Here is a 54,962-nt window from a genome sequence, read left to right on the forward strand (position 1 = left end):
GCATCGCGCGCCGCACCAACATCCTGGCGCTGAACGCCGGCGTCGAAGCCGCGCGTGCGGGCGACCAGGGGCGCGGCTTCGCGGTCGTCGCGCAGGAGGTGCGCACGCTCTCGCTGCGCGTTGGCGAATCGGCGCAGCAGATCAAGGCGCTGGTCGACCAGGCGGCGCATCAGGTGCAGCAGGGCACCCACCAGTCGCAGCAAGCCGGGCAGACGATGGACCAGGTGGTGCACACCGCGCGGGCGGTGTCCGGCGCGATGCGCGGCGTGGCCGAGTCGGTCTCCGGCCAGAGCCGCGAGATGGCGCGTGTCAACGACGCGGTGATGCAGCTGGACAAGCTGACGCAGCAGAACTCGGCGCTGGTCGAGCAGACGGCGGCCGCGGCCGGCGGGCTGCGCGACCAGGCGCAGCGGCTGGAGGCGTTGGTCGGCGCGTTCAAGCTGCCGGCGGATGCGTAGACGGACATAGCGATTGATGGGAGCGGCCATGCATGAAGGAGCCTGTGCGATGGCAAACCCCGAGATGCGCGGCGACGTTGCGACGGATGCTGCGCTGGAACAGGCGGTCGCCTGCCGCACCGCCGAGCTGCAGCGCGCCAATCACGAGCTCGAGGCCTTCGCGCGTCAGCTGGCCCACGAGCTGCGCACGCCGATCGGCCAGCTGGCCGGCATCGCGCAGCTGCTGCTGCAGCGGCTCGACGACGGGCCGCTGGTCGACAGCCGGCGCTGGCTCGAGCTGCAGCTGCAGACGGCGCAGCAGATGGGCGAGACGGTGCAGACGCTGCTCGAGCTGGCGCGCGGCAGCCAGGGCACGCGGGCGCTGGTCGAGATCGACCTGAGTGCGCTGTGCCGCACGCTGGTGCAGGAGCTGCCGGCGCTGCCGCGGCGTGCGCCGGTGCGCTGGTTCATCGCGCCGGGCATGCGCGTGCGCGGCGCACCCTCGCTGGTGGTGCTGCTGATGCGCAACCTGCTGTCCAACGCGGCGAAATACACCGCCGAGGTCGACGCGCCCTGCGTCAGCGTCAGTGCGCGGCCGGGCGGGCAGGGCGCCGGGCTGCAGGTGTGCATCACCGACAACGGCGCCGGCTTCGACGAAGCGGCGGCCGGTGCGATGTTCCAGCCCTTCGTGCGCCTGCATGCGGCCGAGCGCTTCGCCGGCACCGGCCTCGGGCTGTCGATCGCGCGCCGCATCGTCGAGTGGCACCAGGGCTGGATCCGCGCGCACGGCCGCGTCGACCGCGGCGCGTGCTTCGAGTTCCAGTTCGGTGCCGGCGCGTCGAGTCAGCCGACAGGCTCGACGTAGCGCCGGTCCTTGCCCAGCAAAACCTCGTGGTGCCCGGCGCCGGCCGGAATCATCGGGAAGCAGTTTTCAGCCTGTGCGACCTGCACGTCGAGCAGGAATGGGCCCGGCGCGGCCAGGCACTCGGCGAGGCCCGCGTCGAGCTCGCTGCGCTGTTCGATGCGCCGCGCCTGCCAGCCGAAGGCGCGCGCGAGGGCAGGGAAGTCCGGCAGCGCTTCCATGTAACTGTGGCTGTAGCGGCCGCCATGGATCAGCTCCTGCCACTGCCGCACCATGCCCATCGCGCCGTTGTTCGACAGCACCAGCTTGACCGGCAGCCGGTGCTGCACGGCGGTGCTCAGCTCCTGGATGTTCATCAGCACCGAGGCGTCGCCGCTGACGCAGACGACGGTCTTCGCCGGATGCGCGACCTGCGCGCCGATCGCCGCCGGCAGGCCGTAACCCATCGTGCCGGCACCGCCCGAGGTGAGCCAGCGCCGCGGTGCGTCGAAGTGCAGGTGCTGCGCGGCCCACATCTGGTGCTGGCCGACGTCGGTGGCGACGATGGCATCGCGGCCGGCGAGCGCCTGGCGCAGCTGCACCATCAGCGCCTGCGGGGCGATGGCCGCGTCGCTGTCGTGATAGGACAGCGATCGTTCGGCGCGCCAGCGCTGGATGCGCTGCCACCAGTGACCGCGCGCTGCCGGCCGGCGCTCGCCGCGCGCAGCGAGCAATCGTCGCAGGCTCGAGCCGGCGTCGCCCAGCAGGGCCAGGTCGGCCCGCACCACCTTGCCGATCGAGCTCGGATCGATGTCGAGGTGGATGAAACGCGCGCCGGGGCAGAAGGCGGCGAGCCGTCCGGTGACCCGGTCGTCGAAGCGTGCACCGACGCAGACCACCAGGTCGGCCTCGTGCATCGCGAGGTTCGCTTCGAGCGTGCCATGCATGCCCAGCATGCCGACGAAGCGCGGGTCCGAAGCCGGGAAGGCGCCGAGGCCGAGCAGCGTCAGCGTGCACGGCGCATCGGCCCAGCGTACGAGCTCGGTGAAGGCCGCGCAAGCCGCGGGCCCGGCGCCGATCAGGCCGCCGCCGCCGTAGAACACCGGGCGTTCGGCGTGGGTGATCCAGTCGAGCGCGCGTTCGACGTCGGCTGCGGCCAGCACGGGCGCCGGCTCGGGCACCGCCCGCCGCACGGTCGAGGCGGCGAGCGAGGTCGCGGGCGCGACCGGTGCCAACTGCAGGTCCTTCGGAAAGTCGATCAGCACCGGCCCCGGCCGCCCGCCGGCGGCGATCGCAAAGGCCTGGCGCAGGCGCGGCGCGATCTCGGCCGTCGAGCGCAGCCGATGGTTCCAGCGCGTCACCGGGCGCGACAGGCCGAGCGCATCGCATTCCTGGAACGCGTCGGTGCCGATCGCCGCCGTCGCGACCTGGCCGCTGATCACGACCACCGGCACCGAATCGCACAGCGCATCGAGCAGCCCGGTGACGGTGTTGCTCATGCCCGGCCCGGAGGTCACCAGCACGACGCCGACCCGTCCGGTCGAGCGCGCGTAACCCTCGGCGGCATGCACGGCGGCCTGCTCGTGCCGCACCAGCACGTGGCGCAGGCGCGGTTCGTCGACCAGCGCGTCGTACAGCGGCAGCACGGCGCCGCCCGGATAGCCGAACAGCGTATCGACGCCGAGCTCGACCAGCGTGCGCAGCAGGCGCCGGGCGCCGTTCTCGAGCAGGACTTCGGGGGCGGTGGGCGCATTCATGGCGCCACTGTGCCGGCGCGGCTTCGGAAAGTGCTTTCGAATGTGCTGCCGCTTATCATCGGCGCAGAAAATCCTTCTGCAGAATCAAGGAAGGCGCGATGAAAGGCGAAATCAAGCTGGACAAGCTGGACCGCGACATCCTGGCCGTGCTGCAGACCGATGCGCGCATCAGCCTGCAGGAGCTCAGCAAGCGCGTGGGCCTGAGCAGCTCGCCGTGCTGGACCCGCATCCGGCGCATGGAAGAGTCCGGTGTGATCGAGGGCTACACGGTGCGGGTGAATCCGCAGGCGGTGAACCTGGCTGAAACGGTGATCGTGCAGGTCACGCTGGACAGCCACAGCGACGAGGCGCTGTTCGCCTTCGGCCGCGCACTGGCTGACATTCCGGAGGTGCTGGAGGCGCTGCTGGTCTCCGGCGACTACGACTACATCCTGCGCATCGCCGTCAGCGACACGCGCGACTACGAGCGGCTGTTGCGTGAGCGGCTGTACAAGATCCCCGGGCTGCGCCACAGCAAGTCGAGCTTCGTGCTGCGCAGCCTGAAGCAGAGCCCGCTGCCGCTGCACCGATAGGCGCAACAGCCAGCGGGCTCGGTGGCGGCGGGCGTCAGCCCCGCGTCGCGGAAAGGTACAGCTTCGTCGAGCGCGCGCCCGAGCGGCAGAAGGCCAGCACCGGGCCCGGCAGCTGTTCCAGCAGCTCGGCCATCTGCGCGATCTCTTCGGGCGACTGGTAGGCGCCGTTGACTGGCAGGTAGCGGTACTCGAGGCCGGCGGCCTCGGCGGCGGCCTGCACGCTGGCGTTGGTCGGCTGGTGCGGGCCTTCCTCGAAGTCCGGCCGGTTGTTGATCACGCTCTTGAAGCCGAGCTTCGCCAGATCGGCCATCGCCTCGGGGGTCAGCTGCGGCGCGACGCAGAAATCGGGCGCCACCTGGCGAATCAGTTGGGAGGTTTGCATGGCGCGAAAGCTTACTTGCTGAGTGCGGCCTTGACCGCGGCGGAGACGACACCCATGTCTGCATTGCCGGCGAAACGCGCCTTCGCGGCGCCCATCACCTTGCCCATGTCGCCGGGGCCGGCGGCACCGAGCTCGGTCACCAGTGCGGCGACGGCGGCCTGCACCTCTTCGGTCGACAGGCGCGCCGGCAGGTAGGCCTGCAGCACGGCGAGCTCGGCGCTCTCCTTGGCGACCAGGTCCTCGCGGCCGCCGGCCTGGAACGCGGTGATCGAGTCCTTGCGCTGCTTGATCAGCTTGTCGACGATGCCGACGATTGCGACATCGTCGAGCACGATGCGCTCGTCGACCTCGCGCTGCTTGATCGCGGCGAGCAGCATGCGGATCGTCGACAGACGATCGGCGTCTTTCGCGCGCATCGCCGTCTTCATGTCTTCGGTGATCTGGTCTTTCAGGCTCATGGGGTGGGCTCCAGAAATGCAAACGCCCGCTGCGGCGTCCCGCGCGGGCGTGTGGTCAGCAGCGGAAGAGGCTCAGTAGAGCTTCTTCGGAAGCTGCATGCTGCGAACGCGCTTGTAGTGGCGCTTCACGGCAGCCGCCTTCTTGCGCTTGCGCTCGGCGGTGGGCTTTTCGTAAAACTCGCGTGCGCGGAGTTCGGTCAGCAGGCCCAGCTTCTCGATCGTGCGCTTGAAGCGGCGCAGTGCGACATCGAACGGTTCGTTTTCCTTGACGCGAATCGTGGTCATTTAGTGCATGGATCCTAAGAAAGTGCGCTCGGTGTTCCCGCTGCGGCCGAGTCCTTCTCTTCGAAGGGTTCCATCACGCGGCCGCGTGATGGTCGGCATTCCAGGGGAATCGACGCGCGGTTTGCTAGCAAAGACAGCGATTCTACTGCGAAATTTTCGCGGGAGCCAAACCGAGCGCGCAAGCGGCGGCAGATGCCCAGGCCCACTGGAAGTTGTAGCCGCCGAGCCAGCCGGTCACGTCGACCACCTCGCCGATGAAGAACAAGCCCGGCTGGCGCTTGCTGGCCATCGTGCGCGAATCGAGCTCGCGGGTGTCGACGCCGCCCGCGGTGACCTCGGCCTTGCGGAAGCCTTCGGTGCCGTCGGGGGTGATGGTCCAGCGCGACAGGCCCTGCGCGAGGCGCTCCAGATCCCGATCGCGCAGCTCGGGCATCGCCCGCTCGGCCGGCAGCCCGTGGCTGTCCAGCCAGGCACTGGCCAGGCGCTGCGGCAACCAGGTCGCGAGCTCGTTGCCGAGCTGGCGCCGCGAGCTCAGCTTGGCCTCGCGCAGCCGCGCGGCCAGGTCGGCGCCGGCGCCGAGGTCGATGCGCAGCGCGTCGCCGGGGCGCCAGAAGCTCGAAATCTGCAGCACCGCCGGGCCGCTCAGGCCGCGGTGCGTGAACAGCAAGTCCTCGACGAAACGTGCACCGGTGTCGCGGCCGCGGGCCGCGACGGGCCCGCGTTGCCTGCCTTGTCCGGTCTCGATCGCCACTTCCAGCGACACCCCCGCCAGCGGCACGAACGGCGCCCAGGCCGCCGCATCGAAAGTCAGCGGCACCAGCGCCGGCCGCGGCTCGATCAGCTTGTGGCCGAACTGCTTGGCGATACGGTAGCCGAAGTCGGTGGCGCCGATTTTCGGGATCGACAGCCCGCCGGTGGCGATCACCACCTGGCGGGTCTTCAGCGGGCCGGCATCGCTGTCGAGCTCGAAGCCGCCGTCGATCGCGCGCACGGCGCGCACCGCGCAGGGCTGGCGGCGCTCGACGCCGCCGGAGTCACATTCGCTGACCAGCATGTGAATGATCTGCTCGCTCGAGCCGTCGCAGAACAGCTGCCCGCGGTGCTTCTCGTGGAACGAGATGCCGTGGCGCCGGACCAGCGCGATGAAGTCGGCCGCCGTGTAGCGTGCCAGCGCAGAACGGCAGAAGTCAGGATTCGAGGAGAGAAAGTTCGCCGGACCGGCGTCGCGGTTGGTGAAGTTGCAGCGGCCGCCGCCCGAGATGCGGATTTTTTCGGCGAGCTTCTCGGCATGGTCGAGCAGCAGCACCTTCAGTCCGCGCTGCCCGGCCAGCGCCGCGCAGAACAAGCCGGCCGCGCCGGCACCGATGACGATGGTGTCCCAGCGGGCGGAGGTTGGGGGCAAGGGCTCGGCGGGTGTCGGCATGGCTCGGCAAAGGGCGCCGATTATCCGCAGCGGCCGGATCGTGATGCCGGCGCGGGCGACTGCGAATCTTCGCAGTCGACATGCGATCCCGCCGGATGCGGGTCTAGCCCCTGGCCTCGCGCGCGAGGAAGAAACGCACGATCTGCGCTGACGCGTCGGGTCCCGTCGGATCGGTGTACGAGCCCTGGCCGGACCCGCCGAACCACGCGTGCGAGCCGCCGTGCACCACCCATTCCTCGACCATCGCTTGACCCGCAGGATCGCGGAACTCGGTGGTCGTGCAGCGTCTGCCGCCCGCTGCGGCTTCCGACCGAACGACGCGCTTCAACGCGCGGCCGTCTTGCTCGAACGCCGCCACGGACTGTCGGACGATGCTCGCGCCGTTGGCCTGCGTGACGGTCGCATCCGAATCGCCGTGAAAGACGATCGTCCGCACGCAGGGGGCCTCGTTTCGGGCCGGGCGAGCCGCGGCAGCGCGTCCTTGCATGGCTGCGAAGGCCGACGGCAGGTCATGCGCCGCGCCCACCGGCAGGCCCGAGTGCGCGGCCACGGCGGTGAAGATCTCCGGGTAGGCGCGGCCGAGGATCACGGCCATCGCAGCGCCGGCCGACAGCCCGGCGACGTAGACCTGCCCCTGCTTCACCGCGTGGCTGCCGGCGATCTCGCCGACCATGCCGGCGATCAGCGAAGGTTCCACGCCGGCGCGTGTCTGTTGTGCGCTCTCGAACCAGTTCCAGCAGTTCGATCCGTTGGCGCGCTGCTCCTGCGCGGGGTAGGCGACGAGAAAGCCGTGGTGCTCCGCCAGCCGATTCATGCGCGTGCCGGCGGCAAAGTCATCGGGGCTCTGCTTGCAGCCATGCAGCATGACGATCAGCGGCATCGGCGACCCGTCGTAGCCCGACGGCAGGTAGAGCTTGTAGCGGAGGTTGCCGTGCCGGCTCGAATGGCAGAGCGAGATGAACTGGCCGACGTCGGTGTACTCGGCCGGGCGCGCGCGGGAGGGCGCGGGAGCCGGTGGACGCTCGGTCGGGGAGCTGACCTTGGCCGTCAGGCCCGCGGCGGCCAGGGCCCTGTCGATCGTCGCTCTGACGCCGCTGGTAGCCGGCGTATCACGCTTCAGCCCGGCCGACTCCAGCGCGCGGTCAATCGTGTCAACGATGTTGTCGAAACCCATGGGAGGGGCTCCAAAATGCTGCAGTGCAGCAATCATGCGCCGATTCCGATGGGCAGGGGCAACTTTCGCTGTAGGAGAAACGCCTATTCGACGCGTGTGGGTCGCACGGAGTCACCCGCCTGCCCGTCCGGCGGGCGGGATCGAATAGGTGCCGACGACATGAGCGACCGGCTCGTCGAGACCCTCGGAATACAGGGCCACCTCGCCGACTGCGAGCGAGCGGCCGACCTTCATCAAGCTGCAGATGCCGACGATCGCACGATCGGCCGGCGGCTTGCGCATGAAGTTGATGCTCAAGCTCGTCGTCACCGCCAGCGGAACGATGCCGATCTCGCCGAGGATGGCGACGTAGAGCGCAACGTCCGCCACCGCCATCAGCACCGGGCCCGAGACGGTGCCGCCCGGTCGCAACTCTTGCGGCCCGACCGGATGCCGCACCGTCGCCGCGCGGCCACCGATCGATTCGACGGTGACCTTCGTCTGCGGAAACTCCGCGGCCAGGAAGGCCGCGACGGCCTCGCGGCTCGGGGTGTTGCTTTCGGCAGTCGAGGAACTCATGGCTCAAGCAAGATACCAGAGCGCCTACCCCTTCCAGACGAACGGAAACTTCAGCTGCTGCCAGAACCCGTTCGGCACGTAGTCGCCGACCACGCCGTACTGCTCGGGCCATTCGCGGTCCGACTTCACCGCCGTTCCGAACAGGTAGTCGAGGAACGCGTAGTGCGCCGCGTAGTTGCGATCGATCGCCTCGTCGTCCTGCGAGTGGTGCCAGTGGTGGAAATTCGGCGTGACGATCAGGTAGCGCAGGGGCCCGAGGCGCACGCTGACGTTGGCGTGATTGAAGACGGCCTGGAAGCCGACGATGACGATGTAGGCGTCGATGACCTCCTTGCTGAAGCCGAGCACGTAGATGGGGGCAAGCACCAGCGTGCGGGTGATCAGCAGCTCGCCGATGTGCTGGCGTGAGCCGGCTATCCAGTCCATGCTCTTGACGCTGTGGTGCACCGCGTGCAGCCGCCACAGCACGGGGATCTCGTGGTACGCGCGGTGCGTCCAGTACTGCATCAGGTCGGCGACCAGCACGATCAGCAGCAGCCCGGCCCAGAACGGCAGCCCCTGCACCCAGCCGCGCAGGCCGTCGTTCGCGGCCCAGCCGAAGAGCTTGTGCACGGCGAGGTTGGTTGCCAGCAGCACGAAGCCGACGACCATGTGGTTGACGATGAAGTGGTTGAAGTCGGTCTGCCACTCGGCGCGGAAGACCGGCTGGTCGCGGCGCAATGCGAACAGTTTCTCGATGAAGATGAAGATCAGCGACGAGCCGAGCAGGTCGAGGATGAACCAGTCGAGGCCGATGTAGGGCGTGTTGTCCGGGAAGTCGTTGACCGGCACCTGGTGACCGCCGAGCAGCGCGGTGACCAGGATCAGCACGAAGGCCGCCGACGACAGCCAGCGCGCGCGGCCGAAGACGATGTTGACCAGCGACAGCCCGCCGGTGATGACCATCGCCGCCATCATCAGCCGCCGCATCCATTCGACGTCGTAGCTCTTGCGCAGCTCGGGCGTCGTCAGGTACTGCGGAAAGTGGAATGCGAGCACGCCGAGGAAGCACAGCACGGCGAGCATCAGCGCGATGACGCCGGTGACCATGCCGCGGCCGGCGCGGATCTCGCCGTGCGACTCGCTCAGGCGGTTCAGCTTCTCCAGCGATTCCATGGCGACAGTCGGCAGTTGCGGTTGGCGCGGATTATCCGGACGCCGCCGCGCGCTGCGATGTCAGCCGTGTCGCGTGTGTTTCAGGCCGCCTGCGCGTGTTGCAGCGGCGTTTCAGCGGCCAGCGCCAGCGCGCCGCGCAGCACGTCGCCGAGGATGATGATTGCCGGGCTGCCGAGTCCTTCGCGGGTTATCGTCTCGGCAAGCTCACCGAGCACGGTGAGCACCTGGCGCTGCTGCGGCAGGCTGGCGTGCTGCACCACCGCGGCCGGCGTTTCGGGCGGCAGCCCCTGCAGCAGGCCGGCCTGCAGCTGCGGCCACTCGGCGACGCCCATGTAGATCACCAGCGTCAGGCCCTGCGCGGCGGCCGCGGCCAGCGTCGGCCAGTGCAGCGGCGCGCCGCCGGGCTTGGCGTGGCCGGTGACCAGCATCACGCCGTGCGCATGCGTGCGGTGCGTCAGCGGCACGCCGAGCGTCGCGCTGGCGGCCACCGCGGCGGTGATGCCGCTGGCGATCTCGACCTCGATGCCGTGGGCGCGCAGCGCCTCGGCTTCTTCGCCGCCGCGGCCGAAGACGAAGGGGTCGCCGCCCTTGAGCCGCACGACGCGCTCGCCCGCCAGCGCCTCATTGATCATCAGCCGGATGATGAATTCCTGCGGCGTCGAACGGCAGCCGCCGCGCTTGCCGACATGGACGATGCGCGGCTTGCGCTTGCGGCCGGCCAGCGCCCGCTCGACCACCGCATCGGAGACCAGGTCGTCGACCAGCAGCACGGTGGCGCGGCGGATCAGGCGGATCGCGCGCAGCGTCAGCAGCTCGGGATCGCCGGGACCGGCGCCGACGAGGGCGCACCAGGGACTGGAGGCAGCAGAGGACTTCAAGCGCGGCGCTCCTTGGCGGGCACGGATTGCATGCGTTCCAGGCTCTGCAGCAGCAGGTTCACCTGGCGTTCGAGCGGCGCCGGCGCGGGCTTCTCGCCGGACAGCACGGCCTGGACATAGACGGCCACCGTCGCCGCATCGATCGCGCGCGGCAGCAGCGGCAACTCGGCGAGGCTGCCTTCCTGCGCCGGGCAGCCGAGCTCGGGCTGCGGTGCACCGCTGAGCCAGGTCTCGATCTTCGGGCAGCGGCGTGGGTCGGCGACGGCCTCGCCTTCGGTGCCGCGCAGCAGCATCAGATCGCCCTCGGTGCGGCGCGCGAAATCGGCCATCAGTGCGCCGAATTCGGGGTGGGTGTGGCTCGCGAGGCGCAGTGCCGGCGCATCGGCGATCGGCTGCATCAGCTTGGCGATGGTGTGGCCGGAGTTGCGCAGGCCCACGACCCAGCGCACATCGAGCAGGCGCTGCAGCGGCGGGCAGAGCGCTTCGGTCAGCATGAAAGCGGGCTCGTGGCGGCGCCAGCACTCGTGCACCGCTGCGGCGTTGTCAGCCGGCGGCATGCCCATCGCGGCAAAGACCTCGGCGCTGGTGACGCGCGCCCGGTCGTGTCGCTGGCCATGCACCAGCACCCGCGCGCCTTCCTGGGCCAGCCGCATCGCCAGCAGCGGCGTCAGGTTCGGCAGCTTGCGCGCGCCGTTGTAGCTGGGGATCACGATCACCGGCCGGTCGCTGTCGATCATCAGCGTGCGCGCATGCATCGCGTCGGCGAAGCCGATCAGCTCGTCGACCGTCTCGCCCTTGATGCGCATCGACAGCGCGAAGGCACCGATCTCCAGGTCGGTGACGGTGCCGTCGAGCACCTGGGCCATCAGGTCCTGCGACTGCGCCTTGTCCAGCGAGCGGGCACCGGCCGCGCCGCGGCCGATCTCCTTGATGTACGGGGCAATGCTCATCGCTCAAGGATAGTGACGCAGCGGCGCCACGCCAACCTGCGGCAGGTTCGCCAGGCCGATGTCGCGTGCATGCTCCTCGAAGGCCTTGTTCTTCCAGAAGAAGGCGCCGGGCATCGTGGTCGGGATCACCAGCACGTAGAAGAGCGCGCGGCCGACCAGGCTGGTGAACAGCGTCACCACGCCGACCAGTGCCCAGCCGGCCAGCGTGTACACGCTGGCGCCATCGACGGCCAGCACCGTCAGCAGGCCGGCGGCCAGCAGCAGGTTGCTGCCCAGCAGCGCGTTGCGCAGCAGGAAGGTCTTGCCGAAGGTGGTGGTCTGGATGTAGTACGACGCGCCGCCTTCGTTCTGCGCGGTGCCCATCGCCTTGGCATGCGCGACGTGGCCGATCGCCTCGATCGCCAACCCCAGCGTCAGCAGCGTGCCGAAGACCAGCGCGGCGCCATCGCGCGGCACATCGATGACCGCCAGCGTGCCCAGCACCACCGCGCCGGCCAGCAGCGAGCCCAACGACAGCACGCTGCCGCCGAAGGCCGTGGCCACCTGCCAGTGGTCCCAGAACGGCCGCGCCTTGATGCGGTAGCAGCGGTTCATGTAGTAGAGCCCCGCCGCGCCGCCCAGCAGCGCCAGCACGCCCGAGCCGACGCCGAGCGCCCGCACGATCGGCGACGCGGCGAAGGCGCCGATGTCCGCGCCGAACACCGCCTGCCAGATCGCCTGGAACCAGGCATTGCCCGGCAGGCTCGCCAGGATGTGCAGCCCGAGGCCGCCGATGAAGATCGCGATGCCCAGGCCTTCACGCGAGACCGGCGAATGGCGCAGGTTGTTGAAGCCGCGGTAGAAGCGCTTCGGCTTGCCCAGGTGCATCGTCGACATGAAGAGGCCGAAGGCCACCAGCATGAAGTTGACGATCGCCAGCGGCGCATACAGCGCCGACTCGGCAAAGGCGGTGAAGCCCTGCAGTCCGGCCAGCGCGCCGCCGAATTGCAGCGCGAAGGCGCCGGCGGCGGCCTGCGCGGCCAGCGTGAACAGCACCAGCGGGTTCTCGCGCGACGACAGGCGCTTGAAGTTCCAGTGCGGCTCCTTGCCGCGTTTCTGGTCGACGGCGCTGCGGTAGCGGCCGTGTTCGTCCTTGTGGTATTTCACCGGCATCGAGTCGGTGCGCTTCATCTCGTCCGGCAACTGCTTGATCTGCTGGAAGCGGATGTTCGGCTTGGTGATCTCGGGCGACGGGAAGCCGGGGATCTCGATGCGCGCCTGCTCGCGGTTCGCCGGGATGTTCTCGATCACGCCGAAGTCGAGCGCGTTGCCGACGCAGGCCGAGACGCAGGCCGGCTTCAGGCCGACTTCGAGGCGGTCCACGCACATGTTGCACTTCGAGACCTGGCCCTTGACCGGGTCGAGCTGCGGCGCGTTGTAGGGGCACACCCACGTGCAGTAGCCGCAGCCGAAGCAGGTCTCGGGGTCCTGCAGCACCGCGCCGTATTCGGTGTGCTTGGTGTAGGCGCGCGTCGGGCAGCCCTTCAGGCAGACCGGGTCATCACAATGGTTGCAGGCCATCGAGATGTTCATGCGCTTGTAGTCGGGGAAGCTGCCGCCCTCGACATAACCCACCGAGCGGAACGCGAAGTGCGCCGGCGTCTCGTTCTTTTCGGCGCAGGCCGCTTCGCAGGCATGGCAGCCGATGCAGTTGTCGGCGGTGAAGAAGAAGCCGTGCTGCTTGTTGCGGTTCGGATTGATGCCGACGGCCGGGTTCTCGTTGATGAACATCGAGCGGCCGACCGGCAGCTTGCCTTCGGTCAGCTCGATCAGGTCGACCTTCTGGCCGTAGCGATTGGTGTCCTGCACGACGGGGTCGCGCAGCTTCGCGTAGACCTGCTCTTCGGTGCGGAGCTCCCAGATCTTCTTGGCCACGGGGGGCGGCTGCATCGCCGCTTCCTGCGCATTGGCCAGCAGCCGGTCCAGGTCCATCGTCGTGGGCTTCATCGGGGTGTCCTCAGAACGCGCGGCGTTCGACGTTGAGCCGGGCAGCGAGCTGCTGATCGATCTTCTCGATGCGCACCGCGTTCTGCTTGAACGCGGGCTGGCGTGAATACGGGTCGAGCAGGCCGAGCGTCAGGCGGTTGACGCAATCGTGGAAGTGGAAGGGGATGAACACCATGTCGCGGCCGACGCGATGCGTCAGCTGCACCATCACGACGGCATCACCGCGCCGGCTGACCAGGCGCACGTAACTCTGGTGCTCGATGCCGAGCTCCTGCGCCGCATCGGGGTTCAGCTCCATGTACGGCGTCGGGCTGAACTTGTTGCAGTTGCCGATCTTGCCGGTGCGCGTGCGGGTGTGGAAATGCTCGACGACGCGGCCCGAATTGAGCCAGAACGGGTATTCGTCGTCCGGGCATTCGTTGTTGTTGACGAAGCGCACCGGAATCAGCTTCGCGCGGCCGTCGGGGGTCTGGAAGACGCCATCGGTGTACAGCCGCGGGTTGCCGAGGAAGTCCATGCGCTGCTTCATGTCGAACTGGCCGGCCGGGCCGAACTGGGCCTCGTCGGCGAGCGCCTGCTCCTCGCTGTAGGGCCACTGGATGCCGCGCGCGGCCTCGATGCGGTCGTAGCTCATGCCGGAGATGTCGAGCGTGCGGCCGGCGCCTTTGGAGAGCTCTTTCATTTCCTCGAACGCGCCTTCGGGCGTCGGCGGGAAATGAATGGCATTGCGGTCCTGGAAGCGTTGCGCCATTTCATTGAAGATCCAGAAGTCGGCCTTCGAATCGGCGAACGGCGGCAGCACGTTGCGCGTGAGGTTCACGCGCCGCTCGGTGTTGGTGTGGCAGCCTTCCTTCTCGGCCCACACGGCGGCCGGCAGGAAGACGTGCGAGTACTGGTTGGTCTCGACGTCCTCGTAGACGTCCTGCACCACCAGGAACTCCAGGTTCTCCATCGCCTTGCGAATGCGCGGCTGGTTCGGCATCGAGGTCATCGGGTTGGTGGCGATCAGCCACAGGCCCTTGATCTCGCCGGATTCGATGGCCGGGAAGATGTCGGTCTGCGCCAGCCCGCGTGCCGCCGGGAAGAAGCTCTCGTCGATGTTCCAGAACTCGGCGACGGCCTTGCGGTCCTTCTCCTTCTCCAGCGCGCGGTAGCCGGGCAGGCCCGAGCACGACGACCACTCGCGCGTGCCCATCGCATTGCACTGGCCGGTGATCGACAGGCTGGTGCCGCCGGGCTTGCCGATGTTGCCGGTGACCAGGTTCAGGTTGTTGATGTTGACGACGCCGTCCGAGCCGTGGGTCGACTGGTTGATGCCCATCGTCCAGATGCTCATCGCCGCCGGCGCCTTGGCGTACAGACGCGCCACCTGGCGGATGCGGTCCTCGTCGATGCCGCAGACGTGCTGCGCGGTCTTCGGGTCGTATTGCTCCAGCACCAGCGTGCGGATCTCGTCGATGCCGTTGGTGTGCCTGGCGATGTAGTCCTTGTCTTCGAGGCCTTCCTTGAAGATCACGTGCAGCATCGCGTTGATCAGCACGGTGTCGGTGCCCGGCGTGATCGGCAGGTGGATGTCGGCGAACTGCGCCAGCATCGTCACGCGCGGGTCGATCACGATCAGCGGGAACTTGCGCTTTTCCAGCGCTTCCTTCAGCCGCCAGTAGATGATCGGATGCTGCTCCGGCAGGTTCGAGCCGAAAGCCATCAGGCAATGCGTGTGCTCGAAGTCGCCGTAGCAGCCGGGCGGGCCGTCGGAGCCGAACGAGCGCTTGTAGCCCGACACCGCCGAGGCCATGCAGAGCGTGGTGTTGCCGTCGTAGTTGTTGGTGCCGATCTGGCCGCGCACCAGCTTGCCGAGCGTGTAGAACTCTTCGGTCAACAACTGGCCGGTGGAGACGACGGCGAACGAATCGCGCCCGTACTTGGCCTGGATCTCCTTGATCTTCGCCGCGGTCTTGTCGAGCGCGACATCCCAGCTCGCCGGCTGGAAGGGCAGGTGCGCCTTGTCGCGCATCAGCGGCATGCGGCCACGGCCAGGGGACTCGAACAGCTCATGCTCGAGCAGGCCCTTGATGCACAGCTTGCCGCGATTGACGTCGGCGCCGGCATGGCCGCGGCTGGTGACGATGCGGCCCTTGTCGTTCAGGCCGATCTCGATCGCGCAGCCGGTCGAGCAGTAGTTGCAGGTCGTGTACTTCCATTCGGCCACGTCCTTGACCGGAATGGTGATCGGTTTGCGGTGCTTGCGGCCGAAGAGCATGGGGTCGTGTCTCGCTCAGGCGGTCTGTTCGAAGGCTTCGATGGCCAGGCGGTTCAGCTCCTCGGCATCGAGGTGCACGACGCCGTTGTCGTCGAGCTTGACGCGGAAGGGCGTGGTGCAGCCGACATCGGGCGCCTTGGCGCAGCCGTCGGCCAGGCCGATGTTCCAGTTGTGCAGCGGGCAGGCGACGCTTTCGCCCATCACGATGCCCTGGCTCAAGGGGCCGCCCTTGTGCGGGCAGCGGTCGAGCAGCGCGAAGACCTTGTCGTCGGCATTGCGGAAGATCGCGACGGCGGTGCCGTGTTCACGCGCCACGCGGCGCGCGCCGAGCACCGGGATGTCCTCGATGCGGCAGATGGACTTCCACTGCGCGCTGTTCGTCGGTTGATTCATGAGTAGAGACCTTGCTTGGAGAACATGCCGGTGACGCCATCCATCAATTGCAGGATGCGTTCGCTGGTCGTGAAGACATTCGTCATCAGCCGGGCATCGGACTGGCCGGGGCGCAGGTTGCGCAGCGCGGCGGCGAAGAAGACGAACTGCTGGTCGGCCAGATCGAGCTGGGTCTTGATCTGCGGCGTGGCTTCGGGGGCGGTGAAGAGCACCTGGTGCGCCTGCACGAATTCGTCGCGCGCCGTGGCCAGTTCCTTCGTCGACACGCTGACGTCGACGCCCCAGCTCGCGCTCAGGTAGAACGCCGCCATGCGCTGGCTCAGCATGCGCTGGCGGCCGGCGATGTTGACGAGCCGGCCGAGTGACTTGCCCGACTGCTTCTCGAGCAGCCCGGTGCCCTGGTGCGCCAGCTTCAACACGCCGCCTGCGGCGCCGAACATCTCGGCCGCACGCTCGCGCGCCGGCTTGGCGCCGACCAGCACCGCCTTGTAGTCGCCCCAGGCCTGTTCGAGATCGACGTAGCAGCGCTTGATCTCCGGCGTCGGCGCGAAGACCTTCAGCTCGACCAACTGACGATCGAACAAGCCCATCGACGCGGCGAGTACCTCGCCCGCCAGGTCCGGCAGCACACCCTGGCCGAGCGCGCTGTAGCTCTTGGCCATGCGCTGGCTCAGCATGCGCTGGCGGCCGGCCTTGTTGATCGCGTCGTTCAGGTCGATGACCTGCGCGCGTGCGACCGCCGGCAGCAGCGCGGCGCTGCCGGCAGCGGCGATCAGATGGCGGCGTTTCATGCCGAGGCCACCGGCTCGAACTGGCGCACGTCGACCTTCGCCTTGTCGAAGTCGAACCACGGATCGGGTTCACCTTCGAGCGAGAACTTCAAGCGCTCCCACAGTGCCTTGCGGTTCGCGGCGTCGTCGAGGATCTTGGCCTTGACCACGTCGAGGCCGACACGGCCGACCCAGTGGCAGGTGCGTTCGAGGTACCAGCCTTCCTCGCGGTACAGCTGCAGGAAGGCGCCCGAGTACTCGAGCACCTCTTCTGCTGTCTTCACCTTGACGAAGAACTCGGCCACCTCGGTCTTGATACCGCCGTTGCCGGCGACGTAGATTTCCCAGCCCGAATCGACGCCGATCACGCCGACGTCCTTGATGCCGGCCTCGGCGCAATTGCGCGGGCAGCCGGAGACAGCAAGCTTCACCTTGTGCGGCGCGTACATGCGCCACAGCGCGCGCTCCAGGTCCTTGCCCATCTGCGTGGAATCCTGCGTCCCGAAACGGCACCACTCGCTGCCGACGCAGGTCTTCACGGTGCGCAGCGCCTTCGCATAGGCATGGCCCGAAGGCATGCCGATGTCCTTCCAGACGTTGACCAGGTCTTCCTTCTTCACCCCTAACAGGTCAATGCGCTGGCCACCGGTGACCTTGACGGTCGGGATCTTGTACTTGTCGACGACGTCGGCGATGCGGCGCAATTCATCGGCCGTGGTCTCGCCGCCCCACATGCGCGGGATCACGCTGTAGGTGCCGTCCTTCTGGATGTTGGCGTGCGAGCGCTCGTTGATGAAGCGCGATTGCGGATCGTCCTGCGCTTCCTTGGGCCAGGTGCTCAGCAGGTAGTAGTTGATGGCAGGGCGGCACGACGAGCAGCCGTTCGGCGTGCGCCAGCCGAGCGTCTTGTAGACGCCCTGGATCGTCAGCAGCTTGCCGCCATCGGGCAGCGGCTTGCGGATCGCTTCGCGCACCTCGGCATGGCTCGAGTCGGTGCAGCCGCACATCGGCTTCTTCTTCGGCGCCGCCGAGTAGTCGCCGCCGGCGGTGAACATCAACAGCTGTTCGACCAGGCCGGTGCATGACCCGCAGGAGGCGCTGGCCTTGGTCTGCTTGCGCACCTCGTCGAGCGTGAACAGGCCCTTGTCCTTGATGGCCTTGCAGATGGTGCCCTTGTTGACGCCGTTGCAGCCGCAGACCTCGTCCGAATCGGCCATCGCGGCGGCCTTGTTGTGGCCCTCGTGGCCGACATCGCCGATGTTCGATTCGCCGAGCAGCAGCTTGTCGCGGATGTCGCTGACCTTGCGGCCGTCACGCAGCAGCTTGAAGTACCAGCTGCCGTCGACCGTGTCGCCGTACAGGCAGGCGCCGACCAGCTGGTCGTTCCTGATGACCAGCTTCTTGTAGACGCCGCCGAACGGATCGCTCATCACGATCTCTTCGCAATCCGGGCCGCCCATGAAGTCGCCGGCCGAGAACAGGTCGATGCCGGTGACCTTCAGCTTGGTCGAGGTCTGGCTGCCGACGTAACGGCCGATGCCGAATTCGGCGAGGTGCGTCGCGCAGACCTTGCCCTGCTCGAACAGCGGCGCTACCAGCCCGTAGGCGATGCCGCGGTGCGCCGCGCATTCGCCGACCGCGTAGATGCGCGGATCGGTGGTCGTCTGCAGCGTGTCGTTGACGACGATGCCGCGATTGCAATGCAGGCCCATCGTCTCGGCCAGCTCGGTGTTCGGGCGGATGCCGGCGGCCATCACGACGAGATCCGCGGGTATCTCCGTGCCATCCTTGAACTGCACCGCCATCACACGGCCGGACTTGTCGCCGATCAGCGATTGGGTCTGCGCGCCGATCAGGAACTTCAGGCCCCGCGCTTCGAGCGACTTCTGCAGCAGCTTGCCCGCGGCGCCATCGAGCTGGCGCTCCATCAGCCACGGCATGATGTGCACCACGCTGACCTGCATGCCGCGCAGCATCAGCCCGTTGGCCGCTTCCAGCCCGAGCAGGCCGCCGCCGATGACGACGGCATGCTGGTACTTCTGCGCCGCCTCGATCATCGTATTGGTGTCGGCGATGTCGCGGTAGGCGATCACGCCGTCGAGCTCCTTGCCCGGCACCGGCAGGATGAAGGGGTTCGAGCCGGTGGCCATCAGCAGGCGGTCGTATTCGGCCGTCGTGCCGTCCTCGGCGATCACCAGGCGGCGCGTGCGGTCGACCTTGACCACCTTCTTGCCCAGGTGCAGCGTGATCCTGTTTTCCTCGTACCACGACAGCGGGTTGAGGATGATCTCGTCGACCGTCTGCTCGCCGGCGAGCACCGGGCTCAGCAGGATGCGGTTGTAGTTCGGATGCGGCTCGGCGCCGAAGACGGTGATGTCGTACAGGTCCGGCGCGATCTTCAGCAGCTCTTCGATCGTGCGCACGCCGGCCATGCCGTTGCCGACCATCACGAGCTTCATCTTTTTCATCATCGAATCTCCAACAACCGGACGTTCAAGGGTTAGCAATCACAGTGCCAATGCAGCGCGAACGGCAGAATGCGCGCCGCTATGAGCTTTCAAGTCGATATCGGGCGCGCCAGCGAACGCGGGCAGCGCGAAAAGAACGAGGACTTCGCGGCGGCATTGGCCGCCGACGAAGCGAGTCGCGGATTGATCTGCGCGATTGCCGACGGCGTCTCGGCGGGCGGCCACGGCCGCGCCGCGGCGCAGACCGCGGTGATCTCGCTGGTCAATGACTTCCATGCGGTGCCGGCGACCTGGGAAACCACGGTCGCGCTCGATCGGCTGATCGGCGCGCACAACGCCTGGTTGGCCGACCACAACCGCCGCCGCAGCGACGACGCATCGGGCCTGACGACGCTGACCGCGCTGGTGCTGCAGGGCCAGACCTGGACCGTGGCGCACGTCGGCGATACGCGCGCCTGGCTGCTGCGCGACAGCGAGCTGGTGTGCCTGACGCAGGACCATGCGCTCGACCACCCGGACCTGCGCAGCCAGCTGACCCGCGCGCTCGGCCTCGAGGACACGGTGCGGGTCGACTTCCACCAGGGCGCGCTGCAGGTCGGCGACCGGCTGCTGCTGAGCAGCGACGGCGTGCATGGCGTGCTGAAGACGCGCAAGCTGGCGCAGTTGCTGGGCGAGGCGCAGCCGGCGCAGGCCGTGGCCGAGTTGATCACCCAGGCCGCGCTGCAGGCCGGCAGCAAAGACAACGTCACCGCGCTGGTGCTGCAGGTGCAGGGCCTGGCGAGCCAGCGCCTGGACGATGCGTTGATCAGCGGCCGCCAGCTGCCGGCGGCGCCGCGGCTGAAGGTGGCTGACCAGCTCGACGGCTACACCATCACGGCGCTGATCGCCGACACCGGCGTGCACCGGCTCTACCAGGCACGTGACGCGGCCACGCGTGAGCTCGTCGCGATCAAGACACTGCACGAATCGCGTGCCGGAGATGCCGAGGAGCGCGCGATGCTGGCGCACGAGGCCTGGCTGGGCCAGGTCGTCAGCGAGCGCGACGCGCAGGGCTTCGTGCGCGTGCGCACGCCCACTGCGCCGAACACGCCGAGCGCCTTCTACGTCGTCTTCGACTGGCACGCAGGCACCACTTTGGAGCATCTGCTCGCCGAGCAGCACCGTTTCGGCATCGACGAGGTGCAGCAGGGCGTGATCGCCATCACGCGCGCGCTCGGCCGGCTGCATCGCCAGCGGGTGATCCACCGCGACGTCAAGCCGGGCAACCTGCACCTCGGCGATGACGGCCAATGGCGCCTGCTCGACCTGGGCGCTGCCGTGTCCGGCAACGAGCCCGCCGCGGTGCGCAGCCTGCATGCCGGCACGCCGAGCTACATGAATCCCGAGCAATGGGGCGAGGGTGAACACGCGTCGGCCGATGCGATGAGCGATCTCTACGCGCTGGGCGCCACGCTCTACCGCTGGTTGACCGGCCGCCTGCCGTACGGCGAGATCGAGCCGTACCAGACCGGGCGTTTCCGCCGCGATCCGGTCGCCCCGTCGCGCATCCGGCCCGATGTGCCGATCTGGCTCGATCACGTGGTGCTGAAGGCCGTTGCGCGCGATCGGCGCCAGCGCTTCGAGACCGCCGAGGAACTGCTGCTCGCGCTGGAACGCGGCGCCTCGCGCCCGCTCGCCGCGCCGCACGCAACGCCGCTGGTGCATCGGGACCCCGCGGCGCTGTGGAAGATCGCGCTCGCGGTCTCGCTGGGCTTCAATGCGCTGCTGGTGGTCTGGTTGTTGTTCTTGCCGCGCTGACGGGATCGGTCGAATCATCGAGCCGCCTTGGCCTCCGGCCGTGCCGCGGGCTTGACCGGCGCATAGTGGGTTTCGGTCGATTCGGTTGCGCGGGCGCGCCCGCCCTTCTCAGCCCAAGTACGCGTCCACCGGATCTGCACGATGCGCAGCATCGCGAGCATCAGCAGCGCGAGGACCGTGAAGGCGAGGAAACCGCCCAGGTAGCTGCCGCTGTACTGCTTCGACAAGCCCATCGCGTTCGGCAGGAAGCCGCCGCCGAGCGCACCGACCTCGCCGATCATCGAGCCCGCGACGGCCGTCGTCAGCGGCCAGCGCAGCGGAACCAGCTGGAACAGCGCGCCGTTGCCCGCTCCGAGCGCAGCGAAGCACAGCATGAACAGCAGCGTCGTCAGCACCAGCGAGCCGCCGGCGAAGCCGCACAGCGTCAAGGTCGCGGCCACCAACAGCAGCACGCCGCTCAACGTGTGGATGCCGCCGATGCGGTCGGAGATGTAGCCGCCGACGACGCGCACGCCCGAGCCCATCAGCGTCGCCAGCATCGTCAGCTGGCCGGCCTCGACCTTGCTGACCTTGAACTGGTCGTGGAAGTAGGTGGGCAGGAAGCTCGCCAGGCCGATGAAGCCGCCGAAGGTGACGATGTAGATCAGGCTGAACGCCCAGCCGTCCTTCTCGAACAGGCAACTGACGTGTTGGCGCAGGGTCTGGTGCTCACGATCGGGCGGCTCCTTGGCCGCGAACCACATCACCAGCATCGGCAGCAGCATCGTCAGCGCCGCCAGGCCGTAGACCGACTGCCAGCCGAACTTCATCGCCAGCGGCGGCGCGAACAGCACGGCCAGCACGGTGCCCGAGTTGCCGGCGCCGGCGATGCCCATCGCCAGGCCCTTGTAGCGCGGCGGATACCAGCCCGAGCCCAGGCTCAGCGCGACGCCGAAGCTCGCGCCGGCGATGCCCAGCAGCACGCCCATCGCCAGCACGCTGTCGTAGCTGTCGACGAAGACGTAGCCGAAGCCCAGCGCGGCGACGATCAGCGCCATCTCGACCATCGCGGCGTTCTTGCGCCCGATGTACTGCGCCAGCACGCCGAGCGGAAAGCGCATCAGCGCGCCGGCGAGGATCGGCACCGAGATCATGAAGCCCTTCTGCGCCGGCGAAAGCGAGAAGGTCTCGCTGATGAACGGACCCATCGCGCCGTTGAGCACCCAGACCGCAAAGCAGAAGTCGAAGTACAGGAACGAGGCGAACAGGGTGGGCCAGTGGCCGGAGCGCACGAAGGTCTTGAATGCCGACATGGTGGGTGGGTGTGGGGTGGGCGGTCGGGCGGAGGGCCCGTGTGGTGCGACGGCGGCGCTGGTGCGCGCCGGAGCAGGCTGACGGGGCACGGCGTGCCCGGACCGGGATCGCGGCATGGTGCGGGGCACCACGGTCGGCCTGGAAGCCGACCCGGATGCATCGTCACACCCGGCAGGTGCTGCTATGCAACAAGCGTGCCGCGCGGTCTGGCCTATGCTCGCAGCCGGATGAAGCCTGCCACCGCTCCCGTGGATCGTTCGGAATCGCTTTTGGCCGCCGCGCCGTCTGCCGAGGCCGCAGAGGCGCTCGCGGGGCGCCTGCGTGGTGCGGGCAGGACGGTCGTCGGCACGACGGCATGCTGCAATCTGGTGCGTGAGGCGGTGCGGCTTGCACCGCAAGGGGTCGTCGTCGAGGCCACCGAGGTGGATGCCGAGTTGCTGGCGACGCTGGCGCCGCTGCAGGCCGCGCGGCCGCTGCCGGTGCTGGTCTTCGCGCCGGCGGCGCCCGATCTGGCGGCCGCGGCCTGCGACGCCGGTGTGTGGCATTGGGGCGAAGCGCCCTGCGAACCCGCGGCGCTCGCGCTGACGCTGCCGCTGGTGCTGCATTGGTTCCACCGCCAGCAGGCGCTGCAGCACGAGCTGACGGCGGCGCAGGCCCGGCTCGACGAGCGCAAGTGGGTCGATCGCGCCAAGGGCGTGCTGATGAGCGCGCAGCAGCTGAGCGAACCGGACGCCTTCGCGCTGCTGCGCACCGCGTCGATGCAGACCAACCTGCGCGTCGGCGAGGTCTCGCGCGCGGTGATCGAGGCGGCCGAAGCCGCCGACGCGGTCAATCGCGCCGGCCAGCTGCGCATGCTGTCGCAGCGCATCGTCAAGGCGCTGGCGCTGACGCAGCTGGGCATCGAGCGCGCCTCGGCCGAGGCGCTGCAGCAGGACTCGCTGGCCCGCGCGCAGGCCAGCATCGACCACCTGTCGACCCTTGCGCTGCCCGAAGACGTGCAGCCGCTGCGCGCCGCGGCGCTGGCCTCGTGGCAGGACCTGCAACGCGCTGCCGCGCAGGTGGCGGCCGACCTCGGCTCGGTCGATGCCTTTGCGCAACGCCTGCTCGACGACGCGCAGGGCCTGACCGATGCGCTGGAGCAGCTGTCCGGCCGGCGCAGCCTGCACGTCATCAACCTGAGCGGGCGTCAGCGCATGCTGTCGCAGCGGATCGCCAAGCAGGCGCTGCTCGCCGGCTGCCTGCCCGAGGCGGCGGCGCAGGCGGCCGCGGCAGCAGCGCTGGCCTCGGCCACCGAGTTCGACGCCGCGCTGCAGCAGCTCGAACGTTCGCCGCTGGCCGGCGAGGAGATCCGCGCGACGCTGGCCATCGCCCGCGGCCAGTGGCAGCGGCTGCTCGAGGGCATGCGCGGTGCCGGCGCCGGGGCGGGCCGCCCCGCCCGCGACGGCCGGCTTGCGCTTGCGCGCGAGAGCGAGGCGCTGCTGCAGAGCTTCGAGCGCCTGACCTCGCTCTACGAGCACAGCATGCAGGTGCTGCTGGGGTAGTCGGGATTGCGGCGAGGACGACTCCCCACGCCTGCTCGCGGGGTGCGCCGTCTGCGCCGCTGGGTATCATCGCCAAGCTAGGGAGACACAGCCAGTGCCCGATTGCCCTGCGGAGGGATCGGTCCTCAGAATCGGGCCAACAAGAGCCGATCCATCGCCTGACGAGTGATTGACACTGCCGCGTTGCCGACCGCCGTGATGAATGCCCTGACAGAACTCGCCGAGGGGCCCGACAGCATGCCCGCCGGCTTCGCGCTGGAAGGCGCGCTCGCCCAGCTGCTCGAAGCCCACGCCACGCAGCAAGGCTGGTTCGTGAGCGTCAAGGACGCTGCCGACGGCCGTTACCTGCAAGTCAATGCCGCGCTGGCCGAGTTTTTCGGCCGCCCGCCGGACGAGATCGTCGGACGCAGCGATGCCGAGTTGCTGGAACCGGCCCTGGCCACGCTGCTGCGCAGTGCCGACCAGACGGCGTTGGCCCATGGCGCCGCGCTGACCGGCGAGCACCGCTTCGACTGGCGCGGCGAGCGCCGCGAGTGGGCGGTGCTGCGGCTGGCGGTGCATGCCGGCGGCCGGCGCGTGTTGTGCACGCTGTGGCAAGACCAGTCGGCGCAACGCCAGCGCGAATCGCAGCTGAAGGCGGCCATCGAGCAGCTCGAGCAACAGCAGAAAGCAAATGTCGCGTTGCGCCGCGAGCTCGGCGACCACGGCCTGCGCGACCAGGCCACCGGCCTGTCGACCAGCGCGCATTTCGAGGACCAGATGCGCCGCGAGCTCGACCTGTCGACGCGCGAGCACCGCGAGTTCGCGCTGGTCTACATGGAGCTCGATGCGCCGAGCGCGAAGGTCGCGGCCTTCGGCGAGCGCGCGCAGGAGCGCATTCACGAGGCGATGGGCCGGCTGCTGCGCGGCAACACCCGCGCGATGGACGCGTCCTGCCGCATCGACGAGCGCCGTTTTGCGGTGCTGCTGTCCGGCGTCGGCCTGGCGACCGCGCACTCACGCATGGAAGGCCTGCGCCGCCAGTGCGCGACGCAGATCGTTGCGCTCGACGGCCAGGAGCTGGGCTTCACCGTCTCGGTGGGCGTCGCCAGTTATCCGCACACCGCGCAGACGCAGGAGGGCGTGGTGAGCGCCTGCGAGGCGGCGTTGACGCAGGCGCGTCAGCGGGGCGGCAATGCGGTGACGCTGGCCAGCATCCGCTTCGGCGGGAACTGAGCGTTCAGTCCAGTAGCGCGCAGACCGCCTGCCATTCGGCCGGCGTTACCGGCGTGATCGACAAGCGGTTGCCCGGCTGCAGCACGCGCATCGTCGAGAGCGTGGGCAGCGTGCGCATCTCGCGCAGCGACAGCAGCCGCGTCTTGCGCCGCAGCTTGACGTCGACGTGCAGCCAGCGCGGCGCATCCGGCTTCGACTTCGGGTCGTGGTACTTGCTCGCCGGGTCGAACTGCGACGCGTCGGGGTAGGCCGTGCTGGCGACTTCAGCGAGCCCGGCGATGCCCGGTTCGGCGCAGGACGAGTGATAGAACAGCACGCCGTCGCCGAGCGCCATCGCATCGCGCATGAAATTGCGCGCCTGGTAGTTGCGCACGCCGGTCCAGGGCACCGTCTGGCGTGAGGCGCGCGCGAGATCGTCGATCGAGACCTCGTCGGGCTCGCTCTTCATCAGCCAGAAGCCGGGCATCGGAAACGGGAGGGGGCAGGCGGGGGTGTAGCGGGGGGTGTCCGGCATGCCCTACAAGCCGCATTCCTGAACCCTGGTGTTCCAAGTTCAGGTGGGCGAGGTCAGCGAGGCTTCGGGTTCATCTGACGCGAGACGATCGCACCAGCTTCGCGATGTTCCAAGCCCTTGCTCAATGAGCATCGGTTCAGAGAAATTAGAAACCTGCAGAGCACACCGGACGGGGCCATTCTAATCACGTCAGCGCCGGGTGGAACACTCAATCCATCACAGCAGCAGGCCATCATCGCCCAGCGCGAGATCGATGCGGTGGATCAGCGCATCGATGTCGGTCGAGCCGGCCACGGCCGCGGCATCGCTGCCGTTGTGGCCGTTGCTGCGCACGGGCGCCGCGGGGGCGGGCACACGCGTCTGTTCGGCGCGCTGGTAGGCCAGGTTCAGCGCCGCCAGCACGGCCATGCGCTCGCGCGCCTTGACCTTGCCGGCATCGCGGATCGCGCTCATCTCGCGGTCGACGATGTTGATCGCTTCGAGCAGCAGCGCCTCGCCGCCGGGCGGGCAGGCCAGCACGTAGCTCTGGCCGAGGATGGTGGCTTCGATCTGCTTCATGCCTTGCCGCCGCCGACGGTTGCCGAGCGCTCGGCCGGGATGCGGTCGAGCAGCGCATCGATGCGCGCGCGCGCCGCGGCGAGGCGGGCGCGCAGGCTGTCGCGTTCGCTGCTCACGCTTTGCAGCTCTTGCTCGAGCAGCGCGTTGGTGCGCTTGAGCTCCTCGTGGCGCAGCACCAGCCGTTCGACCCGTTCGGCGAGTTCATCGAGCTTCGACATGGGCTGACAGCGCCTTTCGAGTGAAGTCGGCTGAAAAGTGAGCGATTGTAGGCATCGATGAGTCAGAGCACGGCCGCGAGTCCGAGCAACAGGGCGACTTCGCAGCACTGCTGCGTCGCGCCGAGGGTGTCGCCGGTGAAGCCGCCGAGGCGACGCTTCAACCAGCGGGCGAGCCAGGCCAGCATCAGCGCTGCCAGCACGATGGCCAACGCCAGCGAGGGCCAGCCGAGGGTCGGCCCGGCCGCGGCGCCGAGCAGCACGACGCTGCCGAGCGCGATCGTGAGCTCGACCGCGGTGGCCCGCTGTGCCAGGGGCTTGGCCTTGGCCTGCGCGGCATCGCCGGCGTAGGGCAGCGCAACGAGCAACACGACCGCGGCGGCGCGCGAGGCCGCATGCGTGAAGACCATCGCCAGCGCCGCGCGCAGCGGCGCGTGCTGCGCCAGCGCCAGCAGCAGCGCGGCCTTCAAGCCCAGCGTCACCACCAGCCCGAGCACGCCATAGCTGCCGAGCCGCGAGTCCTTCATGATCTCCAGCGCCCGCTCGCGGCTCACCGCGCCGCCGAGCCCGTCGCAGGTGTCGGCCAGGCCGTCCTCGTGGAAGCCGCCGGTCAGCCACACCGTCGCGGCGATCGACAGGCCGACGGCCACCGGCAGCGGCCACCAGTGGGCGGCGATCACGAAGACCGCGGCACCGAAGGCACCGACCAGCGCGCCGACCAGGGGGAAGTAGCGTGCGCAGCGGTTCAATTCCGTCGGCTCGAAGGCCTCGACGTGCACGGGCAGACGCGTCAGAAACTGCAGCGCGAGCGCGAGGCGCCGCCATTCGTTCATCACGAACTGCGGCTGACGCCGGCACTGTCGAAGCTGGCCATCTCGCAGACGATGCGGCAGGCCGAGTCGAGCAGCGGCCAGGCCAGCGCGGCGCCGGAGCCTTCGCCGAGGCGCAGGCCGAGGTCGAGCAGCGGCTGCGCACCGAAGTGGTCGAGCAGCAGCCGATGACCGGGCTCGGTCGAACAGTGCGCGAAGACGCAGCGCTGCAGCACCGCCGGCGCGAGCTGCGCGGCGACCAGCAGCGCAGCGCTGCAGATGAAGCCGTCGATGACGATCACGCGCCGCTCGGCGGCGGCCTGCAGCATCGCGCCGACGAGCGCAGCGATCTCCAGGCCACCGAGGCGCGCCAGCACGTCGAGCGGGGTGCGCGCCGCGCCGTGCTGCTCGAGCGCATCGCTCAACACCGCGCGCTTGTGCTGCAAGCCGGCGTCGTCGAGTCCGGTGCCGCGGCCGAGGCAGGCGGCCAGCGGTGCCTGCAGCAGCCGCGCCGTCAGCAACGACGCGGCCGAGGTGTTGCCGATGCCCATCTCGCCCGGCAACAGCACGTTGCCCGGGCGCTCGGCGACGACGCGGCGACCCGCATCGATGGCCTGCGCGCATTGCGCGGGCGTCATCGCCGGTCCGCGGGTCGCGTCGGCCGTGCCTTCCGCGACCTTGGCGTCGACGAAGCCGGCGCGCGGCGCGAACGCATGGCGCACGCCGACATCGACGACGGACAGCGCGAGCCCATGCTGCCGTGCCAACACGCTCACCGCAGCGCCGCCGGCGAGGAAGTTCTCGACCATCTGCCAGGTCACGTCGCTCGGATAGGCGGACACGCCGCGCGCGGCCAGGCCATGGTCCGCGGCGAAGACGATCAACTGCGGATCGCGCAGCCGCGGCGCTTCGGTGCCGAGGATCATCCCGAGCCGATGGCCGAGTGTCTCGAGCCGGCCGAGCGCGCCCAGCGGCTTGGTCTTCTGGTCGATGATCTGGTGCAGTCGCGCGTCGAGTGCGACATCGTGAAGGTCGGCAATCGTCGGCAAGGTGCTCATCGGGGTTCGATCAGGCGCCGCAGGGCGCCGGGTTGGAAGTGCTGGTCGATGAAGTCGGCGAGGCCGTCGAAGACCGCATCGAGCGGCCGCGGGGTTTCACCGAACAGGGTTTCGAGCAGCGCCGGTGCTTCGAACAGGCCATGCAAGTAGGCTCCCAGCACGTTGCCGCGCTGCCAGCCGATCGGCTCGCCGTGCGCGTTGCGCAACGCGATCTGCACCGGGGCGTCGGGCTGTGCAGCCGTGCGGCCGTGGCGGATCTCGTAGCCGCCTGCTGCCAGCCCGGACCACGGGCGCCACGCGCCATCGAGGCTGTCGAAGCAGGCCTCGCTGCGGGCCAGCAGCTTGTCGGCGGCGAAACGCGTTTCGAGCGGCAGCAGGCCGAGGCCGGTGGCCGAGCCGCCGTCGACGCCGTGCGGATCGTGCAGCGACACCCCCAGCATCTGCAGCCCGCCGCAGACGCCGAGCAGCGGTGCCCCGCGTGCGGCGTGCGCGGCGATCGGCGCCGCGAGGCCGTGCTCGCGCAACCAGGCGAGGTCGGCCACGGTGTGCTTCGAGCCCGGCAGGATGATCAGATCGGCGCTGTCCAGGTCCTGCGGCCGGCGCGCCCAGATCAGCTGCACGCCGCGCAGCTGGCGCAGCGGCTGGAATTCATCGAGGTTGCTGATGCGCGGATAGGCGACGATCGCGATGCGGTGCGCCACCGGTCCCGCTGCGCAGATCCGTGAGACGGTCTCGACCGCCACACCATCCTCCTCCGGCAGCCCGTGCTCGCGCCACATCGGCAGCACCGCGAGCGTGGGCACGCCGGTCAAGGCTTCGAGCTGTGCCGGCCCGGGCGCCAGCAGCGCCGGATCGCCGCGAAAGCGGTTCAGCACGAAGCCACGCAGCTGGCCGCGTACATCGTCGGGTAGCAACCGGTGCGTGCCGTAGAGGTGCGCGAAGGCGCCGCCGCGGTCGATGTCGGCGACCAGCAGCGCCGTGGCGGTCGACGCGCGCGCAGCGCCGAGGTTGACGTAGTCGCTGGCCTGCAGGTTGATCTCGGCCGGCGAGCCGGCGCCTTCGATGATCACGATGTCGTTCTCGTCCTGCAGCGTGCGCAAGGCGTCGAGCGCCAGGGGCGCCAGCAGCGCGCTGCGGCGATGCCAGGGCACGTCGGCCAGGTCGGCGCGCACGCGGCCGAGCACGATGACCTGGCTGGCGGTGTCACGCTCGGGCTTCAGCAGCACCGGGTTCATGCGCACGTCGGGATCGCGCCGCGCAGCCAGCGCCTGAAAGTACTGTGCGCTGCCGATTTCCGCGCCCATGCCGTCCGGCCCTGGCACGACGCGCGCGTTGTTGCTCATGTTCTGCGCCTTGAACGGCGCCACCTTCAGTCCCTGGCGCGCATACCAGCGGCACAGCGCGGTCGCGAGCCAGCTCTTGCCGGCGTGGCTGGTGGTGCCGAGCACCATCACGGCACGGGCGGTCATGTCGCGACCCGCCAGCGCAGCAGCGCCGCCAGCGCCATCAGCAGCGGCACCACCAGCGCCAGCGCCCGCCGCGATGCGGCGATGGCGGCGGCGATGTCGCCGGCGTGCGGTGGCCTGCCCGCGTCATTCAGCTGATAGACGAACGGCTTGCGCAAGCGCAGCCCGAGCCGCAGCGCAATCGCGGCCATCGGCCAGCCGCTGTTCGGCGAGGGCGTGCGCGCGGCCTGGCGGCGCAGCCTGCGCCAGGCGCGCGGCCGCGGCAGCAGCGCCAGCGCGGTCAAGCGCGCCGGCAGCCACGACAGCAGGTCGTCGGCGCGCGCGGCGGTCTTGCCCATCCACTCGCGCTGGTCGCGGTAGCCCCACATCGCGTCGGCGGTGTTTGCCAGCCGGTACAGCGCGGCGCCGGGCAGCCCGGCGATCACGAAGCACAGCAGCGGCGCGATCACCGAATCGTTGAGGTTCTCGGCCAGTGTCTCGATCGCCGACTCGCGCACCAGGTCCGGATCGAGCGTCGCGGTGTTGCGGCTGACCAGGCGAGAGAGCTGCCGGCGGCCATCGTCGAGGCCGCTGGCGAGGGCGGCGTCGACGGCGCGCACTTCGTCGGCCAGCATGCGCCAGGCGAGCAGCGGCTTCAGCAGCACGCCGAGCACCAGCGCCGCGGCGGCCCAGCCCGCCAGGCCCGACCCCGGACGCAGCAGGCGCCAGACCACCGCTTCGAGCACCCAGGCAAGCAGCGTGATCAGCAGTGCGGCGACAGCCCAAGCCAGCGTGCCGCACAGCCAGCCGCGGCGCGGCGGCTGCCGTTCGAGCCAGGCCTGCGGCCAGGCGAGCAGCGCGCCCATCCATGCCACCGGATGCCAGCGCGTGCGCGGTTCGCCGAACAGGCGGTCGATCAGCATCGCGATGCCGATCGCCGCCGCGGGCAGCAGCGCCAGGGGCGGCGCGTGCAGGTCGGAAAGCCGCACGCTTTCAGTGCCCGCCGAGCCGCGGCAGCGCCGCCCACAGCGTACCGCCGTCGCCGGTCGGCACGCGTTGAATCTGCAGCGCGTGGTCGAAGACCTCGCTGAGCGCATCACGCACCGACGCCGCCTCGGCCGGCCCCTGCGCGACGAGGCGGCCGCGCGCGAGCACGACCAGCCAGTCGGCCGCCAGCGCCAGCGTCAGCTCGTGCAGCACCGAGACCACCGCGGCGCCGGCGGCGGCTTCTTCGCGCATCAGCCGCACCAGCGCGGCCTGGTGCGGCGGATCGAGGTGCGTCGTCGGCTCGTCGAGCAGGAGGATGGGCGCGCGTACCGCCAGTGCGCGCGCGAGCAGCACGCGCTGGCGCTCGCCGCCGGACAAGGTGGCGAGGCGCCGGCCGGCGAAGGCCTCGCATTCGCAGCGTTGCATCGCGCGTTGCACCTCGGCTTCGTCGTCGGCGTCGGGCTGCCCGAGCAGCCCATGCCGCGGCAGGCGGCCGAGCCGCACGATGTCGATCGCCGACAGCTCCGACGGCGCTTCGCCCTGCTGCGCGAGCCAAGCGAGGCAGCGCGCGCGCTCGCGTGCCGGCAGCGACATCACGGGGCGTCCGTGCAGCAGGCGCTCACCGGTCGCCGGCAGCAGGCCGGCGAGGGCGCGCAGCAAGGTCGACTTGCCGGCGCCGTTCGGTCCGACGATCGCGGTCCAGCGCGCCGGCGCGATGTCCAGCGAGACATCGTGCAGAACCGATGCAGCGCCGAGCCGCACGCCGAGGCTGCGGGCCGACAGCGCGGCGGAGCCGGGCGCATCCGTTGCACGCGGGGCCCGCAACATCGAGGCGTCGAGCGCGTCGTTCATCCGCGCCGGCGCTGCCGCAACAGCAACATCAGGTAGCCACCCCCCAGCACGGCGGTCAGCACACCGACCGGCAGCTCCTGCGGCGCAATCAGCGTGCGCGCCGCGAGGTCCGCCGCCAGCAGCAGCACGCCACCGAGCGCCGCCGAGGCCGGCACCAGCAGCGCATGGCGCGCCGCAACGCTGCGTCGTGCCAGGTGCGGCGCGGCCAGGCCGACGAAGCCGACCATGCCGGCCTGCGCCACCGCGACCGCGGTGGCCAGCGCCATCGTCGCGACCAGCGCGAGCCGGATGCCGCCGACGCCGACGCCGAGGCTTGCGGCGGTTTCATCGCCGAGCGTCAGCGCATCGAGCGCACGCGCGGTCGGCCAGGCGGCGGCGAGCGTCAACAGCAGGCCGGCCGCCAGCAGCGTGCAGGCCGGCCAGCCGAGGTAGCCGGTGCTGCCGAGCAGGAAGGCCTGCTTGCCGCGCAGCGCTTCGGGCGCGGCCAGCGTCGCCAGATCGCTCAGCGCGCCGAGCAGGAAACCGACGACGATGCCGGCCAGCAGCAGCGTCGTCGGCTGCACCGCGCCGCGGGCCAGCGTCAGGGTCAGCGTGACGCCGGCGAGCGCGCCGGCGAAGGCAGCGGCGACGAGGCCGAAACGCGCCAGCTGCCCGGCAGTCACCGGGCTCAGCACGCTCCCGGCCAGCGCACTGGCCGCCAGCACCAGCACGACGGCCAGCGTGGCCCCCGGTGCCGCGCCGAGCAGGAAGGGTTCGGCCAGCGGATTGCGGAACAGCCCCTGCGCCAGCGCGCCGCCCAGGCCGAGCAGCGCACCCACGAGCCACGCGCCCAAGGTGCGCGGCGCGCGGATCTGCCACAGCACGAGGTCCGACATCGCATCCGGCGGCAGCGACCAGCCTTCGCTGCCGGCGGCCAGCCCGGCGAGCAGCAGCAGCGCGGTCAGCGCGCCCAGCAGTGCGGCCGTGCGCAGCGGTGTCATGACGACCCCTCGTCCGGTGAGTACACCGGCCGATCCCCCGGGGGGGTGAGCGCGGACGTGATTCGTCCAGTGGACGAATCACGCCAGCGAACGGCCGGCTTGGGAGCGGCCCGGCGCTCGGCCCGCAATGCCGCGATCGGCTGCTTCATGGTTTGGCGGGCAGCCGCTGCAGGCAATCGGCAAGCAGCTCGGCCGCTTCGCCGAGCCGCGGGCCGGGGCGGATCAGCAGCTCGTAGCGGGCGTGCGGAAAGCCGCAGTGGCGGCCCTGGCGCAGTGCGGGCAGGCTTTGCCAGCCGGGGCGCTGCGGCATCGTGGCGAGGTCGCGGTCGACGGCCATCAAGATATCGGGCGAATGACGCGGCACCCACTCGGGGTTCAGCCGCGGAAACGGGCCCAGCGCGGCCGGCACCGCGTTGGCCAGCCCCAGGCGCGCCAGCGTCTCGCCGATGAACGACGCGGCGCCGGCGGCATACCCGGAGCTGTCGATCTCGAAGTAGACGCGCTGCCCGCGCACGGCCGGCGGCACGCGTGCGGCGGCGGCATCGATGCGCGCCTGGATGCGCTGCCACAGCGGCTCGGCACGGCCCGGCAGCTGGAGCAGGCGTTCGAGCTCGTGCAGTGAATGCCGCACGTCCTCGTGCGTCTCGGAGCGCAGCACCCGCACGTCGAGGCCGAGCGCCTGCAGCCGGTCGATCACCCGCGCCGACGGCGCCGCGAGCACGAGATCCGGCTTCAGCGCGACGATGCGTTCGATCTGCGCATCGTCCAGGCCGCCGAGCCTGGGCAACTGGAGCACGGCGTCCGGCCAGTTCGAATAGCGGTCGATGCCGACCAGGCGCTCGCAGGCGCCGAGCGCGCAGACGCTTTCGGTCAGCGAGGGCAACAGCGAGACGATGCGCTGCGGCCCGGCGGCGAGAGACCAGGGCGCCGCCGACGCGAGCAGCGCAACCAGGATGAGGCGCAGCAGCTGGGCAAGCATCAGGCATTCTCCCGCGGCAGCGCGAGCGCACGGCCGGCGACCATCAGCGTGACCCGCTCGCAGGCGCGGCCGAGGCGCTGGTGCAGCGTGCCGAGCGCGTCGACGCAGCGCCGCGCTTCGGGCGACAGCGGCGACAGCCCGAGGCCGATCTCGTTGGACACCAGCACGACCGGACCGGTGCTGCTCGCCAGCGCGGCGACCAGGTCGTCCACCGTGCCGTCCCAGGCCGCCTCGTCGAGCGACGGCCCGTGCAGCGGCATCAGCAGGTTGGTGGCCCACAGCGTCAGGCAATCGACGAGTAGCAGCCGCTGTGGTGCGGCCTGCGCGCGCAGCGTCGCGCCGAGTGCGCGCGGCTCTTCGAGCGTGCGCAAGGCCGGGACACGCGCGGCGCGTTCTATCTGATGACGCGCAATGCGAGCGGCCATCTCGGCGTCGCCGGCGAGCGCGGTGGCGATCAGCAGCGCGTCGTGGCCGGGCGTGGCCAGCCACGCGGCGGCGCGGATCTCGGCGGCGCGCGACTTGCCGCTCTTCTGGCCACCGAGGATCAGCTCGTGCATCGCGCGGCGCCTTCGCTCGCTCAGCGGCCCGGCCAGTCCCAGCGCACGCCGATCCAGGCCTGGCGGCCGAGCGCCTGGTAGTCGCGCACCGGCTCGATGTCGCGGTCGGTCGCGTTCAGCAGCTTGGCTTCGAGCTGCCATTGCGGCGCCAAGCGCCAGCGCGCGCGCAGGTCGATCGTCGTGTACTGCGCGAGCACCTTGCCGCCGTCGGGCCGTGCGCCGACGTTCAGCGCGGCAACACCGACCAGCCAGGCGCCGGCGTCGTGATCGAGCGAGACGCTGGCCTGGTGCGCGGCGCGGCGCTGCAGGCGCTGGCCGGTGTCGGCATCCTTGGCGTCGACGAAATCGAGCGCCGCGCGGCCCTGCCATGCGCCGAACTGCGCGCCGCCGGCGAGGCTCAGGCCCTGCAGCCTCGCGCGGCCGATGTTCGCGGCGCAGCCGAAGTTGAACGCCGGGTCGTTCGGGCAACGGCTGCGGTCCGGCTCGTAGGCGACCATGTCGCGCGTGCGGTTGCGGTAGGCGGTCGCCGAAAAATCGGCGCCGGTCCAGCGGCCATCGATGCCGAGTTCGATGCTCTTCGAGCGCTCGGGTCGGATCGTCGGCACGCCGTAGCCGGGGTAGAAGAGGTCGTTGAAGCTCGGTGCCTTGAACGACTGGCCGGCGAGCGCACGCACGCGCCAGCCGGCGCCGACGGCGATCGAGGCGCCGAGGCGGCCGGTGTCCACCTCGCCGTAGACCGAGTTGTCGTCGTGGCGCAGGTCGGCCTGCAGGTTCAGGCCGTTGAAGCTGCCGGCATAGGCCAGCACGAGCGCATCGTTGTCGCGCTTGGGTTCGCCGTTGAAACCGGTGGCCAGCGCCTCTTCGCGCAGGGCTTCATAGGCCAGCGTCACGCGCTGCTCGGCCGCCATGCGCCAGGTGGCCTGGGCATCGAGCTGGCGGCGCTGCGTGCGGAAGCGATCGATCTGGCGGCCGCCGGTGTGCGAATCGCCTTGCTGCGTCGCGATGCGCACGAGCGACGACCAGTCAGGGGTCCAGGTGGCGTTCCAGGCGAGAGCGGCGACTTGGGTTTCGAGGCGGTTGCGGAAATCGGGTGTCGCATCCGGTGCGTAGGTCGGCGGCAGGAACTCGCTGGCGTCGTACTGCGTATTCAGGCGCGTTTCGAGCAGCGTGGCGTCGATGCGCTGGCCCTTCGCCGGCTGCCACCCAAGGCGCGCTTGGGCCGTGCTGCGGCGGAACCCGTCGACATCGGGGTTGTGGTTGCCGAAGCGGTCGTTCGGCCGCAGCGTCGACACGCCTTCGAGCCGCTCGTGCGAGACGCCGCCGGCGATGTCGAAGCTGCCGAAGGCCGCGCCGGCATGCAGCGAGCCTTCACGCGCGCCATAACCGCCCGCGGCGAGGCGCACCGACGCATGCGGCGCGCTGTCGCCGCGGCGCGTGAAGATCTGCACGACGCCGCCGGCGCCGTCCGCGCCGTAGAGGCTGGAGGCCGGCCCGCGCAGCACCTCGATGCGCTCGATCGACGCGAGGCTCAGCGCCTCGAGCTCGGCATAACCGAGCGTCGCCGAGCCGATGCGCACGCCGTCGACCAGCACCAGCGTATTGCCCGAGCCGGCACCGCGGATGAAGATGCTGGCGTTGGCGCCGGGTCCGCCGTTGCGCGAGACCTGCACGCCGGCTTCGCGGCGCAGCAGGTCCTCGACCGAGTCGGCGGTCGAGCGGTTGATGCGCTCGGCGTCGATGATCACGACGTCGGCGGCGATCTTGCTGGCGGGCAGCGGCTCGCGCGCGCCGATCACGACGATCGGTTCGCTGCGGGCTGGATTCTGTGCGGCGGCGGGCAGCGCGGCGCAAGCGGCGGCCAGCGCCAAGGCGTGCAAACGGGTGCGCGACGCGGCAGGTCGGCGCTTCGAAGGGCAATGGATCATGAGTACTGCGCGAGCGGTGGACGTGCTGGCCTGCGACCCCGCAGGCTGGCACCTTACGGCGCGCCGCGAATGCAGCGCGCCACCTCGTTGGCCGGTATCCGGGCTGGCGGAGACGGCCCCTGTGCCCTTCCCAGACGCATCACGCGCCCAGTGGGATTCGACAGGAGCTGAAGGGAGTTCCCTCGTCCGCTTACCGTTGCGGGGGCAGCTCAGGTTGAGGTTCGGCCGGTCGGCCTGGCCTGTCCTGATTCCCGTTGAACTGCGCCGTCCGAGAAACGGGCGGCGCGAGCACCAACGGCGCGCATCATACCGGTCGATACTTCGGTCGAGGCTCAGGCCCGCGGCGTGGCGCCGAGGCGGAAGTAGTCGCACCAGCGGCTGACGGCGCAGGCGCTGCAGCGCGGCGTGCGCGCGACGCAGACATAGCGACCGTGCAGGATCAGCCAGTGGTGCGCCTCGACGCGGTACGGCTCGGGCACGCGTTCCTCGAGGCGCAGCTCGACGTCCAGCGGGTTCCTGCCCGGCGCCAGGCCGGTGCGGTTGCTAACCCGGAAAATGTGCGTGTCGACGGCCATCGTCGGCTCGCCGAAGGCCACGTTCAGCACCACGTTGGCGGTCTTGCGGCCGACGCCCGGCAGCGCTTCGAGCGCCGCGCGGCTGCGCGGCACCCGGCCGCCGTGCTGGTCGACCAGGATGCGGCACGTGGCGAGGAGGTGCTTGGCCTTGTTGCGGTACAGGCCGATCGTGCGGATGTACTCGCTGACGCCTTCGACGCCGAGCGCGAGCAGCTTCTGCGGCGTGTTGGCGACCGGGAACAGCCGCCGCGTCGCCTTGTTGACGCCGACGTCGGTGGCCTGCGCCGACAACAGCACCGCGGCGAGCAGCTCGAAGACGCTGGTGTATTCGAGCTCGCTGGCCGGCTGCGGGTTGGCGGCGGCCAGCGTCGCAAAGAAGGGTTCGATGTCTTCAATTTTCATCGGCGGAAGTGGTGTTGCAGCAGCGGTTGGACCTGGATCGCGACGATGCACAGCAGGATCAGCCCGGCGCCGGCGAAGCCGCTGGCACTCAGGCGGTCGCCCATGAAGAGCGCACCGAAGGCGGCGGCGAAGACAGTTTCGGACGACAGGATGATCGCCGCGTCGGCCGGATGCGCGTGGCGCTGGCCGACCACCTGCAGCGTGAAGCCGATGCCGACCGAGACGATGCCGGTGTAGAGGATCGCGCCGGCGGCGGTGCGCAGGCCTTCGGCGCTGACCGGCTCGGTCAGCAGGCCGAGCACGCCGCTGAGCAATGCGCAGACGGCGAACTGCCCGCAGGCCAGCGTGTACGCGCCGCGCAGCCGGTTCGCGACGCGGCCGACCAGCAGCACGTGGAAGGCCCAGGGCAGCGTGCTGGCGAGCACCCACAGGTCGCCGGTGGACAGGCCCGCGATCGAGGCGCCGGTCATCAACCAGGTGCCGGCGAGGCAGCCGAGCGACGCTGGCCACACGCTCCAGTGCGGCCCTTGGCGCAGCAGCACCCAGGCGAGCAGCGGCACCAGCGGAACGTACAGCGCAGTCAGGAAGCCGGCGTTGGTGACGCTGGTGCTGACGAGGCCGATCTGCTGCAGCACGACGCCGATGCACAGCAGCAGCCCGAGCAGCACGATCCAGGCGAAGTCGCGCCGGCCTGGGCGATGGCCGTGGCGGCGCAGCTGCTGCTGTTCACGCAGAGCCAGCGGCAGCACGACCAGCGCGCCAAGCACGAAACGCACGCCGGTGAAAGTCAGCGGCCCGACGCCGGCCATGCCGAGCGCCTGGCCGACGAAGGCCGAGCCCCAGATCAACGCGGCGAGCAGCAGCAGGCCACCTGATTGCAGGCGCGACAGCGGCGCCGGGCCGGTGGCGAGCGGCCCGGTGGGCAGCGCGGAGCTCATCGGTCGGCGCCGCCGTTGCCGTGATGGCCGCTGCGCCGGTCGGCCGCCTTGGCGGCGAGGCGCTCATCGTTCTCGCGCCGCTCGCGCTCGACACGCAGCTGGTGGAACGCATAACGCTCGCGCGCGGTCTCGGCTTGCTGCGGCGACCAGGCGTCCCACCCGCTGCGCTCGACGCTGACCGGCTCCATCGCGATGCAATCGACCGGACAAACTGGCACGCACAGCTCGCAGCCGGTGCACAGCGCATCAACCACCGTGTGCATCAGTTTCGGCGCGCCGATGATGCAGTCGACCGGGCAGGCCTTGATGCACAGCGTGCAGCCGATGCACCAGGCTTCGTCGATCAGCGCCAGCTTCAGCGGGCCTTCTTCGCCGTGTTCGGGGTCCAGCGGCAGCAGGGCCTGGCCGGTGATGCGAGCCAGGCGCTCGATGCCCTCGGCGCCGCCGGGGGGACAGCGGTTGATCGGGGCGTCGCCGGCGGCGATCGCTTCGGCGTAGTGCCGGCAATCGGGGTAGCCGCAGCGCGTGCATTGCGTCTGCGGCAGCGCAGCGTCGATGTCTTCGACGAGCGCGCTGACAGGGGAGCGAAGGGCGGCGGTGGGGCTCACCGCCGGATTATCGGCGGCGCTTTCAGCCGCGGCGGCCGCTGCGCTTGCGTTCCGACGGCACGGGCTCGAGCACTTCCGGCTCGTTGTAGCGCTCGATGAAGGCCTTGATTTCCGGGTAGACCTTCTCGCGCCAGCGGCGGCCTGAGAAGATGCCGTAGTGGCCGGCGCCTTCGACGTCGTAATGGAACTGGCGCGACTTCGGGATGCCGGTGCACAGCTCGTGCGCGGCCTTGGTCTGGCCGGCGCCGGAGATGTCGTCGAGCTCGCCTTCGACGGTCATCAGCGCGCTGGTCGTGATGTCCTGCGGCCGCACCAGCGTGCCTTGCACGTCCCAGGTGCCGTTGACCAGCGCGAAGTCCTGGAACACGGTCTTGATCGTGTCGAGGTAGTACTCGGCCGGCATGTCGAGCACGGCGTTGTACTCGTCATAGAACTCGCGATGCGAGTCGGCGCTGTCGTCGTCGCCGCGCACCAGGTCGAGGAAGTAGTCGTAGTGCGATGACAGGTGGCGGTCCGGGTTCATCGCGACGAAGCCGGTGTGCTGCAGGAAGCCCGGATAGACGCGGCGACCGGCGCCGGGGAAGTTCGTCGGCACGCGATAGATCACGTTGTTCTCGAACCACTCGAAGCTCTTGTTCATCGCCAGGTTGTTCACCGCGGTCGGCGAGCGGCGGGCATCGATCGGGCCGCCCATCATCGTCAGCGTGCGCGGCGTGAACTCGCCCTTGGTGGCCAGCAGCGACACCGCGGCCAGCACCGGCACGGTCGGCTGGCACACCGAAATCACGTTGCACTCGGGACCGATGTGGCGGATGAACTCCTGCACATAGGCGATGTAGTCGTCGAGGTGGAACGGGCCGTCCTCGACCGGCACGTTGCGCGCATCGGTCCAGTCGGTGATGTACACCTTGTGGTCGTGCAGCAGCATCTTGACGGTGTCGCGCAGCAGCGTCGAGTGGTGACCCGACAGCGGCGCGACGACCAGCACCGTCGGCTGGGACTTCATCTTCTCGAGCACCGGCGCGTCGTCGGTGAAACGCTTGAAGCGCAGCAGCCGGCAGAACGGCTTGGTGATCGTCACCTGCTCCTGCACGGCGACTTCGACGCCATCGACCGTGGCACCGCGGATGTCGAATTCCGGTTTCTCGTATTCCTTGGCCAGCCGGTGCATCAGATCGAAGCCGGCCGACACGCGCTGGGCCAACGGCGTGTGCGTGAAGGGCGACAACGGATGGTTGTAGAGCTTCGACGAGGCGCTGGCGAACTCGGCAAACGGCGCCATCAGAGCGCGTTGGGTTTCATACCACTGGTACAGCATGTCGAAGCGACTCCGGTCTGGTCAGATTTGCTGCAGCGCAGCATGGAGGATAGTACCCCGAACATGGTGAGGCCGCTCGAGCAATGGCGATTACGGAAAAACACGTAACTTTGAACCCCTGATCGAGCGGCGCGTGGCGGCCTCAGAGCACCTTGGCGATCGACGCGGCGACGTAGTCGATGTTGCGGGTGTTCAGCGCGGCGACGCAGATACGGCCCGAATCGACACCGTAGACGCCGAATTCGCTGCGCAAACGCTGCATTTGCTCAGTCGAAAGCCCGGAGTAGCTGAACATGCCGACCTGCGACCGGATGAAGCTGAAGTCCTGCTGGACGCCCGCTGCGGCCAGCTTGTCGATCAGCAGCGTGCGCATCTGCTTGATGCGCTGGCGCATCCCGGCGAGCTCTTCTTCCCACATCTTGCGCAACGCGGGCGTCTCGAGCACCGTGGCGACCACCTGCGCGCCATGCGTGGGCGGGTTCGAGTAGTTGGTGCGGATCACGATCTTCAGCTGCGACAGCACCTTGGCCGCCTCGTCCTTGCTCGTGCAGACGACGCTCAGCGCGCCGACCCGCTCGCCGTAGAGCGAGAAACTCTTCGAGAACGAGGTCGAGACGAAGAAGTCCATGCCCGAGGCGACGAACTGCTGGATCACCGCGCCGTCTTCGGCGATGCCTTCGCCGAAGCCCTGGTAGGCCATGTCGAGGAAGGGAATCAGCGCGCGCGCCTTCAGAACTTCGACAACGCGGGTCCACTGTGCCGGGGTGATCTCGTAGCCGGTGGGGTTGTGGCAGCAGGCATGCAGCACGACGATCGTGCCGGCAGGCGCGGCCTGCAGCGCGCCGAGCATGTCGTCGAAGCGCACGCCGCGCTTTTCGGCGTCGTAGTACGGGTAGCTCTCGACCGGGAAGCCGGCGCTGGTGAACAGCGCGCGGTGGTTTTCCCAGCTCGGATCGCTGATCAGCACCTTGGCGGTCGGGCGCAGCTTCTTCAGGAAGTCGGCGCCGATCTTCAGCCCGCCGGTGCCGCCGAGGGCCTGCACCGTCGCGACGCGGCCGGCCTTCAGAATCTCGCTGTCGGCGCCGAACACCAGGCCTTGCACCGCCTTGTCGTAGGCCGCGATGCCGTCGATCGGCAGGTAGCCGCGCGGCTTGTGCGCATCGACCAATTGGTGCTCGGCCGCCTGCACGCAATTGAGCAGCGGCAGCTTGCCGTTGTCGTCGAAGTAGACCCCGACGCCGAGGTTCACCTTGGCCGGGTTCGGGTCGGCATTGAATTGCTCGTTCAGGCCCAGGATCGGGTCGCGCGGGGCCATGTCGACGGCGGCAAACAGCGTCATCTCGAGATCATCCTGTCAGAAGGGTGGCAGCAGCCGGCGGGGGGTGAAGGGGGGAGGGCTGCAGGCCCCGTGGTTGCTGCGCTACGCTGTCAGACCGACCAGGGCAGCCCAGGAACAACCCCGAAGGCGCCTCATTTTAGTTCAGGGATTACCCGATGACCGAACTCGTTGCCGTCGACACCGCGGCCCCGCTGCAAGGCGAATTCGTGAGCTTTCCGGATTCGCCGTTCCAGCTTTTCCAGCCGTATCCGCCAGCGGGCGACCAGCCGACGGCGATCGATCAGCTGGTCGAGGGCGTCAACGACGGCCTGACCTATCAGACGCTGCTCGGCGTCACCGGCTCCGGCAAGACCTTCACGATGGCCAACGTCATTGCACGGATGGGGCGGCCGGCGATCGTCTTCGCGCCGAACAAGACGCTGGCCGCGCAGCTGTACAGCGAGTTCCGCGAGTTCTTCCCGAAGAACGCGGTCGAGTATTTCGTCAGTTATTACGACTACTACCAGCCCGAAGCCTACGTGCCGCAGCGCGATCTCTTCATCGAGAAGGACTCGTCGATCAACGAGCACATCGAGCAGATGCGGCTGTCGGCGACGAAGAGCGTGCTGGAGCGGCGCGACACGGTGATCGTGGCCACCGTCAGCGCGATCTACGGCATCGGCAAGCCCGAGGACTACAGCGAGATGCGCTTCATCGTGCGCAGCGGCGACAAGATCGGCCAGCGCGACGTCATCGCGCAGCTGATCCGCATGCAGTACTCGCGCAACGAGGCCGACTTCTCGCGCGGTACCTTCCGCGTGCGCGGCGACACGATCGACGTCTTCCCGGCCGAGCACTCCGAGCTGGCGATCCGGATCGAGCTCTTCGACGACGAGATCGAGACCCTGTCGCTGCTGGACCCGCTGACGGGCCGCATCCGCCAGAAGGTGCCGCGCTTCGTGATCTACCCGTCGAGCCACTACGTGACGCCGCGCGACCGCGTGGTGGCGGCAATCGAGACCATCAAGGCCGAGCTGCGCGAGCGGCTGGCCGAGCTGGTCGGCGCCGGCAAGCTGGTCGAGGCCCAGCGGCTGGAGCAGCGCACGCGCTTCGACCTCGAGATGATGCAGGAGGTCGGCCACTGCAAGGGCATCGAGAACTACACGCGGCACCTGTCGGGCGCGAAGCCCGGTGACCCGCCGCCGACGCTGGTCGACTACCTGCCGAAGGACGCGATCATGTTCCTCGACGAGAGCCACGTGCTGATCGGGCAGTTGGGCGGCATGTTCAATGGCGACCGCGCCCGCAAGACGGTGCTGGTCGAATACGGCTTCCGGCTGCCGAGCGCGCTCGACAACCGGCCGCTGCAGTTCGCCGAGTTCGAGACCAAGGTGCGCCAGGCGGTGTTCGTCTCGGCGACGCCGGCGGCCTACGAGCAGCAGCATGCGGGCCAGGTCGTCGAACAACTGGTGCGGCCGACCGGCCTGGTCGACCCGATCGTCGAAGTGCGGCCGGCGGCGACGCAGGTCGACGACGTGCTGCAGGAGATCCGCGACCGCGTCGAGGTGCGCGAGCGGGTGCTGATCACCACGCTGACCAAGCGCATGGCCGAACAGCTCACCGACTACCTGACCGACAACGGCGTCAGGGTGCGCTACCTGCACTCGGACATCGATACCGTCGAGCGCGTCGAGATCATTCGCGACCTGCGGCTCGGCGTGTTCGACGTGCTGGTCGGCATCAACCTGCTGCGCGAGGGCCTGGACATCCCGGAGGTCTCATTGGTCGCGATCCTCGACGCCGACAAGGAAGGCTTCCTGCGCGCCGAGCGCAGCCTGATCCAGACCATCGGCCGTGCGGCGCGCAACATCAACGGCCGCGCGATCCTCTATGCCGACAAGATGACCGACTCGATGCGCAAGGCGCTCGGCGAGACCGAGCGGCGGCGCAACAAGCAGATCGAGCACAACACGGCGATGGGCATCGTGCCGCGCAGCGTCAGCAAGCAGGTGCGCGAGATGATCGACGGCATCGTCAGCGCGCAGGACGACAAGTCCAAGCTGAAGGGCTTCGTCGAGGCGGCGGCCGGTGACGTGCTGTCCGAGAAGGACCTGGCCAAGCGCATCAAGCAGCTCGAGAAGCAGATGCTCGAGCATGCGAAGAACCTGGAGTTCGAGAAGGCGGCGCGGGTGCGCGACCAGCTCGCCGCGCTGCGCGAGCAGGCCTTCGGTGCGGGCGGTGCACACGACGCGAGCGCGCTGCCACCGGTGCGTTGATCCCGCAGGGATCGCCAGCGGGGCCTTGGGCTATGCTGCCGGTCCGTGCTGTTCTTCCGCCGCCGTCCCTTGCCCGAGCTCAACATCCTGATGGTTTGCCTCGGGAACATCTGCCGCTCGCCGACCGCGGAGGCGGTGCTGCGCACGAAGCTCGCGCGGGCGGGCCTCGACACCCGGATCGTGGTGGCTTCGGCCGGGACGCACGGCGAGCGCGGTGGCGCGCCGGACGCGCGGGCCGTGGCGGCGGGGGCCAAGCGCGGTTACGACTTGTCGGGCATTCGATCGCGCCGCCTGGCGGTCGACGATTTCGAGCGTCACGACTGGGTGCTGGCGATGGACCATGACAACCTCGGTCACCTCGAGAAGATGTGTCCGCCGGAGCTGCAAGAGCGTGTGGGCCTGCTGCTGCAGCACGCGCCCGGGCTCGGATTGCACGAGGTGCCGGATCCGTACTACGGCGGGCCGGCCGGCTTCGACCGCGTGCTCGACCTGATCGAGCCGGCCTGCGACGGGCTGATCCTGACGCTGCGCAAGCGCCTGGGAACTTCCTGAGGCAATCTCGACCGAATTAGTCGGCTTCAGATATACTTGACTACGGCAGTCGGATAAAGGCTGCCATTCGGGTAAACCCGTCGGCATCAAACACCGGCCTGACAGCCGCCAACCACAACGGTCGTCAAGCTGCGGCGTCTTGCCGCAGGGCACACTCAGGAGAAACCCCCATGCGTCTGACCACCAAAGGCCGCTTCGCCGTGACTGCGATGATCGATCTGGCCCTTCGCTCGAACAACGGGCCAGTCGCGCTCGCGGCGATCAGCCAGCGGCAACAGATCTCGCTGTCCTACCTCGAACAACTCTTCGGCAAGCTGCGTCGGCACGAGCTCGTCGAAAGCACCCGCGGCCCCGGCGGTGGCTACTCGCTGGGCCGCAAGGCCGAGGAGATCACCGTCGCCGACATCATCGTCGCCGTCGACGAACCCATCGATGCCACCGGTTGCGCCGGCAAGGAAAATTGCATGGGTGACGATGCCGGCCGCTGCATGACCCACGACCTGTGGGCCAGCCTGAATCAGAAAATGATCGAGTACCTCGATTCGATCTCGCTGAAGAAGCTTGTCGACGACCAGCTCGCCAAGGGCGTGTCGATCGAGGAAGCGCCGATCAAGCGCGCGATCTCCACCGTGCCGGTCGTCAAGCCGATCAAGGTGACGGCGCCGAATTCGGTGTTCGCACTCGGCAGCGCCATGTCGAAGTGATTCCCTGCAGACCACTCTTTCGCCCATGACTCCGCATTTCCCCATCTACCTGGACTACGGCGCGACGACGCCGGTTGACCCCCGTGTCGTCGACGCAATGATCCCGTGGTTGCACGAGCACTTCGGCAATCCGGCGTCCCGCAGCCACGCCTGGGGGTGGGAAGCGGAAGAGATCGTCGAGAAGTCGCGCGAGAAGGTGGCCGCGCTGGTGGGCGCCGATCCACGCGAGATCATCTGGACCTCGGGCGCGACCGAATCGATCAACCTGGCGCTCAAGGGCGCGGCGCAGTTCTACAAGACGCGCGGCAAGCACCTGATCACCCTGAAAACCGAGCACAAGGCCGTGCTCGACACGATGCGCGAGCTGGAGCGCCAAGGCTTCGAGGTGACCTACCTCGACGTGATGGAAAACGGCCTGCTGGATCTCGACCAGTTCAAGGACGCGCTGCGCCCGGACACGATCCTCGTGTCGGTGCTGCTGGTCAGCAACGAGATCGGCGTGATCCAGGACATCCCGACCATCGGCGCGATGTGCCGCGAGCGCGGCATCATCTTCCACGTCGATGCGGCGCAGGCCACCGGCAAGGTGTCGATCGACCTGGCGAAGCTCCCGGTCGACCTGATGAGCCTGGCCTCGCACAAGACCTACGGCCCGAAGGGCATCGGCGCGCTCTACGTGCGGCGCAAGCCGCGCGTGCGCATCGAGGCGCAGATGCACGGCGGCGGCCACGAGCGCGGCATGCGCTCGGGCACCCTGGCGACGCACCAGATCGTCGGCATGGGCGAGGCCTACCGCCTCGCGCGCGAGGAGATGGGCACCGAGATCGAACGCATCCGCATGTTGCACAACAAGATGCTGGCGGGCCTGCAGGACATCGAGCAGGTCTTCGTCAACGGCGACCTCTCCGCCCGAGTGCCGCACAACCTCAACATGTCCTTCAACTTCGTCGAGGGCGAGTCGCTGATCATGGGCGTCAAGGGCATCGCGGTGTCGTCGGGCTCGGCCTGCACCTCGGCGAGCCTGGAGCCGAGCTACGTGCTGCGCGCGCTCGGCCGCAGCGACGAGTTGGCGCATTCGAGCCTGCGCATGACGATCGGCCGCTTCACGGTCGAGAGCGACATCGACTACGCCGTCAGCACGCTGAAGGATCGCGTGGCCAAACTGCGCGAGCTGTCGCCGCTGTGGGAGATGTACCGCGACGGCGTCGACCTCAGCACGATCCAGTGGTCAGCACATTGAATTTGCATTCGTTGGAGTACGGACATGGCATACAGCAACAAGGTCATCGATCACTACGAAAACCCGCGCAACGTCGGCTCGTTCGAGAAGGGTGACGAGACGGTCGGCACCGGCATGGTCGGCGCGCCGGCTTGCGGCGACGTGATGAAGCTGCAGATCAAGGTCAACCCGGCGACCGGGCTGATCGAGGACGCGCGCTTCAAGACCTACGGCTGCGGCTCGGCGATCGCCTCGTCGTCGCTGGTCACCGAGTGGGTCAAGGGCAAGACCCTCGACGAGGCGATGACGATCAAGAACACGACCATCGCCGAAGAGCTGGCGCTGCCGCCGGTGAAGATCCACTGCTCGATCCTCGCCGAGGACGCGATCAAGGCCGCGGTGAAGGACTACCAGGCCAAGCATGGTGATACGGCGGCGGCTCCGGCCGCCGAAGCGACCGGTGCGCACTGAACCCATGGCTGTCACGCTGTCAGAAGCCGCTGCGCGCCATGTCTCCCGCTACATCGCCAAGCGCGGCAAGGGCGTGGGCGTGCGGCTGGGCATCAAGACCACCGGCTGCTCGGGCCTGGCCTACAAGCTCGAGTACGCCGACGATGTGGCCCCCGAGGACCATGTGTTCGAGGGCCACGGCGTCAAGATCCTGGTCGATCCGAAGAGCCTGCCGTACATCGACGGCACCGAGCTCGACTTCGTGCGCGAGGGCCTGAACGAAGGCTTCAAGTTCCACAACCCGCGCGAGAAGGATCGTTGTGGCTGCGGGGAATCGTTCCGCGTCTGACAACGCCCGTTCCCCGATGCAACGACGGCGCGGTGTGGTTCGACCGCGCCTTTGTTTTGTGTTGACCTGACGATCCATGCCTTCGATGAAGCTCAGCGACGACGATTTCACGCTGTTCGGACTGCCGCAGCGCATGGCGCTGGACCGCGCCGCGCTCGACGAGCAATGGCGCGGCCTGCAGGCGACGGTGCATCCGGACCGCTTCGTCGGCGAGGGCGCTTCGGCGCAGCGCGTGGCGATGCAATGGGCCGTTCGTGTCAACGAGGCCTATCGACGCCTGAAGGATCCGCTCAAGCGCGCCGCTTATCTGTGCGAGCTGCGTGGCGAGCCGATCGACGCCGAGAACAACACCGCGATGCCGGCCGACTTCCTGCACCAGCAGATGGCCTGGCGCGAGGCGCTCGACGAGGCGGCCGATGCGCCGGCCGTCGAGCAACTCGACGGCGAGATTGCGCGCCATGAGGCCGGCCTGGTGGAACGGCTGCTCCACACGCTCGACGACGCGCAGGATGCGGCCGCCGCAGCGCAGCAGGTGCGGGCGCTGATGTTCGTCGCGCGCTTCCGCGACGACATCCATCGCCGGCTCGAAGCGCTCGACGCCTGACCTCCTTCGACAACACCAAGACTCACCGCCGCCATGGCCTTGCTGCAGATCTCCGAACCCGGCCAGTCGCCCGACCCGCATGCGCGGCGCATCGCGGTGGGCATCGACTTGGGCACCACGCACTCGCTGGTCGCCGCGATGCGTCACGGCATGGCCGAGTGCCTGCCCGACGGCGCCGGCCGCGTGATCCTGCCGTCGGTCGTGCGCTACACGCCGAACAACGGCCGGCAGATCGGCTTCGACGCCCAGGCGGTGCAGGCCGAGGACCCCGAGAACACGATCGTCTCGGTCAAGCGGCTGATGGGCCGCAAGCTGGCCGACGTCACCGGCGCAGCCAAGCTGCCGTACCGCTTCGTCGATCAGCCCGGCATGGTGGCGATCGACACACGCGCCGGCCTGAAGACGCCGGTCGAGGTCTCGGCCGAGATCCTCGCCACCTTGCGCCAGCGCGCCGAGGACAGCTTCAACGACGACCTCTATGGCGCAGTGATCACCGTGCCGGCGTACTTCGACGACGCACAGCGCCAGGCGACCAAGGACGCAGCGCAGCTGGCTGGACTGAACGTGCTGCGCCTGATCAACGAGCCGACAGCCGCCGCGGTGGCCTACGGTCTCGACAACGGCAGCGAAGGGCTTTACGCGGTCTACGACCTCGGCGGCGGCACCTTCGACATCTCGCTGCTGCGGCTGTCGCGCGGCGTGTTCGAGGTCGTCGCGACCGGCGGCGATGCCGCGCTCGGGGGTGATGACTTCGACCATGCGCTGGCCGACTGGGCGCTGCAGCAGGCCGGTGTGCACGCGACGAGCGCGCAGGACAAGCGCAGCGTGCTGGTCGCCGCGCGGGCGGCGAAGGAGGCCCTGAGCGCTTCACCCGAGGCGACGTTGCGCTGCACGCTCGCCGGTGGCGAGGTCGCGATCGCCGTCACCGCGGAACAACTCGAGAGCCTGGTGCGCCCGTTGATCGACCGCACGCTGATGGCGGTGCGCCGCGTGCTGCGCGATGCGCGCCTGCGCAAGGACGAGGTGCAGGGGGTGGTCATGGTCGGCGGCTCGACCCGCATGCCCGCGGTGCGGGAGGCGGTCGGCGAGCTGTTCGGCCGGCCGCCGCTGGTCAACCTGAACCCCGACGAGGTCGTCGCGCTCGGCGCCGCGATCCAGGCCAACGCACTGGCCGGCAATGCGCGCGATGGCGAACTGCTGCTGCTCGACGTGATCCCGCTGTCGCTCGGCCTCGAGACGATGGGCGGGCTGGTCGAGCGGGTGATCGAGCGCAACACGACGATCCCGGTGGCCAAGGCCCAGGACTTCACGACCTTCAAGGACGGCCAGACGGCGATGGCGATCCACGTCGTGCAGGGCGAGCGCGAGCTGGTCGCCGACTGCCGCTCGCTGGCCCGCTTCGAGCTGCGCGGCATTCCGCCGATGGCCGCTGGCGCGGCGCGCATCCGCGTCAGCTTCCAGGTCGATGCCGACGGGCTGCTGAGCGTCTCGGCGCGCGAGCTCGGCTCGGGCGTCGAGGCGGCGGTGGTCGTCAAGCCGAGCTACGGGCTCGCCGACGACCAGATCGCGCAGATGCTGCGCGAAGGTTTCGCCAGCGCCGAAACCGACATGGCTGCGCGCCGCCTGGGCGAAGCGCGCGTCGAGGCCGAGCGCATGTCGCTGGCCACGCGCGCCGCGCTGGCCGCCGACGGCGACCTGCTCGACGACGGTGAACGCAGCGCGATCGAAGCGCTGCTCGAGGCGCTGGCGCGCACCGCGGCGAGCGACGATGCCGCGGCAATCGACACCGCGGTCGAGGCGCTGGCCGACGGTACCGAAGCCTTCGCGGCAGCGCGCATGAACCGCGGCATCCGCGCCGCGTTGACCGGCCGCAAGGTCGACGACATCTGACTCACGTTTTCCAGCCCATGCCCGTCATCAAGATCCTGCCGCACCCCGAGTACTGCCCGGAGGGCGATCGCATCGAGGCGCCGCGCGGCACCTCGATCTGCGAGGCGCTGCTCGACAACGGCATCGCGATCGAGCACGCCTGCGAGCTGAGCTGCGCCTGCACCACCTGCCACGTGATCGTGCGCGAGGGCCTCGCGTCGCTGAACGAGCAGGAGGAAGAGGAAGAGGACATGCTGGATCGCGCCTGGGGCCTCGAGCCGCAGTCGCGGCTGAGCTGCCAGGCGATCCTCGCCGACACCGACGTGACGATCGAGATCCCGAAGTACTCGATCAACCACGCCAAGGAAAAGCACTGACCGAGCCCCTCAGGTGTAGGTGACCCAGTCCCTGTAGGCCGCGCCGTCCAGGTGCGGCAGCGTGTTGTAGGTCACCAGCATGTGCCGCTTCGGCGTGAACGCGAACTCGGTGACCGAGCTGTTGCGGATGCGCAGGTTCAGCTCGATCGTCGCCTCGGCCGGCGCGCCGAGGATCTGGCCCACGGCGGTGGAAATCGGCCCGCCGCTGGAGACGAGCAGCACGTCGCCCGCATGCCGGCTGCGCACATGGTCGAGCGCGCCGACGATGCCGGCGACGAACTCGGCGTAGCTCGGCATGCCGGCCGGTTGCGCGGTGCCGGCCATCCACTGTTGCAGGCCGTCGCGCAGCAGCCGGAAATGGTGGCGCACCATCTCGGGCGTTTCGGGCTTCTGCAGCTTGTGCGGATGCACCGTGGCGATCACCGCCTCGCTGTCGTACTCGTTCAACCCGGCCCAAGGCAGCGCCTCGTGCTTCGCGCCCAGGCCTTCGGCGATACCGAGCCAGGATTGTTCGTGGCGCTTCAGCGTGCCGGTGATCACCGCCTCGAAGGTCTCGCCGCGTTCGCGCAGGTACTCGCCGAGCCGCACGCACTGGCGATGGCCGAGCTCGCTCAGCTGGTCGTAGTTCGCGGCGCCGAACGAGGCCTGGCCGTGGCGCACCAACAAGAGTCGTCCCATGGTGCGAATTGTGAAATGGCGGCGGCGTGACGCTTGTCACCGCCGCGACCCTCCCTCAAGCGGCTGCGCGTTCGACGTGCCCGTGCCGCGTGTAGAGGAAATCGAGCACTTCCTTGCGGCAGTGCACGTAGGTCGGATCCTCGGCCAGCTCGACGCGGTTGCGCGGCCGCGCCAGCCCGACCGGCAGGATCTCGCCGATCGTCGCCGCGGGGCCGTTGGTCATCATCACGATGCGGTCCGACAGCAGCACCGCCTCGTCGACATCGTGCGTGACCATCACGACGGTGCTCTGCGTGCGCGCCACGATCTTCAGCAACTCGTCCTGCAGGTGCGCACGGGTCAGTGCGTCGAGCGCGCCGAAGGGCTCGTCCATCAGCAGCACCTTGGGCTCCATCGCCAGCGCACGGGCGATGCCCACGCGCTGCTTCATGCCGCCGGAAACCTCGTGCGGGCGCTTCTGCAGCGCATGCCCCATGCCGACGAGCTCGAGCGCCGCCTTGGTGCGCGCCTTCAGCTGCGCCTTCGATTCACGCTCGCCGAAGACCCGTTCGACCGCCAGGTAGACGTTCTCGAAGCAGGTCAGCCACGGCAGCAGCGAGTGGTTCTGGAACACGACCGCGCGCTCCGGACCGGGCGCGTTGACTTCCTTGTTGTCGCACAGCAGCACGCCCGAGGTCGGCACCAGCAGCCCGGCGATCAGGTTCAGCAAGGTCGACTTGCCGCAGCCCGAGTGGCCGATCAGCGTGACGAACTCGCCCTTGGCGACCGACAGGTTGATCTCGCGCAGCGCATGGAAGCGGCCCTGCTTGGTGGTGAACACCATTTCGGCGTTCTGGACCTGGATGAAGTTCTTCATGTCGAGGATCTCCTGGGGGCTCAGCCGTCGAACGAGAAGCGCTTGGCGATGGCCATCAGCAGCTGCTCGAGTGCCAGGCCGACGATGCCGATCACGAAGATCGCGATGATGATGTGCTGGACGTTGAGGTTGTTCCACTCGTCCCAGACCCAGAAGCCGATGCCGACGCCGCCGGTCAGCATCTCGGCCGCGACGATCACCAGCCAGGCGGTGCCCACCGACAGGCGCACGCCGGTCAGCATGTAGGGCAGCACGGCGGGGAACAGGATGCGCGTGATGATCTTCCACTCGGACAGGTTCAGCACCCGCGCGACATTCAGGTAGTCGGCCGGCACGCGCTGCACGCCGACGGCGGTGTTGATGATCATCGGCCAGATCGAGCAGATGAAGATGGTCCAGATGGCGGCCGGGTTGGCCGACTTGAACACCAGCAGGCCGATCGGCAGCCAGGCCAGCGGCGACACCGGGCGCAGCAGGCTGACCAACGGCGAGACCATGCGGTTCAGGAACTCGAAGCGGCCGAGCATGAAGCCCATCGGAATGCCCACCGCGGCCGCCATGCCGAAGCCGACCGCGACGCGCTGCAGCGAGAACAGGATGTTCCAGCCGATGCCCTGGTCGTTCGGTCCCTTCGAGTAGAACGGGTCGGCGAACAGCTTGACCGCGGCCTCGAAGGTCTGCGCGGGCGACGGGAAGCTGGTGCTCTTGATCGTCAACAGCGCCCAGATGCCGATCAGCAGCGCGATGCCGAAGATCGGCGGCAGCACCTTCAGCGCCAGGCCGCGCCAGTCGAACGGCACCCGCGGGGCCGCCGCCGGGACGCTGACTTCAGGCGTTACGACAGCGGCCTGCGGCTTGGCGCCCTGGGCAGCCCCGGGCGCCGCGGCGCGCGCGGCGGCACGCTCCTCGGCGACAGCTTCGAGCGGTGAATGGAATACGGCGCTGACCATCATGCAACTCCCTGGGCCTTGACCTTGAACGAGTCGGCGTACTTCGCCGGCTCCTTGCCGTCCCAGACCACGCCGTCGACCATCTTCGACGTGCGCATCGGGTCCTTCGGCACGCTGGCCTTGGCCGCGAGTGCGCCTTGCTTGTAGAGCTCGACCTGGTTCACCTGCCTGGCCACCGCCAGATAGTCCGGGTGCTCCTTCAGCAGGCCCCAGCGCTTGTGCTGGGTCAGGAACCACATGCCGTCACTGAGGTACGGGAAGGTCACCGCACCGTCGTTGTAGAACTTCATGTGGTTCGGGTCGTCCCATGTCTTGCCCAGGCCGTTCTGGTAGCGGCCGAGGATGCGCTGGTTGATGACGTCGACGGTGGTGTTGACGTAGGACTTGTCGGCCACGGTCTCGGCCATCTTCATCTTGTTCTGCAGGCCGGCATCGATCCACTTGCCGGCGTCGATGATCGCGGCGATCACTGCGCGGCAGGTGTTCGGGTACTTCTTCGCGAAGTCGCCGGTGGTGCCGAGCGCCTTCTCGGGGTGGTCCTTCCAGATGTCCTGGGTCGTCACGCCGGTGATGCCGATGCCGTCGGCGATCGCGCGGTGGCCCCAGGGCTCGCCGACGCAGTAGCCGTCCATGTTGCCCACGCGCATGTTGGCCACCATCTGCGGCGGCGGCACGGTGATGATCTTGGCGTCCTTCATCGGGTTGATGCCATAGGTCGCCAGCCAGTAGTACAGCCACATCGCGTGGGTGCCGGTCGGGAAGGTCTGCGCGAAGGTGTACTCGCGCTTGTCGGTGCTCATCAGCTTGGCGAGCGACGGGCCGTCGACGCCACCCTTGTCGGCCAGCTTCTTCGACAGCGTGATGGCCTGGCCGTTGTGGTTCAGGTTCATCAGCACGGCCATGTCCTTCTTCGGCCCGCCGATGCCCAGTTGCACGCCGTAGATCAGGCCCCACAGCACGTGCGCCATGTCGAGCTCGCCGTTGACCAGCTTGTCGCGCACGCCGGCCCACGAGGCTTCCTTGGTCGGGATGATCTTGACGCCGTACTTCTTGTCGAAGCCGAGCACCGAGGCCATCACGACGCTGGCGCAGTCGGTCAGCGGGATGAAGCCGATGCGCACCTCTTCCTTCTCGGGCTTGTCCGAGCCTTGTGCGTACACCGCGGCCTGCAGGCCGGGGATCATGCCGCCGGCACCGGCGGTGGCGGCGGTCGCCGCAGCGGCCTTGATGACGGTTCGGCGTCCCATGTCGATCGGGTCCTTCGGGCTGGATGGCATGTGGGTCTCTCGTGCTGGAAAAACAAAAAGGCGTCCGCACCGTTCGGCCCGTTCAATGGGCCTGGGGTGGGGACGCCGTCGTCCTGGCTCGAAACCGATCGACATTGACCGGTCCGTGCATCTGATTCAGGGGCAGGTCGCCGTTGACCTGCCCGCAGGAGCTATCGCAATCACCGTGCCAGGGTGCGCGGGGCCGATGTGCTGTTGCGGCGCACCAAATGAGGGTGTGATGCCTGCTTGCTGTGCCCACGCGGCGCGCGGGCGCACCGCGATCAGCCGAGCAGGTCGGCCGCGTCCAGCATGCGCTGCGACAGGTCGGCGAGTTTCAGGCCCTTGTCCATCGCCGCCTTGCGCAGGCGTGAATACGCCTCCGGCTCGCTCAGGCCGTGGCGGTGCATCAACAGGCCCTTCGCGCGCTCGACGACCTTGCGGTCATTGAGCTGGCTGCGCGCATCGGCCAGCTCGCGGCGCATCGATTCCTCGACCTGGAAGCGCGCCATCGCGACATCCAGCACCGGCTTGACGCGCGCCGGCGCGAGGCCGGCGACCACATAGGCGCTGACGCCGGCGGCGATCGCTTCGCGGACGTTCGTCGTGTCGTCGTCGTCCGTGAACAGCACGATCGGGCGGCGCGCATCGCGCGTGGCCATCACCACGTGCTCCAGCGTGTCGCGCGCCTGGCTTTCGGCGTCGACGATGATCAGGTCGGGCTGGATCTGCGCCAGCCGCTCGGGCATGAACATGTCCGAGGGCAGCACCGCGACGATGTTGTAGCCGCTCTCGAGCAGGCCGATGCGCAGGCTGCGTGAACGCTCCGCCGCGCCGAGATCTTCGGCGTCGGCGTCGGGCCCCGGGGTCAGCGACTCCGGCGCAATGATCACGATGCGCAGCGACGGCGCGGGTTCTGCCATGTGAAAGGGTCGAGCAACATTCGAGCCAGTCCGTCCGGGGCACAGGGGCGCCCACTTAAACTGCCGCCGATGAACGTGCTCGGCATCGAATCCTCCTGCGACGAGACCGGCGTCGCGCTGGTGTCGACGCAAGCCGGTGCATTGCCCCGTTTGCGCGCGCATGCGTTGTACAGCCAGGTGCAGATGCACGAAGCCTACGGCGGCGTGGTGCCCGAGCTGGCCTCGCGCGACCACATCCGCCGCGTGCTGCCGCTGACCCGCGCGGTGCTCGACGAAGCCGGCAGCACGCTGCAGCAGATCGATGTCGTCGCCTACACCAAGGGTCCCGGCCTCGCCGGTGCGCTGCTGGTGGGTGCCGGCGTCGCCTGCGCGCTGGCCGCGGCGCTGGACAAACCGACGCTCGGCATCCACCACCTCGAAGGCCACCTGCTGTCGCCGTTCCTGTCGGCCGATGCGCCGACCTTCCCCTTCGTTGCGCTGCTGGTCTCGGGCGGCCATACGCAGCTGATGCGCGTCGATGCGGTCGGCTCGTACGAGCTGCTCGGCGAGACGATCGACGATGCGGCCGGCGAGGCCTTCGACAAGTCGGCCAAGCTGCTGGGGCTCGGTTATCCGGGCGGGCCGGCGCTGGCGCGGCTGGCCGAGGGCGGGCGCGCCGATGCCTACGCGTTGCCGCGCCCGCTGCTGCACAGCGGCGACCTCGATTTCTCGTTCGCCGGACTGAAGACCGCGGTGATGACGCAGCACCGCAAGCTCGGGCCTGCCCCCGACGCGCAGCAGCTGGCCGACCTGGCGGCATCGACGCAAGCCGCGATCGTCGAGGTGCTGGTGAAGAAGTCGCTGCGCGCGCTGAAGGCCACCGGGCTGCAGCGGCTGGTCGTCTCCGGCGGTGTCGGCGCCAATGCGCAACTGCGCCAGCAGCTGAATGCCGCGGCGCTGCGGCGCGGCCTGCGCGTGCACTATCCGGAGCTCGCGCTGTGCACCGACAACGGCGCCATGATCGCGCTGGCCGCGGCAATGCGGCTCGACGCCGGGGCAGCGGTTGCGGCCCGGGACTACGCCTTCGATGTGCGGCCGCGCTGGCCGCTGGGCCAACTCTGAATCCGAACTCAAGCCCCCTTGGAAAATCCGACGATGCGCAAGACGATCACCCGGCTGCCGGGCTCGAAGATTCGCGAGGTGGCCAATGCCGGCCTCGGCCGCGACGACGTGCTGGCCTTCTGGTTCGGCGAGAGCGACCAGGTGACGCCCGAGCCGGT

Annotated in this window: 55 protein-coding genes and 1 riboswitch (2 of these 56 cut by a window edge); of the genes, 17 read left to right on the forward strand and 38 right to left on the reverse strand. The window is 69.1% G+C overall.

The window, feature by feature from the left end; translation table 11 throughout:
- Both HLB44_RS25860 and HLB44_RS25865 read left to right on the forward strand, forming a co-directional pair.
- Positions 1-458, forward strand: the final stretch of a protein-coding gene (locus HLB44_RS25860) for a methyl-accepting chemotaxis protein (protein WP_173129470.1). 1,099 nt of this gene lie to the left of the window's left edge; only the last 458 of its 1,557 coding nucleotides appear in the window; the start codon falls outside the window, past its left edge; it ends in the stop codon at positions 456-458.
- A gap of 49 nt (positions 459-507) precedes the next feature.
- Positions 508-1,302, forward strand: a complete 795-nt coding sequence (locus tag HLB44_RS25865; protein ID WP_173129473.1) for a sensor histidine kinase — start codon at positions 508-510, stop codon at positions 1,300-1,302.
- On the opposite strand, the gene ilvB is transcribed toward HLB44_RS25865, so the two are convergent.
- A complete protein-coding gene (gene ilvB, locus HLB44_RS25870) occupies positions 1,281-3,035 on the reverse strand; it encodes a biosynthetic-type acetolactate synthase large subunit (protein ID WP_173129475.1) in 1,755 nt (584 codons plus the stop codon). The two genes, HLB44_RS25865 and ilvB, sit on opposite strands and share 22 nt — an antisense overlap.
- A gap of 116 nt (positions 3,036-3,151) precedes the next feature.
- Between ilvB and HLB44_RS25875 the strand changes: the two genes are divergently transcribed.
- Positions 3,152-3,607, forward strand: coding sequence for an Lrp/AsnC family transcriptional regulator (locus HLB44_RS25875; protein WP_173129988.1), 456 nt, complete (start codon positions 3,152-3,154; stop codon positions 3,605-3,607).
- Positions 3,608-3,641: 34 nt separating this feature from the next.
- Here HLB44_RS25875 and HLB44_RS25880 read toward each other — a convergent pair whose 3' ends face one another.
- The 14 genes from HLB44_RS25880 to nirB all read right to left on the reverse strand — a co-directional run bounded on the left by HLB44_RS25880 (position 3,642) and on the right by nirB (position 18,747).
- Positions 3,642-3,989, reverse strand: coding sequence for a protein tyrosine phosphatase family protein (locus HLB44_RS25880; RefSeq protein ID WP_173129478.1), 348 nt, complete (start codon positions 3,987-3,989; stop codon positions 3,642-3,644).
- 11 nt (positions 3,990-4,000) lie between these two features.
- Positions 4,001-4,447: a GatB/YqeY domain-containing protein gene (locus tag HLB44_RS25885; RefSeq protein WP_173129481.1), complete on the reverse strand. Its 447-nt coding sequence runs from the start codon at positions 4,445-4,447 to the stop codon at positions 4,001-4,003.
- A 72-nt stretch (positions 4,448-4,519) separates the two neighbouring features.
- On the reverse strand, positions 4,520-4,732 hold the full coding sequence (rpsU, locus tag HLB44_RS25890) for a 30S ribosomal protein S21 (protein WP_012346814.1): 213 nt from the start codon (positions 4,730-4,732) through the stop codon (positions 4,520-4,522).
- Between the two features lie 142 nt (positions 4,733-4,874).
- Positions 4,875-6,155: a BaiN/RdsA family NAD(P)/FAD-dependent oxidoreductase gene (locus HLB44_RS25895; protein ID WP_173129484.1), complete on the reverse strand. Its 1,281-nt coding sequence runs from the start codon at positions 6,153-6,155 to the stop codon at positions 4,875-4,877.
- Positions 6,156-6,258: 103 nt separating this feature from the next.
- Positions 6,259-7,329, reverse strand: coding sequence for an extracellular catalytic domain type 1 short-chain-length polyhydroxyalkanoate depolymerase (locus tag HLB44_RS25900; protein ID WP_173129487.1), 1,071 nt, complete (start codon positions 7,327-7,329; stop codon positions 6,259-6,261).
- A 111-nt stretch (positions 7,330-7,440) separates the two neighbouring features.
- Positions 7,441-7,887, reverse strand: coding sequence for a PaaI family thioesterase (locus HLB44_RS25905; protein WP_173129490.1), 447 nt, complete (start codon positions 7,885-7,887; stop codon positions 7,441-7,443).
- Between the two features lie 24 nt (positions 7,888-7,911).
- On the reverse strand, positions 7,912-9,042 hold the full coding sequence (locus HLB44_RS25910) for a sterol desaturase family protein (protein ID WP_173129493.1): 1,131 nt from the start codon (positions 9,040-9,042) through the stop codon (positions 7,912-7,914).
- Between the two features lie 80 nt (positions 9,043-9,122).
- Positions 9,123-9,920 (reverse strand): uroporphyrinogen-III C-methyltransferase, encoded by a 798-nt coding sequence (cobA, locus tag HLB44_RS25915; RefSeq protein ID WP_173129496.1) that lies wholly within the window; start codon positions 9,918-9,920, stop codon positions 9,123-9,125.
- Positions 9,917-10,870: a DNA-binding protein YbiB gene (gene ybiB, locus HLB44_RS25920; RefSeq protein ID WP_173129499.1), complete on the reverse strand. Its 954-nt coding sequence runs from the start codon at positions 10,868-10,870 to the stop codon at positions 9,917-9,919. The genes cobA and ybiB overlap by 4 nt, the downstream gene beginning before the upstream one ends.
- 3 nt (positions 10,871-10,873) lie before the next feature.
- Positions 10,874-12,856, reverse strand: a complete 1,983-nt coding sequence (locus HLB44_RS25925) for a DmsC/YnfH family molybdoenzyme membrane anchor subunit (RefSeq protein ID WP_217283811.1) — start codon at positions 12,854-12,856, stop codon at positions 10,874-10,876.
- 10 nt (positions 12,857-12,866) lie between these two features.
- On the reverse strand, positions 12,867-15,116 hold the full coding sequence (locus HLB44_RS25930; protein WP_173129502.1) for a molybdopterin oxidoreductase family protein: 2,250 nt from the start codon (positions 15,114-15,116) through the stop codon (positions 12,867-12,869).
- Positions 15,117-15,131: 15 nt separating this feature from the next.
- Positions 15,132-15,509 (reverse strand): nitrite reductase small subunit NirD, encoded by a 378-nt coding sequence (gene nirD, locus HLB44_RS25935; RefSeq protein WP_173129505.1) that lies wholly within the window; start codon positions 15,507-15,509, stop codon positions 15,132-15,134.
- Positions 15,506-16,300, reverse strand: coding sequence for a type IV pili methyl-accepting chemotaxis transducer N-terminal domain-containing protein (locus HLB44_RS25940; RefSeq protein ID WP_173129508.1), 795 nt, complete (start codon positions 16,298-16,300; stop codon positions 15,506-15,508). The genes nirD and HLB44_RS25940 overlap by 4 nt, the downstream gene beginning before the upstream one ends.
- Positions 16,297-18,747, reverse strand: coding sequence for a nitrite reductase large subunit NirB (gene nirB / locus HLB44_RS25945; RefSeq protein ID WP_173129511.1), 2,451 nt, complete (start codon positions 18,745-18,747; stop codon positions 16,297-16,299). The genes HLB44_RS25940 and nirB overlap by 4 nt, the downstream gene beginning before the upstream one ends.
- An 81-nt stretch (positions 18,748-18,828) precedes the next feature.
- Between nirB and HLB44_RS25950 the strand changes: the two genes are divergently transcribed.
- Entirely contained in the window at positions 18,829-20,544 is a 1,716-nt protein-coding gene (locus HLB44_RS25950) for a bifunctional protein-serine/threonine kinase/phosphatase (protein WP_173129514.1), read from the forward strand.
- Between the two features lie 14 nt (positions 20,545-20,558).
- Here the strand turns inward: HLB44_RS25950 and HLB44_RS25955 are convergent, their stop codons facing one another.
- Positions 20,559-21,836 carry an MFS transporter gene (locus HLB44_RS25955; RefSeq protein WP_173129517.1) on the reverse strand — a complete coding sequence of 426 codons (1,278 nt, stop codon included), beginning with the start codon at positions 21,834-21,836 and terminating at the stop codon, positions 20,559-20,561.
- A 249-nt stretch (positions 21,837-22,085) separates the two neighbouring features.
- Between HLB44_RS25955 and HLB44_RS37980 the strand changes: the two genes are divergently transcribed.
- Complete coding sequence (locus HLB44_RS37980) at positions 22,086-23,378, forward strand: ANTAR domain-containing protein (protein WP_173129520.1); 1,293 nt, start codon at positions 22,086-22,088, stop codon at positions 23,376-23,378.
- A 198-nt stretch (positions 23,379-23,576) separates the two neighbouring features.
- Positions 23,577-24,593 (forward strand): GGDEF domain-containing protein, encoded by a 1,017-nt coding sequence (locus HLB44_RS25965; RefSeq protein WP_246312469.1) that lies wholly within the window; start codon positions 23,577-23,579, stop codon positions 24,591-24,593.
- Between the two features lie 4 nt (positions 24,594-24,597).
- Here the strand turns inward: HLB44_RS25965 and HLB44_RS25970 are convergent, their stop codons facing one another.
- The 17 genes from HLB44_RS25970 to HLB44_RS26050 all read right to left on the reverse strand — a co-directional run bounded on the left by HLB44_RS25970 (position 24,598) and on the right by HLB44_RS26050 (position 40,652).
- Entirely contained in the window at positions 24,598-25,059 is a 462-nt protein-coding gene (locus HLB44_RS25970) for an EVE domain-containing protein (RefSeq protein WP_173130025.1), read from the reverse strand.
- A gap of 264 nt (positions 25,060-25,323) precedes the next feature.
- Entirely contained in the window at positions 25,324-25,665 is a 342-nt protein-coding gene (locus HLB44_RS25975) for a cell division protein ZapA (RefSeq protein ID WP_173129523.1), read from the reverse strand.
- Positions 25,662-25,883 (reverse strand): DUF904 domain-containing protein, encoded by a 222-nt coding sequence (locus HLB44_RS25980; RefSeq protein WP_173129526.1) that lies wholly within the window; start codon positions 25,881-25,883, stop codon positions 25,662-25,664. The genes HLB44_RS25975 and HLB44_RS25980 overlap by 4 nt, the downstream gene beginning before the upstream one ends.
- A 62-nt stretch (positions 25,884-25,945) precedes the next feature.
- Entirely contained in the window at positions 25,946-26,713 is a 768-nt protein-coding gene (locus tag HLB44_RS25985; protein ID WP_173129529.1) for an adenosylcobinamide-GDP ribazoletransferase, read from the reverse strand.
- Complete coding sequence (gene cobT, locus HLB44_RS25990; RefSeq protein ID WP_173129532.1) at positions 26,713-27,747, reverse strand: nicotinate-nucleotide--dimethylbenzimidazole phosphoribosyltransferase; 1,035 nt, start codon at positions 27,745-27,747, stop codon at positions 26,713-26,715. The genes HLB44_RS25985 and cobT overlap by 1 nt, the downstream gene beginning before the upstream one ends.
- Entirely contained in the window at positions 27,744-29,216 is a 1,473-nt protein-coding gene (locus HLB44_RS25995) for a cobyric acid synthase (RefSeq protein WP_173129535.1), read from the reverse strand. The genes cobT and HLB44_RS25995 overlap by 4 nt, the downstream gene beginning before the upstream one ends.
- Positions 29,213-30,181 (reverse strand): adenosylcobinamide-phosphate synthase CbiB, encoded by a 969-nt coding sequence (cbiB, locus tag HLB44_RS26000; RefSeq protein ID WP_343051556.1) that lies wholly within the window; start codon positions 30,179-30,181, stop codon positions 29,213-29,215. Before cbiB ends, HLB44_RS25995 begins: the two co-directional genes overlap by 4 nt.
- 4 nt (positions 30,182-30,185) lie before the next feature.
- Positions 30,186-31,031 (reverse strand): ABC transporter ATP-binding protein, encoded by an 846-nt coding sequence (locus tag HLB44_RS26005; protein WP_246312470.1) that lies wholly within the window; start codon positions 31,029-31,031, stop codon positions 30,186-30,188.
- A complete protein-coding gene (locus HLB44_RS26010) occupies positions 31,028-32,011 on the reverse strand; it encodes a FecCD family ABC transporter permease (RefSeq protein WP_173129538.1) in 984 nt (327 codons plus the stop codon). The genes HLB44_RS26005 and HLB44_RS26010 overlap by 4 nt, the downstream gene beginning before the upstream one ends.
- Positions 32,012-32,156: 145 nt before the next feature.
- On the reverse strand, positions 32,157-32,990 hold the full coding sequence (locus HLB44_RS26015; RefSeq protein ID WP_173129541.1) for an ABC transporter substrate-binding protein: 834 nt from the start codon (positions 32,988-32,990) through the stop codon (positions 32,157-32,159).
- Positions 32,990-33,547 (reverse strand): bifunctional adenosylcobinamide kinase/adenosylcobinamide-phosphate guanylyltransferase, encoded by a 558-nt coding sequence (locus tag HLB44_RS26020; protein WP_173129544.1) that lies wholly within the window; start codon positions 33,545-33,547, stop codon positions 32,990-32,992. Before HLB44_RS26020 ends, HLB44_RS26015 begins: the two co-directional genes overlap by 1 nt.
- Positions 33,548-33,567: 20 nt before the next feature.
- Complete coding sequence (locus HLB44_RS26025; RefSeq protein ID WP_173129547.1) at positions 33,568-35,415, reverse strand: TonB-dependent receptor domain-containing protein; 1,848 nt, start codon at positions 35,413-35,415, stop codon at positions 33,568-33,570.
- A 129-nt stretch (positions 35,416-35,544) separates the two neighbouring features.
- Positions 35,545-35,783, reverse strand: a riboswitch (cobalamin riboswitch).
- A gap of 21 nt (positions 35,784-35,804) precedes the next feature.
- Positions 35,805-36,449: an endonuclease III gene (gene nth, locus HLB44_RS26030; RefSeq protein WP_173129549.1), complete on the reverse strand. Its 645-nt coding sequence runs from the start codon at positions 36,447-36,449 to the stop codon at positions 35,805-35,807.
- Complete coding sequence (locus tag HLB44_RS26035) at positions 36,446-37,387, reverse strand: DMT family transporter (RefSeq protein ID WP_246312471.1); 942 nt, start codon at positions 37,385-37,387, stop codon at positions 36,446-36,448. The genes nth and HLB44_RS26035 overlap by 4 nt, the downstream gene beginning before the upstream one ends.
- A complete protein-coding gene (gene rsxB, locus HLB44_RS26040) occupies positions 37,384-37,995 on the reverse strand; it encodes an electron transport complex subunit RsxB (protein WP_173129552.1) in 612 nt (203 codons plus the stop codon). The genes HLB44_RS26035 and rsxB overlap by 4 nt, the downstream gene beginning before the upstream one ends.
- Positions 37,996-38,017: 22 nt before the next feature.
- On the reverse strand, positions 38,018-39,313 hold the full coding sequence (locus tag HLB44_RS26045; RefSeq protein WP_173129555.1) for a polyhydroxyalkanoate depolymerase: 1,296 nt from the start codon (positions 39,311-39,313) through the stop codon (positions 38,018-38,020).
- A gap of 142 nt (positions 39,314-39,455) precedes the next feature.
- Positions 39,456-40,652: an amino acid aminotransferase gene (locus HLB44_RS26050; protein ID WP_173129558.1), complete on the reverse strand. Its 1,197-nt coding sequence runs from the start codon at positions 40,650-40,652 to the stop codon at positions 39,456-39,458.
- Between the two features lie 155 nt (positions 40,653-40,807).
- On the opposite strand from HLB44_RS26050, the gene uvrB reads away from it, so the two are divergent.
- From uvrB to fdx, 9 genes are all read left to right on the forward strand, one after another.
- On the forward strand, positions 40,808-42,907 hold the full coding sequence (gene uvrB / locus HLB44_RS26055) for an excinuclease ABC subunit UvrB (RefSeq protein ID WP_173129561.1): 2,100 nt from the start codon (positions 40,808-40,810) through the stop codon (positions 42,905-42,907).
- A 45-nt stretch (positions 42,908-42,952) separates the two neighbouring features.
- Positions 42,953-43,459, forward strand: coding sequence for a low molecular weight protein-tyrosine-phosphatase (locus HLB44_RS26060; RefSeq protein WP_343051558.1), 507 nt, complete (start codon positions 42,953-42,955; stop codon positions 43,457-43,459).
- Positions 43,460-43,629: 170 nt separating this feature from the next.
- A complete protein-coding gene (iscR, locus tag HLB44_RS26065) occupies positions 43,630-44,163 on the forward strand; it encodes a Fe-S cluster assembly transcriptional regulator IscR (protein WP_173129564.1) in 534 nt (177 codons plus the stop codon).
- A 25-nt stretch (positions 44,164-44,188) separates the two neighbouring features.
- Positions 44,189-45,403, forward strand: coding sequence for an IscS subfamily cysteine desulfurase (locus tag HLB44_RS26070; protein WP_173129567.1), 1,215 nt, complete (start codon positions 44,189-44,191; stop codon positions 45,401-45,403).
- 24 nt (positions 45,404-45,427) lie between these two features.
- Positions 45,428-45,853 carry a Fe-S cluster assembly scaffold IscU gene (iscU, locus tag HLB44_RS26075; protein ID WP_173129569.1) on the forward strand — a complete coding sequence of 142 codons (426 nt, stop codon included), beginning with the start codon at positions 45,428-45,430 and terminating at the stop codon, positions 45,851-45,853.
- A 4-nt stretch (positions 45,854-45,857) separates the two neighbouring features.
- Positions 45,858-46,181 carry an iron-sulfur cluster assembly protein IscA gene (gene iscA / locus HLB44_RS26080; RefSeq protein WP_173129572.1) on the forward strand — a complete coding sequence of 108 codons (324 nt, stop codon included), beginning with the start codon at positions 45,858-45,860 and terminating at the stop codon, positions 46,179-46,181.
- Between the two features lie 85 nt (positions 46,182-46,266).
- On the forward strand, positions 46,267-46,785 hold the full coding sequence (hscB, locus tag HLB44_RS26085; protein ID WP_173129575.1) for a Fe-S protein assembly co-chaperone HscB: 519 nt from the start codon (positions 46,267-46,269) through the stop codon (positions 46,783-46,785).
- 33 nt (positions 46,786-46,818) lie between these two features.
- Complete coding sequence (gene hscA / locus HLB44_RS26090) at positions 46,819-48,675, forward strand: Fe-S protein assembly chaperone HscA (RefSeq protein ID WP_173129579.1); 1,857 nt, start codon at positions 46,819-46,821, stop codon at positions 48,673-48,675.
- A gap of 17 nt (positions 48,676-48,692) precedes the next feature.
- On the forward strand, positions 48,693-49,031 hold the full coding sequence (gene fdx, locus HLB44_RS26095; protein ID WP_173129582.1) for an ISC system 2Fe-2S type ferredoxin: 339 nt from the start codon (positions 48,693-48,695) through the stop codon (positions 49,029-49,031).
- Positions 49,032-49,040: 9 nt separating this feature from the next.
- On the opposite strand, the gene HLB44_RS26100 is transcribed toward fdx, so the two are convergent.
- The 5 genes from HLB44_RS26100 to HLB44_RS26120 all read right to left on the reverse strand — a co-directional run bounded on the left by HLB44_RS26100 (position 49,041) and on the right by HLB44_RS26120 (position 53,703).
- Positions 49,041-49,709, reverse strand: coding sequence for a histidine phosphatase family protein (locus HLB44_RS26100; RefSeq protein ID WP_173129585.1), 669 nt, complete (start codon positions 49,707-49,709; stop codon positions 49,041-49,043).
- A gap of 55 nt (positions 49,710-49,764) precedes the next feature.
- Complete coding sequence (locus HLB44_RS26105; protein ID WP_173129588.1) at positions 49,765-50,565, reverse strand: ABC transporter ATP-binding protein; 801 nt, start codon at positions 50,563-50,565, stop codon at positions 49,765-49,767.
- Between the two features lie 20 nt (positions 50,566-50,585).
- Positions 50,586-51,515 (reverse strand): nitrate ABC transporter permease, encoded by a 930-nt coding sequence (ntrB, locus tag HLB44_RS26110; protein ID WP_173129591.1) that lies wholly within the window; start codon positions 51,513-51,515, stop codon positions 50,586-50,588.
- Positions 51,515-52,792 (reverse strand): CmpA/NrtA family ABC transporter substrate-binding protein, encoded by a 1,278-nt coding sequence (locus tag HLB44_RS26115; RefSeq protein ID WP_173129594.1) that lies wholly within the window; start codon positions 52,790-52,792, stop codon positions 51,515-51,517. Before HLB44_RS26115 ends, ntrB begins: the two co-directional genes overlap by 1 nt.
- A 272-nt stretch (positions 52,793-53,064) precedes the next feature.
- Positions 53,065-53,703 carry an ANTAR domain-containing response regulator gene (locus tag HLB44_RS26120; RefSeq protein WP_173129597.1) on the reverse strand — a complete coding sequence of 213 codons (639 nt, stop codon included), beginning with the start codon at positions 53,701-53,703 and terminating at the stop codon, positions 53,065-53,067.
- 69 nt (positions 53,704-53,772) lie between these two features.
- Here HLB44_RS26120 and tsaD point away from each other — a divergent pair, with 69 nt between their 5' ends.
- Entirely contained in the window at positions 53,773-54,804 is a 1,032-nt protein-coding gene (gene tsaD / locus HLB44_RS26125; RefSeq protein WP_173129600.1) for a tRNA (adenosine(37)-N6)-threonylcarbamoyltransferase complex transferase subunit TsaD, read from the forward strand.
- 33 nt (positions 54,805-54,837) lie between these two features.
- On the forward strand, positions 54,838-54,962 hold the 5' end (the start) of the coding sequence (locus HLB44_RS26130; protein ID WP_173129603.1) for a pyridoxal phosphate-dependent aminotransferase. Its footprint extends 1,039 nt past the window's final position; only the first 125 of its 1,164 coding nucleotides appear in the window; it begins with the start codon at positions 54,838-54,840; the stop codon falls past the right edge of the window.

Origin of the sequence: Pseudaquabacterium terrae (assembly GCF_013266755.1) — a bacterium.
Lineage (GTDB): Bacteria > Pseudomonadota > Gammaproteobacteria > Burkholderiales > Burkholderiaceae_C > Pseudaquabacterium > Pseudaquabacterium terrae.

What these genes read in the sequence shown, in the direction of transcription:
- HLB44_RS25865 (WP_173129473.1), top strand. Translation starts at nt 508, where the DNA reads ATGGCAAACCCCGAGATGCGCGGCGACGTTGCGACGGATGCTGCGCTG.
- ilvB (WP_173129475.1), bottom strand. Translation starts at nt 3,035, where the DNA reads ATGAATGCGCCCACCGCCCCCGAAGTCCTGCTCGAGAACGGCGCCCGG.
- HLB44_RS25880 (WP_173129478.1), bottom strand. Translation starts at nt 3,989, where the DNA reads ATGCAAACCTCCCAACTGATTCGCCAGGTGGCGCCCGATTTCTGCGTC.
- HLB44_RS25885 (WP_173129481.1), bottom strand. Translation starts at nt 4,447, where the DNA reads ATGAGCCTGAAAGACCAGATCACCGAAGACATGAAGACGGCGATGCGC.
- rpsU (WP_012346814.1), bottom strand. Translation starts at nt 4,732, where the DNA reads ATGACCACGATTCGCGTCAAGGAAAACGAACCGTTCGATGTCGCACTG.
- HLB44_RS25895 (WP_173129484.1), bottom strand. Translation starts at nt 6,155, where the DNA reads ATGCCGACACCCGCCGAGCCCTTGCCCCCAACCTCCGCCCGCTGGGAC.
- HLB44_RS25900 (WP_173129487.1), bottom strand. Translation starts at nt 7,329, where the DNA reads ATGGGTTTCGACAACATCGTTGACACGATTGACCGCGCGCTGGAGTCG.
- HLB44_RS25905 (WP_173129490.1), bottom strand. Translation starts at nt 7,887, where the DNA reads ATGAGTTCCTCGACTGCCGAAAGCAACACCCCGAGCCGCGAGGCCGTC.
- HLB44_RS25910 (WP_173129493.1), bottom strand. Translation starts at nt 9,042, where the DNA reads ATGGAATCGCTGGAGAAGCTGAACCGCCTGAGCGAGTCGCACGGCGAG.
- ybiB (WP_173129499.1), bottom strand. Translation starts at nt 10,870, where the DNA reads ATGAGCATTGCCCCGTACATCAAGGAGATCGGCCGCGGCGCGGCCGGT.
- HLB44_RS25925 (WP_217283811.1), bottom strand. Translation starts at nt 12,856, where the DNA reads ATGAAGCCCACGACGATGGACCTGGACCGGCTGCTGGCCAATGCGCAG.
- HLB44_RS25930 (WP_173129502.1), bottom strand. Translation starts at nt 15,116, where the DNA reads ATGCTCTTCGGCCGCAAGCACCGCAAACCGATCACCATTCCGGTCAAG.
- nirD (WP_173129505.1), bottom strand. Translation starts at nt 15,509, where the DNA reads ATGAATCAACCGACGAACAGCGCGCAGTGGAAGTCCATCTGCCGCATC.
- HLB44_RS25940 (WP_173129508.1), bottom strand. Translation starts at nt 16,300, where the DNA reads ATGAAACGCCGCCATCTGATCGCCGCTGCCGGCAGCGCCGCGCTGCTG.
- nirB (WP_173129511.1), bottom strand. Translation starts at nt 18,747, where the DNA reads ATGAAAAAGATGAAGCTCGTGATGGTCGGCAACGGCATGGCCGGCGTG.
- HLB44_RS25950 (WP_173129514.1), top strand. Translation starts at nt 18,829, where the DNA reads ATGAGCTTTCAAGTCGATATCGGGCGCGCCAGCGAACGCGGGCAGCGC.
- HLB44_RS25955 (WP_173129517.1), bottom strand. Translation starts at nt 21,836, where the DNA reads ATGTCGGCATTCAAGACCTTCGTGCGCTCCGGCCACTGGCCCACCCTG.
- HLB44_RS25965 (WP_246312469.1), top strand. Translation starts at nt 23,577, where the DNA reads ATGAATGCCCTGACAGAACTCGCCGAGGGGCCCGACAGCATGCCCGCC.
- HLB44_RS25970 (WP_173130025.1), bottom strand. Translation starts at nt 25,059, where the DNA reads ATGCCCGGCTTCTGGCTGATGAAGAGCGAGCCCGACGAGGTCTCGATC.
- HLB44_RS25975 (WP_173129523.1), bottom strand. Translation starts at nt 25,665, where the DNA reads ATGAAGCAGATCGAAGCCACCATCCTCGGCCAGAGCTACGTGCTGGCC.
- HLB44_RS25980 (WP_173129526.1), bottom strand. Translation starts at nt 25,883, where the DNA reads ATGTCGAAGCTCGATGAACTCGCCGAACGGGTCGAACGGCTGGTGCTG.
- HLB44_RS25985 (WP_173129529.1), bottom strand. Translation starts at nt 26,713, where the DNA reads ATGAACGAATGGCGGCGCCTCGCGCTCGCGCTGCAGTTTCTGACGCGT.
- cobT (WP_173129532.1), bottom strand. Translation starts at nt 27,747, where the DNA reads ATGAGCACCTTGCCGACGATTGCCGACCTTCACGATGTCGCACTCGAC.
- HLB44_RS25995 (WP_173129535.1), bottom strand. Translation starts at nt 29,216, where the DNA reads ATGACCGCCCGTGCCGTGATGGTGCTCGGCACCACCAGCCACGCCGGC.
- HLB44_RS26005 (WP_246312470.1), bottom strand. Translation starts at nt 31,031, where the DNA reads ATGAACGACGCGCTCGACGCCTCGATGTTGCGGGCCCCGCGTGCAACG.
- HLB44_RS26010 (WP_173129538.1), bottom strand. Translation starts at nt 32,011, where the DNA reads ATGACACCGCTGCGCACGGCCGCACTGCTGGGCGCGCTGACCGCGCTG.
- HLB44_RS26015 (WP_173129541.1), bottom strand. Translation starts at nt 32,990, where the DNA reads ATGCTTGCCCAGCTGCTGCGCCTCATCCTGGTTGCGCTGCTCGCGTCG.
- HLB44_RS26020 (WP_173129544.1), bottom strand. Translation starts at nt 33,547, where the DNA reads ATGCACGAGCTGATCCTCGGTGGCCAGAAGAGCGGCAAGTCGCGCGCC.
- nth (WP_173129549.1), bottom strand. Translation starts at nt 36,449, where the DNA reads ATGAAAATTGAAGACATCGAACCCTTCTTTGCGACGCTGGCCGCCGCC.
- HLB44_RS26035 (WP_246312471.1), bottom strand. Translation starts at nt 37,387, where the DNA reads ATGAGCTCCGCGCTGCCCACCGGGCCGCTCGCCACCGGCCCGGCGCCG.
- HLB44_RS26045 (WP_173129555.1), bottom strand. Translation starts at nt 39,313, where the DNA reads ATGCTGTACCAGTGGTATGAAACCCAACGCGCTCTGATGGCGCCGTTT.
- HLB44_RS26050 (WP_173129558.1), bottom strand. Translation starts at nt 40,652, where the DNA reads ATGACGCTGTTTGCCGCCGTCGACATGGCCCCGCGCGACCCGATCCTG.
- uvrB (WP_173129561.1), top strand. Translation starts at nt 40,808, where the DNA reads ATGACCGAACTCGTTGCCGTCGACACCGCGGCCCCGCTGCAAGGCGAA.
- iscR (WP_173129564.1), top strand. Translation starts at nt 43,630, where the DNA reads ATGCGTCTGACCACCAAAGGCCGCTTCGCCGTGACTGCGATGATCGAT.
- HLB44_RS26070 (WP_173129567.1), top strand. Translation starts at nt 44,189, where the DNA reads ATGACTCCGCATTTCCCCATCTACCTGGACTACGGCGCGACGACGCCG.
- iscU (WP_173129569.1), top strand. Translation starts at nt 45,428, where the DNA reads ATGGCATACAGCAACAAGGTCATCGATCACTACGAAAACCCGCGCAAC.
- iscA (WP_173129572.1), top strand. Translation starts at nt 45,858, where the DNA reads ATGGCTGTCACGCTGTCAGAAGCCGCTGCGCGCCATGTCTCCCGCTAC.
- hscB (WP_173129575.1), top strand. Translation starts at nt 46,267, where the DNA reads ATGAAGCTCAGCGACGACGATTTCACGCTGTTCGGACTGCCGCAGCGC.
- hscA (WP_173129579.1), top strand. Translation starts at nt 46,819, where the DNA reads ATGGCCTTGCTGCAGATCTCCGAACCCGGCCAGTCGCCCGACCCGCAT.
- fdx (WP_173129582.1), top strand. Translation starts at nt 48,693, where the DNA reads ATGCCCGTCATCAAGATCCTGCCGCACCCCGAGTACTGCCCGGAGGGC.
- HLB44_RS26100 (WP_173129585.1), bottom strand. Translation starts at nt 49,709, where the DNA reads ATGGGACGACTCTTGTTGGTGCGCCACGGCCAGGCCTCGTTCGGCGCC.
- HLB44_RS26105 (WP_173129588.1), bottom strand. Translation starts at nt 50,565, where the DNA reads ATGAAGAACTTCATCCAGGTCCAGAACGCCGAAATGGTGTTCACCACC.
- ntrB (WP_173129591.1), bottom strand. Translation starts at nt 51,515, where the DNA reads ATGGTCAGCGCCGTATTCCATTCACCGCTCGAAGCTGTCGCCGAGGAG.
- HLB44_RS26115 (WP_173129594.1), bottom strand. Translation starts at nt 52,792, where the DNA reads ATGCCATCCAGCCCGAAGGACCCGATCGACATGGGACGCCGAACCGTC.
- HLB44_RS26120 (WP_173129597.1), bottom strand. Translation starts at nt 53,703, where the DNA reads ATGGCAGAACCCGCGCCGTCGCTGCGCATCGTGATCATTGCGCCGGAG.
- tsaD (WP_173129600.1), top strand. Translation starts at nt 53,773, where the DNA reads ATGAACGTGCTCGGCATCGAATCCTCCTGCGACGAGACCGGCGTCGCG.